Source organism: Flavonifractor porci (assembly GCF_037572415.1).
GTDB lineage: Bacteria > Bacillota > Clostridia > Oscillospirales > Oscillospiraceae > Flavonifractor > Flavonifractor porci.
Map to the genome: position 1 here is coordinate 1 of NZ_JBBHLB010000024.1, position 45,833 is coordinate 45,833.

Genomic DNA, 45,833 nt, shown 5'->3' on the forward strand with positions numbered 1-45,833 from the left:
GAGTATGTGAAGATCCCCCAGATGGAAGAGGCCATCAAGTATATCTCCATGAAGCTGGACGAGAACGAGCGCTCCAACACCATCCGTCTGATGAAGGTGAAGGATATGCTCCTCAAGGAAGCCATCGAGGAACGCCAGGAGGCCGACGCCCGCGCTGTGGAAGCCTTTGGCGGAAAACAGGAAGAGGTATAACGATGATAAAAAAGACGGTCCCTATCGGGACCGTCTTTTTTCTGTGGCATAAGCATAAAAAAACCGTGGCGGCCCATCGGGCCGCCACGGTCTGTATACCGGCTTATTCAGCGGAAATCATATAGTAGTAGACGGGCTGACCGCCGGAGAGCAGGGTGATCTCGGCGTTGGGGCAGCACTCGGTAAAGAGCTCCAGAGCCTTCTGAGCGTCCTCCTCGGACACATCCTCGCCGTAGAAGATGTTGATGAACTCGGCTCCCTGCTGGGCGTCGGCCTCGGCCAGACGGCGCAGCAGAGTGTCCAGATTCTGGTCGGTGCCGAAGAGCTGGTGCTCGGTGAGAGCCAGGTAGTCCCCCTGCTTGATGGCGAAGCCGTCAAAGTCGGAGTCCCGGGCGGCATAGGTGATCTCGGAGGTGTGGACGTTGCCGATGGCCTCGGTCATGGCGGCCACGTTGTCCTCCTGGGAGGCCTCCAGATCCATGACCATCAGAGCGGAGATGCCCTGGGGCACGGTCTTGGTGGGGAGAACCACCACCTGCTTGCCCTCCGCCAGGGGGATGCACTGCTGGGCGGCCATGATGATGTTGCCATTGTTGGGCAGCACAAAGACGATCTCCGCCGGGGTGGCGTCAATCACCTTCATAATGTCGTCGGTGGAGGGGTTCATGGTCTGACCGCCGCTGATCACGCCGTCAGCGCCCAGATCCTTGAACACAGCGGCCAGGCCGTCGCCGGCGGCCACGGCTACCACGCCGTACTTCTTCTCGGGGGCGGCGATCTTCCGGCCGCCCTCGTGGTGGTCGTGGTCGTCCTCGTCCAGATCGTCGGTGCTCTGGATGTGGCGGCCGGCGGCCAGATCCTCCGCCTGGGTGCGCATATTCTCAATCTTGGCCAGCTCCAGGGTGCCGTACTTCTGGGCCTCGGTGAGGGCGGCGCCGGGGATATCGGTGTGGACGTGGACCTTGAAGCAGTCGTCGTCCTCGCCGATGACCAGGCTGTCGCCGATGCTGTTCAGGTAGGCCTCGAAGGAGGTCAGCTCCTTGTTGGTGGTCTTGCGGACGATAAACACCGTATCGAAGGTGAAGGTGATCTCCTCGGCGGCGATGGCGGCATAGTCGGTCTTGGTCTCGGTCTTGCTCGCCTCGCCTCCCTCAGGCAGGGGCAGGCCCCGCAGGGAGTCCAGCATACCCTGGAGGATCACCAGGAAGCCCTTGCCGCCGGCGTCCACCACACCCGCCTTCTTGAGGACGGGGTTCATCTCAATGGTGTGCTCCAGGGCCACCTGGCCCTCGGCAATGGCGGCCTCCAGCACGGCCTCGGGGTCGTTGGGGGTCTTGCGGGCGGCGTCGGCAGCCCGGGCGGCGGCCAGACGGGACACGGTGAGGATGGTGCCCTCGGCGGGCTTCATAACAGCCTTGTAGGCGGCGGCCACGCCGAAGTCCAGGGCAATGGCCAAATCCCGGCCGTCGATGGTCTCCTTGTCCTTCACGGCCTTGGAGAAGCCCCGGAACAGCAGGGACAGAATCACGCCCGAGTTGCCGCGGGCGCCCCGCAGCAGGGCGGAGGCGTTGGTAGCGGCGGCCTCGCCCACGGTACGGGGCTGTTTTTTCTTCAGCTCGGCGGCGGCGGTGGAGATGGTCAGGCCCATGTTGGTACCGGTGTCGCCGTCAGGCACGGGGAATACGTTCAGCTCGTTGATCTGCTGTTTTTGAAGATTGATGGAGGCTGCCGCGTGGACGATAGCCTGGGCAAAGGACGCTCCGTCAATGCGCTCTCTCATGTCTGTGTTCCTTCCTTTCAATGGGCGGACCGGCCTCAGCCGATGACCATGGAATCGATGCACACGTCCACGTTGCGCACCTCGGCGCCGGTGGTACGCTGCACGATATAGCGGACCTCACTCATAATGGAGCGGCTGACCGCCATCAGATTCACACCGTTGTCCACAATGATGTGCAGCTCGATGGAGACGGTGGAATCCTCATTGTAAGTGACTTTAACGCCCTTACCCATAGACTCCCGGCGCAGCAGGTGGACCAGGCCGTCCGCCTTGGAGCGAACCGCCATGCCCTTCACGCCGTAGCAGTTGGTGGCGGCGGCGCCGGTGATGTTGGTAAACACTTCGCTGCTGATGGTGATCTCGCCCTGTTCGGTTTGCAGCTTCATGATCTGATCCCTTCCTTTCCTGGGGTGTCTGCATGGCATCCCCGTCAAAGCGGGGGAAAAGGTTCTATTGTTTGTCTTTTTATTGTATTCTATTTCACCACAAAATACAAGGGAAAAAAGTTTCTCCAAAGTGGGAATGTACACTTGTAATTTCCCACAAAAACGTGTACACTAATCCCACCGGTACATTGCGTTCAACACAAAGGAGGCTGTTTGGATCATGAAAAAGTTTTTCTGCGGTATCGTGAAGGTTTTGTCCGTGCTGGCTGTGCTGGGCGCGGTGATCTACGCGGTCGTGGCCTATTGGGACAAGATCATGGAACTGGTCTGTAAGGTGAAGGGCTTGGTTTCCGGCAAGTGCGACGACTGCATGGAGGACGTGGAGTTCGCCGACTGGGAAGAGTAAGATTCACCTCCCCAAAGCGGCGGAGCTGCTTTGGGGAACAGGTATTCAGCCTGCCGCGCGCAGAATCTGCCCACGGTAAGTGGTCAGATTCCACACTTGCAGACTGAGAAGTGTTTTTTCCGGCGCACGTGTCGCCGGAAAAAACGGACTTCAGTTTAATTCCGTCGTCTGCGGACGACGGAACTCTGCGAGGCTCTTTTGGGCAAAATCGTGTAAAAAGGCCGCTGCTATGCAGCGGCCTTTTTTTACGTTTGAGGCGGGCGGCACAGCCGTCCGAAGTACCAGCCGGTGACACCGTTCTTCTTCACCAGAGCCCGGTCGGCCAGCCGGCGGACGATGGACAGGATATCCCCCGGCTCCACCGCCGGGCGGTAGTCGGTGGATTCACGGCACAAAGTGTCCTCCCCGGAGCGGTAGAGATAATCGGTGAGCACATCCACCTCCCGGCCGCTCTCCAGATGGCGGCAGCGGCACAGGGCCCCGCCCCGGCGGAGCACCTCCACCTGACTGTGGCCCCAGCGCACATTCACCGACTGGGGCGTCTCCTCCTGTTTGTCCAGCGCCATGGCGGTGGGCAGCTCATCGTAGGCAAACCAGGTGAAGTCCTCCCCGGGCTGCTGGGGGAGCACCAGGGCATTGAGCTGGGCGTCCCGGTGGAGGGCGCACCCGCCATCGATGGATACGATGTGCTGCTCCAGGCACACCAGGGGATTGACGGTGGGGACGTGAGGGTGGTAGAGAGTCACCGGGGTGTGGCCCACGATGCACCACCGGCGGAACCTGATGCCCCGATCCAGGAAGCTGTCGTTTTTCATGCAGTCCCAGGCGGTCATGTCCTCCAGGTGATCCTCATCCCACACCCCGCCGTGGACAAACAGATAGTCGGGGGTGAGCAGGATCTCGGGCATGGCGTCCAGAAAGGCCAGCTCCGGCTGGAAGCGGTCCAGGATCACCTGCCGCAGGGCGGGCAGATCCTCCGGGGAGCGGGTCTCAAAGCCCGCCTCCTGACCCATCTGGAGCAGGGTGCAGCGGCCCCGCCACACGTTGAGGTAGTGGTGGAAAAACTCCGGTCGTACCTGGGGAGACTCTACAAACTCGGTGACCAGATCGTCGCAGTTGCCTTTGACGCAGTACACCGTCCGGCGGGCGGACAGGTCCATGACATAGCGCAGCACCGAAAGGCTGTCCGGGCCTTTTTCCACCAGGTCCCCCAGCAGCACCAGAATGTCGTCGGGACCATAGCCCGCCTTGTCCAGTACGCCCTGCAACAGAGGCAGGCTGCCGTGGATGTCGCTGATCACCAGCACCCGCCGTCCGGCGGGCAGCTCCAGCCGCTGTATCCGTGCTTTGCGCGCCATATTGGCCACCTCGCTTTATACGGAGACTGATTTTTGTGCCTGATACAACTTGGCGTATTCACCGCCCGAGGCCATCAGCTCCTCATGGGTGCCCTCCTCGGCGATGCCGCAGCCGTCAATGACCACGATGCGTCCGGCGGAGCGGATGGTGGACAGCCGGTGGGCGATGATGAGGGTGGTGCGGCCCTGGGCCAGGGCGTCAAAGGCGGACTGGATGCGGGCCTCGGTGACGGTGTCCAGAGCGGAGGTGGCCTCATCCAGAATGAGGATGGGCGGGTTTTTCAGGAAGATGCGGGCGATGGACACCCGCTGCTTCTGGCCGCCGGAGAGCATGACGCCCCGCTCACCCACCTGGGTCTGGAAGCCGTCGGGCATCTCCAGAATGTCGTCGTAGATCTCGGCCTTTTTGGCGGCCTCAATGATCTCCGCCTCGGTGGCATCGGGCCGGCCGTAGCGGATGTTGTCGTAGATGGTACCGGCGAAGAGGAACACATCCTGCTGGACAATGCCGATGTGCTCCCGCAGGTCGTGCTGCTTCAGCTCCCGCACGTCCTGACCGTCCACCAGCACCCGGCCGCCGGTGACGTCGTAGAACCGGGGAATCAGCTGGCACAGGGTGGACTTGCCGCCGCCGGAGGGACCCACTACCGCCACCGTCTCGCCGGGGCGGACGTGGAGGGTGATGTGCTCCAGCACCGGCTCGGGGGAGGACTCGTACCGGAAGGTCACGTCGTCCACCAGGATGTCCCCCTTCACGTCGGTGAGGGTGCGGGCGTCGGGGGCGTCCTGGATGTCAGGCTCCACCCGCATCAGCTCGGTAAAACGCTTAAAGCCCGCCATGCCCTGCATGAACTGCTCCACAAAGGCAGACAGCTTGCGGATGGGGGTGATAAAGGTGGTGACGTACAGGGCAAAGGTGGTGAGATCAATGAAGTCCATCTCCCCCTTCATGATGAGGAAGCCGCCGAAGGCGATGACCACCACGGACAGGATGCCCATAAAGAACTCCATGCCAGACTGGTAGAAGGCCATGGTCCTGTAGTAGCCCCGCTTGGCGCCCCGGAACTGGTCGTTGGCGGCGTTGAACTTGGCGCTCTCGGCGTCCTCGTTGGCGAAGGCCTTGGCGGTGCGCATCCCGGAGATGGAGGACTCCACCTCTCCGTTGATGCCCGCCAGCTTGGCCTTGACCTCGATGGAGGCGCGCATCATCTTTTTCCGGGTGAGGGCGGTAAAGAGGATGAAGATGGGGATGACGGCAAATACCATCAGGGCCAGCTGCCACTGGATGGTGAGCATGATGCAAAAGGCGCCCAGAATGGTCACCGAAGAGATAAACAGGTCCTCCGGGCCGTGGTGGGCCAGCTCGGTGATCTCAAAGAGGTCGCCGGTGACCCGGCTCATCAGCTGGCCGGTGCGGTTCTTGTCATAGAAGGAGAAGGACAGATCCTGCATATGGGAGAACAGGTCCCGGCGGATGTCGGCCTCCATCCGCACACCCAGCAGGTGGCCCCAGTAGGTGACAATAAAGTAGAATACGCCCTTGAGCACATAGGCCAGGGCCAGGGCCGCCATGACTGTGAAGAAGGTGGCGAAGAGCTGGTTGGGCAGCAGGGTCTGCATGGACCAGCGGGACACCATGGGAAAGAGCAGGTCCACGATGCAGATCAGCAGGGCGCACACCATATCCAGCAGAAACAGCTTCCAGTGGGGCTTGTAGTAAGAGGCAAAAATCCGCAGATAGCCTCGGTTTTTAAAGTCTTTTTGGTTGGTCATGATGCTCTCCTCTCAAAAATCCGTTACCTTACAGTATAGCCCGCCCCGGCGGGCTTTGTCAACCGATGGAGGGGGCGAAACCACGCTCTGTGGGGCATTCTACCGCTGTTCGGTTGCCAAAGTGCCCCCTGTGGGGTATGCTGAGGGGCGAGGTGATGGACGTGTATGATATGGACAAGGCGGCCTTCGGGGCCTTTGTGGCCGGGCTGCGGAAGGAGAAGGGCTGGACCCAGCGGGAGCTGGCGGAGCAGCTCCACATTACCGACAAGGCGGTGAGCAAGTGGGAGACGGGGGTATCACTTAGATAAAGATACCACATCAATCCCACGCTGGCTTTTGCTCAACCGATACAGCCGGAGGGCTGGATAACAAGAAAAGGCGGTATGCGCCCCGTGGAGGGGGGTAGCGTACCGCCTTTTCTTGTGGGGGTTTCCAAAGGGGGCAACGCCCCCATTTGGCACACGACTTTGCGAAGCAAAGTGTAGTGTGTTATACGCTCTGTCGGCGTTGTCGTGAAAATGCCGTTGCCGCCGGGGAGGGCAAGGGCATTTGAAGCGGCAAGATTTGAAGCGGCAAGAAAACAGGGCTGTGCTTGCGTGGCGTGGAGCCGCAAGCGCAGGTCTGGTTTCATCAGCAGACAGGGCGTATATGAAAGCCCCCGTCCCTCGTCCTACGCTCCGACTTGTGGACAAAGTGTCCCGAAGTTGTGGCCACACTCCCGGAAAAGTAGCAGGACAGCGGGCAACCGTCAAGGCTGAAATGAACGGGGTTACACCCGGCCTTGACCGCCGCCCGCCGCCCCGCTGGATGGGTGGACAAGGCGGCCAATCCCTCAAAGTGCTTGGCCGCGCTCTTTCTGATTTTGAGGTATTCAGTTTTTCAAAATTGAATAATCAAAATAAATTTTTTCGATTGAAAAAATTTTATTTGTTATCATCTTCAATGCCATATTTTTTCTTTTGCCGAATCACATAATTACTGATTTTTTCATCATATAGTGGATACTGGTAATCCAACTGGCATGCCACTTCTGACGAAACCTCCCGGAACAATGCCATACATTGTTCAAAGGATTCCCACATATGGGGATAGGAATCCATATTATAAGTGGACATAAGTCGTTCCCACAATTCCTCTGGGACATATTGCTTCATAAATTTATAGTTTTTTCCCAAACTGAAATGAAATCCCTGTTTGATACCAATCAGCCAGGAAATCATGCGAAGCAATTCTTTTCGTACTATATCATTCATATGGTCAATAGCAAAAAGAATTTCTTTGCGGCATAAGCCCTTTACTACATATGTTGTAGTATTCCAAAATTCATTACAGCAATCGTCAAACATTCTTTGAGTAGGCTTCTGCAAGTGGTAGTCTATATCCGTTGGTATTGGCGGCTTTACGATACGGTTGTCTTTATCCAACAGTAACTTTACCAGTTTATCCCATGTAAAATACTCGTCTATCAGTTCCAGCGGCAGCAAAGTTAAATCTATCTTAACATCATCAGTAAACAGCATTAAATATGAAAATCCCTTTTCTACAGCTGGAAATAATTCCATATCTTCCGGCTTTTGCAGAATCAACCTTTCACCAAATATATCTAGCCATTTATCATCACTTGTGAAGCTGTCCATATCCGTAACAAAAAAAGTAATATCAAAATCCTGAAAATCATCAGGCGGAATATTTGTATTTGTTCTAGATCCTTCCAAAGTAACCATGCGAATGCGTTTGTCTGTTTTTGCAAAATTCAAAACAATATCATAAACTTCCTTTTCTGATCTCATTTTTATCTCCTCCAATTATTGAAATAGGTGTGAAGCCATTTTAGGGCTTTCCCGCCTTGATTACCCTTTAGCAAAGACGGGCGGGACTGTCAACGGCGGCGCATTTATGCGCCGTTCATCTTGACCGTTGACTGGCTCGGCTGGCTTTGCTATCTCTCCGATAAACCTGAATTCATTTAATGTACTTATTTTTAGTGCATATAAAAGGTTATATCAAATTTTCCCGACTGCTTTGTGTTTTCATATATTTTAGTATCAAGTCCGCCAATTTCAAAACCGCAAGCCAAATAAAACAAGCACGCATTCAAATTGTTGTCCTGACCAACAGTATACAAACCTGCATACCCATTTGCTATGGCATATTGATAAGATGCCTTAATTAGCTGTTTACCAATACCTTTACCACGCATTTTGCATTTGACTTTCAAGTCGTATAAAAAAGACAGGGATTGAATACAGGAGTCAATATTGCTAATCCAATACAATCCGCTCCCTCATATGCTCCGATAAAAACATAGTCTTTCATCTCATGATAATTGTAGTTTTCATCTTTATTATTTTTCATTTTTTTAAACTATTTAATACTAATGTCTTTTATAATAGCTTTTCATATATTATATAATCAATCTTTATAAGTCCTTTTATAAATTTCTTTTCTACCATTTTCGATAAATTCCTGTTTAATATTTTTAATTCCATAAACAATAGTTTCAATAGGATAATATTCTTCAACTATATCTTGATATTCTTTTGCTTTCTCAATATCTATATTTCCATACATTCTTAATATATCTTCTCCAAAATTTGTTCCTATTTCTTCTTCACTATCTTCAAGTAAGTATATAAAATCACAATATTCATCTATAATTCCAGAATCTCCAAAATCAATTATTCCAGTTAATCTATTATTGCCATCTAACAATAGATGATTACAACTAAAATCATTATGGCATAAACACTTTTTACCCTCAAAAACTGTTGTTGCATTTAGTCTTTCCATAAAACTTTCTATATAATCTTTTTCTATATCAGTTAAATCATTATAAATAGTTTCACGCAACAATATATACTCTTCTAATACATTTTGTTTATTATCAATAGTACATTCACTAATATCTGTATAATCTAAACCGTGCATTTGTCTTAAAAAACTGGCAATATCTCGTTTTAACAAATTTTGTTCTTCTTCTGACATAGTAGAATAAATTTCTGGTGTTAAAAAAGTTCCTTTAATTTCTTTATAACCTAGTATAGATAATTCATCACTAATATACGAATATTCAATATTAGGAATTTTTACATTAGTTTCTAAATTTGTATTTAAAAAATTATATATTGTTTTTTCTTTTGCATAACCTTTTTTCTTATTAGTACTAAATTTTGTTTTAAAAATGTATTCATTATTAACTAAATATGCCACACTATCATAACCACTACCGATTATTTCAATACTATCTACTTTGAAATTATCAAAGTAATGCTCAATTAAATATTTCATTGCCTTAACATTTGTGGCATTATCATCATATCTATATTCCATTAAATAACAATCTTCTTTTTTGCCCTCGTGTAATTCATGTTCTGGCAAATCTTCAATAATTCTAAAACCAGATTTTTGGTATGCCCTTATTGCTCTTGGATTATTTTTATGAGGGTCTAAAATAACTGCATTAGCATTTCTTTCTTTTTTCAAAAATTCAAAAATCAATTTAATATATCTTGTACCAATTCCTTTACTCCAATAATTTGGCTCTCCTATAAATTGATCCATACCATAGACTATCTCATCAGTTTTTGGATAATGATAATCAGTATATAACTCATCATACATTTTATATATTTGTCCATATCCAATAGGAACATTGTTATATTCAATAATTACTCTAAAAACTTCATCTTCCCAAGGCTCTGTATAATGTTTTTTTAATGATTCTAATGTATATTTTTTATCTCTACCACCATAAAATTCTAATACTCTTTCATCAGTTAACCATTTTAACATCAAAGGAAAATCATCATCTATTAAAGTTCTTATACATATTTCATTTTCAACTATATTCATTTATTTATCACCTTTTTCATAATCATATACATATACTATTTCATCTTTATAATCATTTTTACCACCTAATTTTTCATATACATGGCAAGCTCTAGGATTACCTTTATCAGTTATTAAAAACATTTCAGAACAACCAATCTCTTTAGAATATTCCTTAATAAAAGATAATAATTTTGAACCATAACCTTTGTCTTGATAGTTAGGTAACATTCCTATTGAGTGTAAATAAAACATTGTTTTTCCATCAGGTCTTAAAAGTGTATAGCAATATGCAAATCCTATAATTTTATTATTTTCTTTAGCTATAAACCCAAATGAACTGGTATCATTAAGAAATCCTTTTAAATTATCAATATCAAAAACCATATTATCATCAATTAAAACTTCTTCCATCTTCATCTGGGAATGTCATTTCTTCAATCTGTTCAGAAGGCAATAGTTTTTCTGTATGTTCCCATCTGTCTCCGTTGTAGGTAATAACCATTCGTCCCCTAATGGGAAAAGGTTCGTTGGGAATATTTATATCTGCGGCGTGTTTTTCATCAATAAATCTAATTTCCACTCCTTACACCTCACTAAATCAAATTTTTCCGTTCTCTTACTTTCTCCCTCGCTGCGGCTTTGGATTTTTCAGTAAATCCGATTTCTGTGCAATCTTTTTCAACCACTTCTTTTCTTCCTCTGACAGTTTCCCATAGTTCAGCTTGAGCCGCTTACAGATAAATGCCATAGCCGCCTGCTCCGGGTCGCTGTCCTCTCTGGTGGTTTCCTCTGCGGTCTGCAAAAAATCTTCCAGTGGATTGTCCTCCGGGACACTGAAAAAATCGTCCTTGTGGGCTTCCCGCAGGTCGAAGGCTATCTTGTTTATGTCCTGCTGTATCACATAGCGGCAAAAGCTGTCGTCGTCAATGTGGGCGGCGATAAGCTGTCGCAGCTGCGGGTCAGTCAAGCCGGGATTGTGTTGTTTCATAATCGTTGCACTCACGGCGTCCACAATGGCGTTTGCACTCTGTACCTGTTTTCCCGCCACGCCGTTCACATAGATTTCAAGGTCGGCCATGAGCCGGGGAAAATCCGGGTGGGTCGCCAGTTCACACAAAAGGGAATTGTCCACCAGCCCGCTTTTCAATAGTTCAATCATATCATCACTCAAATGCAGGTCTGCAAGATCGGCGTTTGGGTGATTTCTTGTTTGAGAACGGCCCAGCAGATAATCAACAGTCACTTCGTAAAACTTTGCCAACTCAATAAGGGCGTAATGGCTGATGTCCTTGAAGTTGTCCCCCTCATAACTCCCTAAAGCGGACTTGGAGAGGTGGGTTTTCTCCGCAAGCTGTTCCAGCGTCAGACCGCGTTCCACACGCAGGTCTTTCAATCGTTCTTGTATGGATAGTTCCATGCGCTCCCCCTTGTCTGCAAATATCATTTTTATTATACCACAATTCCGAAAGCGTGGAAATAGCCTGTTTTTTAGGCCAATTTCCTACCTTTCGGATATACGGGACGGGCGGTCATTTAGGTGTAGACTTAGGGTAGTTCATCGATGGACAGCACCTTGAAAACAGAATGACCGTCCGAAAAGGAATACCCCGGCTGGGGAAGCACCGCAAGGAGCCGGACTTCGGGACATTTTGTCCCGAAGTTGCGGGGAGCGTGCCAACGCTGGAATACGCCGCAGGAATGGGGCAGGAAACCTTTTCGGGGAGAACGGCAACGGAAAGCAAAATGGAGGGAACGCATGAGAAATAACCTCTATAAAGACTTGCCGCCACTGGAGCGCAGGCCGGACGGTTCCCTTTACCGCATGACACCGGCGCAGAGGAAACAGGCGGCCAGCCTGATACGCCGGGAGTGCTGTTGTTGTGAGGACGGCAACTGCATTGTCCTTGACGATGGGGACACCTGCACCTGCCCGCAGACGGTTTCTTTCTCGGTCTGCTGTAAGTGGTTCCGCTGGGCGGTCTTGCCGCTGGACGGAACGCTGGAAGCGGAGATTTTCCGGGATAAGGACTTGAAATGCTGTGCGGTCTGCGGCGGCGTGTTCGTCCCCAAATCCAACCGGGCAAAATACTGCCCCGGCTGTGCCGTCAGAGTTCACAGGCGGCAGAAAACAGAAAGTGAACGGAAAAGGAGGTCTGCTGTGGACAGTTAGGAGCGAAAAAAGCCTTGATTTATCAGGCTCCGCAAGCCCCAAACCGGGGCAGGTGGTATAAAGTATCGTCCGCCCTGAAAAATGGGCTTCTAACCGTCCACAAAACGCACTATGACAAACACCATCTATATCCATCAGCCGGAAAAGGCGTTCAGCTTCACCCGGCTCCCGAATTTCCTCTTTGAAGCCCCCACATTCAAGCCCCTGTCTAACGAGGCAAAGGTTCTGTACGCCTTTATCCTGCGCCGGACAGAGTTATCCCGCAAGAATGGGTGGGCGGATGACTGCGGACGGATTTTCCTGTATTTCCCTATCTGTGAAGTGGTCACACTGCTCCATTGTGGGCGGCAGAAAGCGGTGAACACCCTGCGGGAACTGCAATACGCCGGACTGGTGGAAATCCAGAAGCAGGGCTGTGGAAAACCCAACCGCATTTTCCCAAAATCCTATGAAGCGGTTCCAAACACCGACTTCAAGAAATCCGGTTCTGGTACGCCGGAGGACTGAAAACCGTACCCTTGAAGTACGGAAATCAATCTTGAGAAGTACGAAAACCAGACGGTATATAGAAATACAAAGATTAAAATGATTGATTTATATCCATTCCATTCCTATCGTATCAGAGATAATTCCGGCGGGATTTTCCCTATGGAAAACCCCGGATAGGAAAGGAATGGGGAAAGGAGCAGAATGGCACAACACGCAATTTTGCGGTTTGAGAAGCACAAGGGCAACCCGGCAAGGCCGCTGGAAGCCCATCACGAAAGACAGAAAGAACAATACGCCAGCAACCCCGACATTGACACAAGCCGGAGTAAATACAACTTCCATATCGTCAAGCCGGAGGGACGATATTACCACTTCATTCAGAGCCGTATCGAGCAGGCCGGATGCCGGACGAGGAAAGACAGCACACGGTTTGTCGATACACTGGTAACTGCCAGCCCGGAATTTTTCAAGGGGAAATCCCCAAAGGAGATACAGGCGTTCTTCCAGAGGGCGGCGGCTTTCCTCATTGGCCGGGTAGGACGGGAAAATATCGTGTCGGCGGTGGTACACATGGACGAGAAAACGCCCCACCTGCATTTGACCTTTGTTCCGCTGACAAAGGACAACCGCCTGTGTGCAAAGGAGATTATCGGCAACCGGGCAAACCTGACGAAGTGGCAGGACGATTTTCACGCCTATATGGTGGAGAAATATCTCGACTTGGAGCGTGGGGAGAGTGCCAGCAAGACAGGCCGGAAGCATATCCCCACCCGGCTTTTCAAACAGGCGGTTTCCCTCTCCAAACAGGCCAGAGCCATTGAAGCCGCCCTTGACGGCATTAACCCGCTGAACGCCGGAAAGAAAAAAGAGGAAGCTCTCTCCATGCTGAAAAAGTGGTTTCCGCAGATGGAGAACTTCTCCGGGCAACTGAAAAAGTACAAGGTCACAATCAATGACCTGTTGGCGGAGAATGAGAAGTTGGAAGCAAGGGCAAAGGCCAGTGAAAAAGGCAAGATGAAAGATACGATGGAACGGGCAAAGCTGAAAAGCGAACTGGACAATTTACAGCGGCTGGTTGACCGTATCCCGCCGGATATACTGGCGGAACTGAAACGGCAGCAGCGGCACACAGTAAAGGAAAGGTGATAGATATAAGCAGAAATTTTCGCCGCCCCTGTGCGGCATTGTACCTTGAAAACTGAATATGGAGGACACTGGATGGCAAAAAGCGAAAGCGATATTTTTACGCCCCGGACAGGGCAGGTCATACAAACAGAGAACGGCACGCAGTATTTTGTATGTGGGAACAACCGTATAAAAATCTCCGAACACTTCGCCGCAGGCGGGAAGCCCCTCGGTGATCTGATTGTAGATGTGGTGCGGCATACCGCAGAAAAAGCCGCTTCAACCTGATAGCCCATCATTGATAACACGCCCACGCTTATGATATAATTGCCATAGAGCAAAAGTATTGTAAGCGTGGGTTGTTTCTTTAGAAGGAGGATTTTTAACGGTGAAACAACCTTACAATACTACGATTTACAACACGGCGCTTTATATGAGATTGAGCCGGGACGATGAAAACTATGGTGACAGCGTAAGCATTGAAACACAGCGGACAATCCTGCAACAGTACGCAAAGGAACAGGGGCTTCATGTAGTCGGTGAGTATGTGGACGATGGCTGGTCGGGGACGAACTTTGAACGGCCGGATTTTCAGCGCATGATGGACGATATGGAAGCCGGAAAAGTAAACTGCATTGTTACGAAAGATCTTTCCCGTTTCGGGCGGGAACATGTGATGATGGACTACTATCTGGAATTTCTGTTCCCGGAAAAACGGGTGCGCTACATCGCCGTTGCGGAGAATGAGGACACAGAGAAAGGGCTTTCCGATTTTGTACCGTTCAAAAACCTGTTCAATGAATGGTTTGCGAAAGATACGAGCCGCAAGGTAAAGGCCGCTTTCAAAGCGAAGTTTGCCACAGGACAGCGTATCGGTGCCTATGCTCCCATCGGGTACAGGAAACACCCGGAAATCAAAAACAAGCTGATAATCGACGAGGAAACCCGCTGGATAGTGGAGAAGATTTTTGACCTTGCCATTCATGGCAGAGGGGCGGCCAGTATCACAAGAATACTGATTGCGGAAAAGGTTCCCACACCGGGATTTATCAACTTCCAGCGTGACGGGACTTTCGCAAACATCTATGCGGGTGCGCCAGAGGAAAAAAGCTACGCATGGACGATAGCGCAGGTCAAGAGTATTATGAAAGACGAAACCTATATCGGTCATACCATCCACTACCGGGAAACAAACATTTCCTTTAAGAACAAGCGGAGGGTACGCAAGCCCCAAAGTGAATGGGTGCGGGTGGAAAACACGCAGGAGCCGATTATCAGCGAACATGTTTTCCGGCAGGTACAGGAGCAGATAGCAAGCCGCCGGCGGGAACGCAAAAACGGTACGACACAGATTTTTGCGGGACTGATAAAGTGTGCGGATTGCGGCTGGTCGCTGTCCTATGGGGAGAACAGGCAGAACAGCAAGCCTTACGGCCATTATCATTGTAGCAAGTACGGACAGGGCACACGCCAATGCTCCATGCATTATATCCGCTATGATGTGCTTTACGCCTATGTCCTCTCCCGTCTGCAATACTGGTCGGGGCTGGTACAGCATGATGAAGAACGGCTTTTGAAGCGGCTGTTAAATGCCAATGACAAGGGACAGGCCGCCGCAAGAAAGAAGCAAGCCGCAGAGTTGAACAAAGCGGAGAAGCGGAAAGCCGAAGTCGATACCCTGTTTGCCCGGATGTATGAGGACTGGGCGGCGGGGCGTATCACAGAATACAACTTCTCTATGCTGTCCGGGAAGTACCAGAGCGAACAGGCTGAACTGGACACAAAGATTGAACAGCTTCAATCCGCTATCGCCACTGAAAGCCAGAACGCCGCAGACGCAGAAAAATGGATTGCCTTGATGAAAGAGTGCGTCAATCCAACAGAACTGACCGCCGAACTTTTGAATACGCTGATTGAAAAAATCGTTGTCCATGAAGCGGTCAAAGGTGAGGACGGAAGCCGGGAACAGGAGGTAGAAATCTTCTACCGCTTTATCGGCAAAATTGATTAAATGACACCAATATTTTTAACTATGTGATACCGGAGCCAGCATCCCGGACACCGCCCTGCTCATCCCCCTGGCCCAGCTGCTGGGGGTGACGGTGACCGAGCTGCTGCTCTGCAAGCGGCAGGAGAAACCAATGGAGCCGGAGGCGGTGGAGGACGTGGTAAAAACCGCCATCCGCTGCGCCGGAGGCAGGCCCAAGCGGGCCTGGCAGGAGAAAGGGCGCTGGCCCCTGTGGTATGTGCTCTCCCTGCTGGCGGGAGGCCTGGGTCTGTGGGCCAACTGGGTGTGGACCGATGTGCCCGAGGCGCTGTGGTCCCCGGTGGTGCTGGGGGCGGTCTTTGGAGTCTGGTTTTGCTTCTTTGCCCGGCTCAGCCTGCCGGAGTTCTATGACCGGTACCCCCTGGGCATGGTGCGGGACGGGCCGCTGCGCATGAATGTGCCGGGCCTGACCTTCAATAACCGCAACTGGCCCCACATCATTGCGGTGGGCCGGGCGTGGTCCTGCGCCGTCATGGCGGGTCTGCCCCTGTTGTCCCTGGCGCTGGGGCTAATCTGCCCCGGTGTGTGGGCCGCGGCTCAGCTGGGCATTATCCTGGCCCTTACTCTGGGCGGACTGTTCCTCCCCCTCTATGTGGTGGGGAAAAAATATGAATGATTCCGGCAGCCGGACAGCAATCAACGGCGGCGCATTTTATGCGCCGCCGTTGATTGGCTTTGCCGGCGCTCCGATCAATGGAGCGTCAGCTCTATTTCCGCTTCGTCCGCTGCTCCGGTCTCTGCAAAGCCTTTGCTTTGATACAAATTCAGTGCCCGGACATTCTCTCTGTGGCAGGTTAAGGTGACCCGATGGGAAGGGCCGAAGGGTTTGGATTTGATGTAATCCAGCACCCGATCCAATGCAGCGCTGCCATAGCCCCGTCTCTGATAGGATTCATCGATCATCATATGCCAGATGTCATATTCAGGGACCTCATAATCGTAAATCACCATAACATAGCCAACCATCGTATCACCGTTATAAATTCCAAAAGGTTGGCATTGCTCCCGATAGACATAGGCCTGTGCAAGGCTGCGGATGGGATGGGAGACAAACCGTTCCTGCTCCGGCGCGAGCTTCAAATGAAACGCGTCGATAAAGTTTTCTTGGGTAATTTTTCTCAGATAAATCATAACTTCCTCCATAAATGGTCCCAACCGGATTGGCGGTTGGTCTTGTATAAATATCTATGGAAGAGCAGGCGATTGCATCAAAACGCAAAAAAGCCGCGGCTGATCTGCCACGGCAAAAGATATCGATCAAAACGATCAGGCTGCAACCGAGGCCTTCAAAAGATATTCAGAGTTTTTGTTCCTTCTGTTATTTCTCATTATGAAGCACCTCGCTTTCTATTGGATTTGATGGTATCATAACACCGGTTACCCATCATGTCAATCATCGTTCCTTTCTTTCCCATGCGCCATTTTTCCGCTGATTTCCAGAACAGGGGAGGGCACAGCCCGGTCGCGTCTCCTTTACGCGGTCTTTCCCCTCTTTTGGTCCCTCAATAGGCTGCCGGCTTGCTTCCTCCCTGGTTTGGTGATAGAATGGGCTGGATTTTGTGTGGAAGATGAGGGGACAGCAATGGTAGACTATTTGCTGATGGTATCCTCCCAGGTGGGGACCATATTTTTGATGATGGCGGCGGGTTTTGCCCTGGCCAAGCGGGGGCTGATCACCCAGGACGCCCTGCCCCAGATGACCAATCTGCTGCTGACGGCGGTGCTCCCCTGTATGCTGGTGGATTCCATGCAGATCGGGCGCACTACCGCCCTGCTGGAGGCTATGGGCTATGCCGCTCTGTTGGCGGTGGGCCTGTATGTGCTCTACTGTCTGCTGTCCGTTCCTCTGTTCCGGCGGCAGGCCCCCGCCGCCGGCAAGACCCTGCGCTTCGGCACCCTCTACGGCAACGTGGGCTTTATGGGCCTGCCCCTGATCCAGCTGGTGCTGGGGGAGCAGGCCATGGTCTACGGCATCATCAACCTGATGGTATTCAATGCCTTTAACTGGAGCCAGGGCGTGGTGCTCATGGGAGGCCGCAGGCAGGTCTCCCTGAAGCAGGCGGTCCTCAACCCGGGCATTCTGGGTACCATTATGGCGCTGCTCCTGTTCCTGTGGGGGATCATCCTGCCTCCCATGGTGGGCAATGCGGTGCACTTTCTGGGCAGCATGAACACCCCTCTGGCCATGGTTATCATCGGGGCACAGATGGCGCATACCGACTGGCGTGGGATGTTCCGCAGCCCGGCTATTCTTGCGGCTTGCGGCCTGAAGCTGGTGGCCATGCCCCTGCTTACCGCGCTGATCCTCTACCCCTTCCATCCGGAGCCCGGCCTGTACTGCACCCTGGTGCTGCTGGCCGGGGTGCCCACCGCCAGTATTACCGCCATGTTTGCTCAGCGGTATGGTCAGGATGTGCCTGCCAGCGCCCAGCTGGTCACCGTCAGCACCCTTTTGTCCATCCTCACCCTGCCCTGCTGCGGGGTGCTGGCCGCCCTCCTCAGCGGCGCGGCCTGAGGATTGAAATGGTCACAAATGCTTACAAAATGCGTTTTTCCATTTACGGCACAGGGGTGCGGGTGTTAAAATGTTTCAATCATCTTATGCCCCGGGCGGCGCGCCGCCCACAAGACTATGGAGGTTACCATGAAAAAACAGACCATTCTGACCGGGGCTGCCGCCCTGGCTCTGGCCCTTTTTTTGACCGCCTGCGGCGGACAGGCTCCGGAGGTCACCCCCTCCCCCACGGTTGAGCCCACCCCCACGGCTACCCCCAGTCCCACCCCCACCCCCACGCCTGAACCTACTCCCACCCCTGAGCCTGAGCCGCCCCAGTGGGGGGAGCAGGTCTTTACCCAGACCTATACCGCCGGGGACGGCGCCCAGGTCATGACGGTGCGCTATACCCTGCCCATGGTGCAGAACACCGACACCTGCCCCGCCGGCGATGTGATCAACGACTGGTACAAGGCCGACGGCGCCGGGCGTATGGAAAGCGCCGAGGCCAATTACGAGCAGGTGGTGGCCGACTACGATGTGTCCAAGTCTGCCGGCTTCCCCTTCTCTCCGGTCACTGAAGAGATGAGCTATGAGGTGGTGCTCTCCACCGATCAGGTCATCAGCATCCGCCGCACCTGGCACATCAACAGCGGGGCGGCCTACCCCACCGTGTTTGAGCTGGGGGAGAACTTCGATCCCCAGACCGGCATCAAGCTGACCTTTACCGATTTCTTTACCGATGCCCAGGCCGTGCAGGACCGGGTGGTGAAGGCCTTCCTGGCCAGCCCGGAGCTGTCCGCCGGGAACTTTACCCAGGCGGCTGTGGCGGCGGCCTACCAGCCGGAACAGTTCTGCCTGACCTCCGACGGCTATGTGTTCTGGATCCAGGGCAACACCCTTACCGGCGTTCATTCCCCGGTGGAGGTCACCATTCCTTATGATACGCTGAAGGACGTGAGTATGTATGCAGCCCAATAAGCCTCTGGAAGGCCATACTTATCCCCTGCGCATTGAGGGCTACAGCAGCGACGGCGCCGGCGTGGCCCGGCTGGACGGCATGGTGGTGTTCGTCCAGGGGGGCGTCCGGGGGGAGCTGTGTCAGGTGCGGCTCACCCATGTGGGCCGTTCCGCCCTGTGGGGGGTGGTGCGGGAGGTCACCGAACCCTCCCCCGCCCGGATCACCCCCGACTGTCCCTATTACGACCGCTGCGGCGGCTGCGCCTTCCGTCATATCACCTACGCCGAGGAGCTGGAGGCCAAGCGCACCCGGGTGGAGGACTGCCTCCGCCGCCTGGGGGGCGCGGATATCCATGTGACGGAAATTTTGGGCGCCGCCCGGCCTGACCGCTACCGCAACAAGGCCCAGTTCCCCGTCTCCCCCGGCCCCCGCATTGGTTTCTACCAGTCCCGCACCCACAAGGTGGTGGATGTACGCGACTGCCGGCTCCAGAGCCAGGCGGCCTCCCGCCTGCGTGGAGCGGTAAAGGACTGGATGATGCAGTATTCCATCCCGGCTTATCATGAGAAGGCCCGCTCCGGCCTGGTGCGCCATGTGTATGTCCGCACCAACCGCCGGGGGGAGAGCCTGTGCTGCCTGCTGGTCAACGGCGTGGGGGTCCCCCGGGAGACCGAGCTGGTGCACGCCCTCCGGGCGGCCGAGCCGGGGCTGGTGGGCATCGTGCTGGGGGTCAACAAGAGCCATACCAACGTGATCTTGGGGGACGCCTACCGCACGCTTTGGGGACAGGACTTCCTGTCCGACACCCTGTGCGGCTCCGACTTCCGCCTGTCCGTCCCCTCCTTCTATCAGGTCAATCCCGACCAGACCGAGGTGCTCTACGGCAAGGCGGTGGAGCTGGCTCAGCTTACCGGTACCGAGACGGTGCTGGACCTGTACTGCGGCATCGGCACCATTTCCCTGGTGATGGCGCGGCAGGCCGGCATGGTGTGGGGGGCTGAGGTGGTGCCCCAGGCGGTGGACGACGCCATTGGGAACGCCCGCCGCAGCGGCATTGAAAACGCCCGGTTCCTGTGCGCCGACGCCGGCGAGGCCGCCCGGCAGCTGGCCCGGGAGGGGGTGCGCCCCGACGTGATCTGCGTGGACCCGCCCCGGAAGGGGCTGGCGGAGGATGTGGTGGCCACCATTGCCCAGATGGCTCCCCAGCGGGTGGTCTATGTGTCCTGCGACCCCGCCACCCTGGGCCGGGACGTGAAGCGGTTCGCGGCCCAGGGTTACCGACTGGACACCGCCACCGCCGTGGATCTCTTCCCACGCACCGTCCATGTGGAGACGGTAGTACTTTTGTCCAAACTCAATACTAAGCAGCATATAGAGGTGGAGTTGAATCTGGACGAGCTGGATTTAACGGCGGCGGAGAGCAAGGCCACCTATGAGGAAATTAAAGAGTATGTGCTGGAACATACAGGGCTGAAAGTCAGCCACCTTTATATCGCCCAGGTCAAACAGAAGTATGGCATTATCGAGCGGGAAAACTATAATAAACCGAAGTCTGAGAATTCCAGACAACCGAAATGCCCGCCGGAAAAGGAAGCGGCGATCACGGATGCTTTGAAGTTCTTTGGAATGGTTTGAGCCTCACCATGATGATTAGGCATAAAATTGTCCGTAGAATTTTCTGCGGGCAATTTTATTATGTTTGCACGGATACTGTTCGTACTTGCCTGGGGTAACCCCAGTATACTACAATCAAAACAAGAAAACCGGGGGTGAAGTAGCATGATGATTTATCTTCAAATGATAGATACTCCTGAAGATCGCTCAAAGTTTGAGCAAATCTACATGGAGTATCGAATCATGATGTTTCACATAGCAAATAGAATACTGACCAACGAACAGGATGCCGAAGATGCTGTGCATGAGGCGTTTTTGAAAATTGCTGAAAATATTGAAAAAATCGGTCAACCCAAGTGTCCAAAAACGCAGGGTTACATCGTTACAATAGTAGAGAATAAATCAATAGACTTTTATAGGAAACGCAACCGCCACCAAATCGTCGAGCTGGACGATGAGATGCAAGGCGTTCCGGCTGTTTATGAAGGAGAAAACACCTTGGCAGCCTGTATCCTGAAACTGCCTGCACGATATAGAGAGGTAATTTTACTCCGATACCATCAGGGTTACAGCGTAAAAGAAGTGGCGGCTATGCTTGGAATATCCCATGCTGCTGCATCCAAACTTGACCAGCGTGCCAAAAACAGATTGAAGGAACTGTACGAAAAGGAGGGCAAGCTATGATTACAGATGAAATGCTGAGAGCTGCTGCGTCAGAGGCAGATCAGGCAATTCTTGATTCCTTGCCCCTTCCGCAGGAGTGCGACCATCAGTTCTCCCCACAATTTGAACGCAAAATGAAGCGTGTTATCCGGCGAGGACGGCATCCTGGAGCCTACAAATTTCTTCGGACAGCAGCTTGTTTCCTGGTAGCGGTTGTTCTGACCGGTACAACATGGCTCACGGTAGATGCCGAGGCCAGAGGTGCCTTCTTTGCCTGGGTACGCCAGCAGTATGAAACTTTTGTGGAGTACCGCTTTGAGGGACCGGCACCGGACGAAGAAATGACCACCGATTTTGCTCCCACATGGTTGCCTGATGGATTTGAAGAAACCAATGTGCAGTCTGCGGGAGGCACTTCTATGCGGACTTATAGCAACAGTGATGGTCAGGTGATCCATTTCATGTACTCCGCCGGTGCAGACGCCACAAGCCTCTTTTTAGTCTCAGACCAGATGACCGCAGAGGAAGTGGCTGTGGGAACACAGAAAGCCGATTTTTACCAGGACGCTGACCCCAAAAATGCGAATGCTCTGGTATGGCATTCCGAATCCGGAGATATTCTGTTCTGCATTTCGGCGGCACTGCCCGAGAGTGAGATGGTGAAAATTGCAGAGAGCATTGAAAAAAGCACATAAAACAGGTAAATCGGAATTTAGGAAGGAAACCATAATGATGAACAAGCTTACAAGAGGAATTCTTAAATTTCTGGCACAAATCATTATCGTAACCATCCTACTGGTAGGGGTTCAAATAATAATGGATGGTATGTGGCTGCTCGGTTTGCCTGAAATGGATGAAGTTCAATCAGTGAGCGTTGCTTAACCCCAGGTTACCGAGAAAGTAAAAGAAGAAACCGACCCGGAAAAAATAGAGCTGGCACTTAAACTTACTGGCTTTCTCAAATATGACCCGTTCAAAAAAGCTGACAGCAGCCAGGAGCCGCTGATCTCCATTACATATCATTTGCAGGATGGCTCTAACCGGACCATCTCAGCAAATCGGAGTACAGTGTGGTGGAAAGATAAAGCCTACTGTCTCCGTGATCCGGATATGTTTATCAATTTGGCAGAGGGCATTTTCTTCTTGCCTGAGGTTCAGGCCGGATAATAGCCAATTACAAAACGAAAAGAGGGATTTCAATGAAAAGAAAATTTGTGGCTCTTATGGTTGCAATCGTTCTGTCCTTGACCAGTCTTACAGCTTGTGGTGCTAAAACGCCGCAGGACATCGTTTCTGAAGCATTGGACCTGGAAGTCTCAGGCGGCAGTGAGGTTTCCGCTTCCGACACCCACGGTGGATTTCATGGGGACGGAACCTCCTGCATTGTCCTTACGTTTCAGGACGATACCGTCTTGGAACAGATAAAGGCGAATGCGGATTGGCATTGCCTTCCTGTGGACGAGACTACTCAAATCCTCGTGTACGGCATTTCCGGTGAGGAGAATCACACGGCCTATCAAATTGGTCCCTATCTGGGCGACAGCAACGGCAACCCGCTGGTGCCGGAAGTCCAGAACGGGTACTATTTTCTGCTGGACCGGCAGGCCGAAGATGACGCAGCCGGAAAGGATATTCTGGAGCGGAACTCCTTCAACTTCACCTTTGGGCTTTACGATACCGACACCAATACCCTGTACTGCTGTGAGCTGGACACCTGATGTCTTTTTAATGTGAGGAATAAGCTACGAAGAAAATGATATTTGGGATGCTGATATTTTTGACAGGGGCACTTTCAGTTGCCATGATTTTAGCCGGATCAATGGCAAACGACTGGACGCTCAACGGGCAGCATTCCGCTCTTTGGAATATATCCCGATATGGCCTGCTTTCTGCACTGTATTTCTTTTTCGGTATGGCAATCCTTGGCCTGATTGTTGCTGTGTGGGGATTGATTGACCATAAGAGTTGATAAATGGACACCCATTCGGCTCAGCTATTAACAAATAGGAATTTAGGGAGGGATTATAATGTTAAGCGTGATTATTCAATATCTGTTATCGCCAGTTGTGTTTTTGCTGACATTCATTCTTCCTGTTGTATTTTACTTTGTCAATCGAAGATATGTTTGGTGTAGCATCCTTTTGGCTGTACTTATTGAACTAAGCATAAATTGGGGCAATTTCAATTACTATGAATCACGTGGTCTTATGATTCTCGTTACATTAGTGCAAGTTGCTGTAATGGCCATTATCACACTAATACTAAGAGCAGTTACTCCAAAAAGACAAAAGTAAATTCCTGTTTGTCGTGAGATTGAGGCGGAGAATAAAGCCATTATGTGAAGATACAAATATCCTGTAAAGCTCCCCTTGTGTGCGTGGCCTTTTGCAAGTATGACGGATCTTCGACAGCGTTTCATACATCGGGCAATCCGTACACCAAAACTCAAAAAGAGATTTACGGCGAGATTGAGCGATTTTCCAGTGATAACAATTTACAAATTACTTTGTATTCTGATATGTCGGAGGCTACATATCAGGAATACTTTGAAACCGAAGCGTAAAGGAGAATTGCCATGAGCCAATATGTATTTATAGCGGCAGACTGTCCCTTACCGGAAGTCAGACCGCCTCAAAGCTATCCACATCATTTTAATGTTGATATGGGGACAATCTATGACAGTGGTGCGGATAATGATTTTTATCTGCTACCATTTGATGATGTCGATATATACTGCAAGAGAAAATATGGTGTTTATCTTGAGCTGGACAGATATACCGAAGGCAGGGCAAAGAGGATCATCAGCTATATTAAATCTGCTCTCCGGCAAACTGACAGTGTGGAAGTATGGAATGTCTGGCTTCTGGGATATTGGGAATTTGATGATAGACCCTATGTCCATAAAAGAACGATTTCCATTGACGAGTTGACCGTGAATGAACTCAAAGAACTCATCGAAGCGGAGAACTGGAATAACAAAGATAAAAACCGTCCATCTTTTTATTGCCTGGAGTTGGTTTGATAATTGGGAGCTTTATTTTGAAGTTGCAGTTTTCTATTGATATGTGGAATAGGAGATGAGCTGTTTGAGCGGTTTTTCTATTGATGTGAGCGAATTCACCTGGATTTGCGGACCAGAAGATGACCCAGAAGATCTTTGCCTTCATGGCCATGTTACCGTGCAGATTTGCAATGCCAGGATGGAGTATGATGGAACCGTCAGCGCAACTGCACTTTATCTGCTGAAAACCTTGACTGAAGATAAGGTCATGTCAGAACACGATATTCAGATGGTTCCGTGCTGCGGTCATTTTTTAATTGCAAATAAGGATTTGTCACAGGTTACGATTTCAGGATGTGACAATGGGTTGGACTGGTCTGTCGTCCACGAAAATGGCGGAGTTCGGCTGATTCTCCCATCTGGTGAATCAGAATTGGTGTCCCTGCGTGACTATCAAGCAGAAGTGCTCCGCTTCGCAGACAAAGTAGAGAGCTACTATCAGTCCTGCAAACCGAAGAAGATTCCGGATGATGAATTCTCTAAAAATGGCTACATAGCATTCTGGAATGAGTGGAAATGGCGCTATACAGAAGCTGTCCATGGGGGCGGACATGAAAGAGATTTTGAGGAACGGCAGAATTTGGTTGAGTCTCTGACAGAATCAATCCAGAGACTTAGGCCTGCGTCTTTTACCCCGGAAAACATCGCCGAACATTGGTCGTTGGAGCTTGACAGAACGGAAAAGGGTAACAGCAAGTGGATAGCTTATATGTCCGACGCCCTAAAAACTGCACGGACTTTTGAAATCCACTGCTGGAATGAAGAAGCAGAGTGTATTGATCTGGCGCTTCGATATGGGAAACAGAAAGACACCGATTGGCGGTATGGAAAAATCATTGCCGGAAAAGTGACGCCAGATTTTACTGCATTTTTGCTTGGTCTGCCCAAGCCCACAGATACTGAGGTCTACAACAAAATGACGCCGTTTTTCACCATTGCGCTGGATAACGGATTTTGGTCTGCCCATTATGGAACAGAGCTGTCAAAAGAATAGTAGGGTCGATTATCCAGGCCCGTAGACACAGAGCCATACAGCATAAACAGGAAGCGGCGGTTTGGCTTAAAGTACTAAATTGCCGCTGTTTTTAGATTGCAACCACCAGTTGACATATAGTTGGTCGACTGCAACTGGAATTTTGAGTACAATACAGGTACAAGGAGGTGTTATATATGACTTTGGGTGAAAATATTAAAAACAGACGAGAGGAATTAAAGCTGTCGCAAGAATATGTAGCCGAACAGCTTGGTGTCAGCAGACAGGCTGTATCCAAGTGGGAAACAGGCCAGTCAGAGCCGACAGCGAGTAATCTTATCCAGTTGGCAGAAGTATTTGACATCAATCTCTCTGAACTTGTTGATCCCCATAAGAATGTCGAGGACGGATTGACCGCCGAAAAGGGGCGGGACCGGAAAAAGCCAAACCTTATTTTACGGGCAAACCTCATAAAAATTGCAATTATCGCACAGGTGGCGTTTATGTTCAACTGCACATCGGTAGTTTACCAGCTTCGTCATCCTGACTATCCGAACAAAGAACTTTATTATGGGGCGCTTATCTTTTCGCTTATCATGCTGCTACTCAGTTCCATATGGATGGCAACAAACCACCGCTATGAAGCGGATAAAATCCAGCGCCGTAAAAATGCAAATATCGAGTTGGGCTACTGCTGCATTCAACTTTTAGTTGGCTTGTTGACAATACGTTTTGGGATGGGACTTGTGGGTGCGCTCATTATGATGGTGATTTGCAGTGTCTATATCCTGTACATCAACCCCAAGTTTATGTCCCGTAAGCTGACAAAGTGAAATAAAGTAGAAGCCCAATGAGCGTCTGTATATTTGTAGTGGCAGACTGTCCCTGCAATATCACATTTTGTTTTATAGAAATTTATGCTATGGCGAACAAAAACCCCTCAGAATTCACCCTTTTATAGGGTGAATTCTGAGAGGTTTTTGTGTTTTCGGAGATTGTGAAATATACAAGGCGGAGCAGGCTTGTATAAACACAGGCGACGAAAACAAGGGGTATCCAAAGGGGATCTCCCCTTTGGCTCTGGGTTTCCAATAGGGGCGAGCAGCACCCCTGTTGGCACACGACTTTGCTGGCAAAGTATAGTGTGTTATACCTTTGCTTCCGACTGACGCTGCAAAGGGATTGGCTGCGGTATCTGCTATGTGGGCAGATAGCGGTTGACAAGCACTTTTCGGCGGCAGTAGGACAGGCGGATTTTGTACGGTCACGGACGAAATCAGGATTTGCTCACAGGGCAAAATCCGCCTGGCCGGAAAAGGAAGCAGAGGTATATAAAAGCTCTCGTCCCAGCGCAGCGGCAGAGTCCTCGTCAGTCCGTTTCCCCCTTGGATTTCTCACGGTTCTTATAGACATTATATTGGTTCTTGCACCGTGGGCTGCAAAAGGCGGCGTTGGACCGGCTGCCCAAAAACACCTTCTGGCAATGTTTGCACAGGCGCAGGGGCTGCTCATCGTCCACCAGCATGAAGCTGAACATCATCTGGATACCCAGCAGCAGGGAGTGAAAATCCCAGTAGATGGTGGGCTTATCCAGTAGTTCGATGTGGTAGCTGGGGGCGATCCCGCCGAATACAGCCATGGCTTTGCGGTACAGCCCCCGGGTGTCCTCATCAATGGAGTCGTAGTCATTGTAGTACAAGATGGATGTGGTCAGGGTGAACGCCCAATCCTTGAACTGCTGGGTGACCCAGTCGTAAGGCTCTGCATATGCCCGCTGGAAGCTCATATTCTTGGCCATCGGCTCGTCCATGAAGGTCATGGTCAGGGCAATCATACTCCGGTCGCCGGACACATTCCATGTGGATTCAATGCCCTTCTTCACCACATCCAGCTGGTCGAAGGGGTAAAAGAGGGACAGATATTGGTCTGTTGCCATGGATTCTTCCTTGATGAAGTGGTTTTTCGGCAGGTACACCGCCTCGTACTCCATAAAGGTCGGCGTGGTGGGCAAGGCGGTCATCAGCCCCAGCAGGCCGTACCGGGTGACAAATTCCAGTACTGCCTTTTCCACTTCTGCTTCCGGCTTGCGCCCCATCAGCAGCATCCCCACATTCAGCGCATCCAGCACAATGTCGGGGGCTTCTTTCAAAGGATTGTAGACATCCGGCTTTGCGTTTTTGCCGGGGGTGATGTACCGCTTGCCGTCCCCGGCTGTTTTCATCTCGTAATGGTCGTACCGCACCCAATGGGAACGGGACTGCTCAAATAAATTTTTCATCATACACGCCCTCTCTGTTCCATCGTCCCTGTCATCAGGGGCGGTTTTTCTTTTTTCTGCGCTTGGTCTTGTTCTCCCGCCGGATCACGGCATCCTTGCCCTGTTTCTTTGCGATTTTTGAGTATTCCTCTAAAAACCGACGCTCCCGCAAGGTTAGGCCGTTTTCCGGCTTGCTGCACAGATGGTCATACATCTGGCGCTGCAATTTTTTATGGATGGTTTTCCGCAGCTTGCGGATGTTGCGGTCAGACTGCCCACGAATGGCGGCAAGACGGGCGGTGCTGTACAGCCGCAAAGAGAGAAAATACAGGACTTCCTTGTGTTCCTCGCTGAGATTTTCGATCATGCCGGAGATAAAAGGGTCGGCACTCAGCTGGTGCATCTCATAGGGGCAGTCAAATAGGACGTCCAAAAAATTCCCGGCCATCAGCTGCCGGTATGCAGGGGTGTTCATCCATCGGGGGATGAGCTTTGGCTCCGGCACCGCCTGATATTCCAGCGGCACATCCCCACGGAGGTTTTCGTGGTCCCGCTCCCGGCGCTCCCGGTTCCGGTCCAGCTTGTCCCATTCGTCCACGACCACCCGGAAATCGCTTTCGGTGCGGGCCGCTTCCTCCAGCCGACGCATGGCTTCCGCCCGGATCTCCCGTTTCAGTCGCTTTTCGCTGACCGGAGCCGCTTCTTCTTCCTCAGTCTCCAGCTCGGCATCATAATCAACGGGATGCTCGTCCTGCTCCAGCTCGCTTTCCAGCTCTGCCAGGCGTTCTTCCGCAAGGGCCTGTTCCAGCGTTTCCCCCGCCGATCCGGCGGCTACGTCCTCATCCCATTCGGTGAAGCCATCTTCGGTATCCAGAAGCTCGTCATCTGTGAGATACGTCATGACTCCACCCCCTTCAAAATTTTTTTATGATTTTTCAAAAAATGGTTCCGTTTTACACCCGGGATTTCTCCTATTAGTGAAAGGATAATCTGAAAGCAGATTACTTTTTTCGGAACTGTACCAACATTATACAACAGCTGCGCCGGAAGCGCAAGAAAGAGAGGCTCTATGGAAAAAACGGCATCCGATCATTTTTCAGAGGGGAGGGAGCGAAAATGACGCTATTTGAACTGGTGAAGCAAACGATTCTGGTGCGAGATGCAGCGGAACATTACGGCTTGCAGGTCAACCGCAGTGGGATGTGCCGCTGCCCATTCCACGATGACCGGCACCCCAGCATGAAGCTGAATGAAAAGTATTTTTACTGCTTCGGCTGCGGGGCCACCGGCGATGTGATCGACCTTGTGGCAAGGCTCTTTGGTTTGAGCAGCTTCGAGGCGGCACAAAAGCTGGCACAGGATTTCGGGATTGACCCGGATAACCCCCCGGCGGCCATTGCTCTACCCAAGCCGAAACGTTCCCTGCTGTCGGCATACCGGCAGGAGGAAGGTCGCTGTCTGCGGGTGCTATGCGATTATCTGCATCTTTTAGAACGCTGGATGGTGCAGTACGCACCCAAGACACCCGAAGATGCTTTGGATGACCGGTTTGTGGAAGCCTGTCAGATGCTGGACTATGTGGAGTATCTGGCAGATTTGCTCATTGCCGCCGAACTGGAACAGCGGGTAAGAATCGTAGAAATGTTGAACAAGGATGGCCTGATCACCAGTTTGGAGGACCGGTTAAAGAGATTGGAAAAGGAGGAAGTCACCCATGAAGAAAAACAAGCAGCCTGACGGGATGCCCGTCTGGTTCGATGGAAAAAACATCAACGAAGCCCTGTTTTGTGAGGAGTTCTTGCAGACGCACAAGATTCTCTTCACAAACGGGGCTTTTTTCACGCCTGAAGGCCGTGTGACCGATGAGCTACCCCTGCGGGGAGAGATTTTTGAGGAGCTGAAATGCTGTGCGGTCAGCAATATTCCCCGTAAAATCAGCAACATCGTGGAACTGATGAAGCTGGCGGCGCTGGCAGAGGATTTTCCTCCGGAGGCGGACCGGATTCATCTCTCCAACGGGACGCTTTTTCTGGACGGGAGGTTTGTGGAGGGAAAACCTGAAATCGTCCGCAACCGGTTCCCTGTGGCCTACAATCCCAGGGCATCCAAACCCGTTCTCTGGCTGAAATTTCTGGATGGTCTGCTCTACCCGGAGGACACCCCCACCTTGCAGGAATATATCGGCTACTGCCTGATTCCCAGCAACAAGGGTCAGCGGATGATGGTCATCAAGGGCAACGGCGGTGAGGGCAAGAGTCAGATCGGGGCTGTGCTGGGAGCTTTGTTCGGCTCCAACATGAAGGACGGCAGCATTGGGAAAATATCGGAGAACCGATTTGCCCGTGCGGACCTGGAGCATATCCTCCTGTGTGTGGACGACGATATGCGGATGGAGGCCCTGCGCCAGACCAACTATGTCAAGTCCATCGTCACCGCCCAGGGCAAGATGGATTTGGAACGCAAGGGCAAGCAAAGCTATCAGGGATGGATGTGCGCCCGGCTGCTGGCCTTCTCCAACGGCGATTTGCAGGCACTGTTTGACCGGAGCGACAGCTTTTACCGCCGCCAGTTGGTGCTGACCACCAGGGACAAGCCTGCCGGACGTGTGGATGATCCTGACCTGGCCGAGAAGATGAAAGCCGAGGTGGAGGGCATTCTGCTGTGGGCTTTTGAGGGATTGCAGCGGCTGGCCGCCAACAACTTCAAATTCACCGAAAGTGACCGCACCAGAGAAAACCGGGAAGCAGTCAAACGGGACAACAACAATGTGTATGACTTTTTGGATTCTGACGGATATGTTCGCCTGAAAGCCAATCTGTCCGCCAGTTCCAAAGAGCTGTATGAGGCGTACCAGATTTACTGCACCGAAAATAATCTGCCCGCTCTGAAACCCCGCAGCTTCAGCGAAGCCCTGATCGACTGCCAGAGCCGCTATAATCTGGAATACTGCAACAATGTGACCAATGCTGCCGGACGGCGGGTGCGTGGCTTTCTGGGAATCGAGGTATTGGTGAGAAATCATATATCAGTGTTTTCTGGTGATTCGATGCGTACGTACGTACCGGAAGATGTGCCGGAGGAATGGCGGCGCTGAACCGTGTACGTACGTACACTTTGATTGACCGTTGTTCTCCCTTTTATAGCAATTCGACGGCTATACCAGTCAGAATCACCGGTCAAATCCCCATGTTAAATCAAGGCAAGTGGGAATCGCAAAGTAATTGACGGTTGGAAGGAATCATTTTGCGAAACCGTGCTTCTCGCCCCGGTGAACCGGGTGCTTGGAATCATGGGAAAATACACGGTTTCAAGCCAAGTCACACGGAACGGAAAGGTCGGAAAGTGCGACCTATGAATAGGACATCACACCAGCAATTCTGAACGGATTCAGTGACAGTAGAATTTTTCATGAAACAGCGAAGCGGTTATGCCAGAGGGCGTACCGGCTTCGTTTTCTTATTAAGTAAATTTAGGAGGATTTTTGATTATGACGGTACGCAACGAGATTAAGGCGCAGATCGTCCGGGCGGGATACACCATGCAAGAGGTAGTTGACCTGCTCCATGAAGAATACGACTGGTCGGACTGTGTTTCCAACCTGTCGGCCAAGCTCCAGCGGGAATCTATTCGCTACAAGGAGGTCGTGGAGCTGGCCGACGTGCTGGGCTATGACCTGATCTGGCAGAAACGGAGGGACAGAGTATGAGCAAGCCGCAGTATGCCATTCTCCGCTTTGCCAAGTACAAAGGGCCAGAGATCGGGAACATTGAAGCCCACAACGAGCGCACCAAAGAGAAATACGCCAGCAATCCCGATGTGGACATCAGCAGGAGCAAGTATAATTTCCATCTGATCGAGCCGCAGCGGAAATATCGAGCAGAGGCGGAACGCCAAATCAAAGAAGCTGGCTGCCGCACCAGGTCGGACAGCGTCCGGTTGGTAGAAGCCCTCGTGACCGCTTCGCCGGAGTTCTTTCAGAAAATGAAGAAATCCGAGATCAAAGCCTATTTTCAAGAGGCGCTGGCCTTTATTCAGCAAAACCAAGCCCCCAAAACGATTGTATCCGCTGTGGTGCATATGGACGAGAAAACGCCTCATATGCACCTTTGTTTTGTCCCGTTGACTGCGGATGGCAGGCTCTGCGCCAAGGAAATCCTGGGCAACAAGAAAAAGCTGTCCCAGTGGCAGGACAAGTTCTGGGAACACATGGTGCGGAAATATCCCGACCTGGAGCGTGGCCAAAACGCCAGTCAAACCGGCCGTGACCATATCCCGCCCAGAGTGTTTAAGGAAATGACCCGACTGACCAAGCAGAAAGCCAAGCTGGAGGAACTCCTGGCTGGGATCGGGGCGTTTAATGCTAAAAGCAGAGCTGCTGAGATTACAGCTCTGCTGGATCAGTATATCCCGGCTGTGGAGAAGATGCACAGCAACATGAAGAAGTATCAGGCGGCATTCACAGAAACCACCGTCGAAAACAAAAAGCTGAAACAGAAAAATGAACAGCTGGAGCAGTCTTTGGAGAAAGCGACCCAGCAAAGCACCTTGAAACAGCTGGCCGATGCCAAGTTGCGGCGGGACTATGCAGACGCTGTGGCGGTTCTGGATCGAATTCCTAAAGAGGTACTCGCAGAGTACATGCACAGCCCGGATAAATGGAGGACAAATGCCTATGAAAGATGAGTGGAACGGCTTCGCCGTTTTACTGGCAAATCTGATTGAAAAATATGCTGTGGAATTGGACATTGACTCTATGCCTGATCCGATTTTTGCCAACAGAGAAAAAGAAAAATGCGATGCAGATGAAAATGCACACGAGAAATACATTGAAGATTCAAAAGCAGCGTGATATAATAATCGTGAGTTAAGTGTCCAAACTTTTTCTGGAGAGCGATACGCTTTCCAGAAAATACATAAGGTTTTACAAACCAATATGAATGAGGAAATGAGATGGCAAAAGAAAAGATAAAAGTTTATACCTATACCAGAGTATCTACCGCCATGCAGATTGACGGCTATTCGCTGGACGCCCAAAAAGCCCGCATGAAATCCTTTGCTGAATTCAATGAGTATGAGATTGCCCACGAATACGAGGATGCCGGGAAGTCTGGTAAATCCATTGAAGGCAGAATCCAGTTCAACCAGATGATGGAGGACATCAAAAGCGGCAAGGATGGCGTCTCCTATGTGCTGGTATTCAAGCTCTCCCGTTTCGGGAGAAATGCTGCGGATGTGCTTTCCACCTTACAGGTCATGCAGGATTTTGGTGTGAATCTGATCTGCGTGGAGGATGGTATCGACAGCTCCAAAGATGCTGGAAAATTGATGATCTCCGTTTTGTCGGCGGTGGCGGAGATTGAGCGTGAAAATATTCGTGTCCAAACCATGGAAGGCCGCATCCAAAAGGCCAGAGAGGGCAAGTGGAACGGCGGATTTGCGCCGTATGGCTACAAGCTGGAAAATGGAATGCTTCTGATTAACGAGGAAGAGGCGGTTGCCATCCGCACCATTTTTGATCAATATGTTCATACAAATATGGGTGCAACTGGAGTGGCAAAATATCTGGAGCAACACGGCATTCACAAAATTCAGCGTCAAAACGGGAAAAATCCCCTGTTTGATGCCTCCCTTATCCGCAGAATTCTGAAAAACCCAGTCTATTGCGGGAAGATTTCCTATGGCAGGCGTAAAACGGAAAAGGTGCATGGAACCAGAAACGAGTACCGCTTGGTGGAACAGGAAAACTATCTGCTGGTGGATGGGCTGCATGAGGGTATCGTATCTGAGGATCTCTGGCATGAAGCGCAGGTAAAGCTCCTGGCACAGGCAAAAAAGTATGAGCGTGTCAACCCTGGTAAGGACACAAAGGTTCATCTTCTTTCCGGCATCCTGAAATGCCCTGTTTGTGGTGCCGGCATGTACGGAAACAAAAGTGTCAAGTACAAGTCAGATGGTACAAAGTATAAGGATTTCTTTTATTATGGCTGCAAACACCGCAGTATGACCCGTGGTCATAAATGCGACTATAGCAAGCAGGTCAATGAGGAATTGTTGGACAGCGCAGTTGCAGAAGTCATCGTGAAATTGGTCAGCAATCCGAGGTTTGCTGGCATCATGCAGAAAAAAATCAATATGAAAGTTGATACCGCTGCTATCGAGCAGGAAATTGCCAACTACGAAAAGCAACTGAGGCAGAACTATTCGATAAAGGCAAGGCTGATGGAAGAAATAGATTCTCTCGATCCGGACGACAGGCATTACCTTAAGCGTAAAACAGACCTTGATGATCGCCTTTACAAGATGTATGATAAAATCGAAGATACGGAGAACTTGTTGATTGCGGCCAGAGCAAAGAAAATGGCGATTGAAGCTGAGAAGCTGACCGGCGACAATATCTACAAGGTGCTGATTTATTTTGATAAGCTGTACGCCAGGATGGACGAGCAGGAGCGGCGGCAGCTTATGGAGGCACTGATCTCTGAGGTTCAGATTTTCGAGGAACGTCAGCCCAATGGACAATGGCTGAAATCCATTAAGTTCAAGCTGCCCATTATTGAAGAAAACATGAGTCTGAGTTTGGACAATGATTCACATGTCGAGACCGCCGCCCGGCTCATCCGGGAGGTATAACAAAAGTTCCTCTGAGCAAGGGGGGCGGCGCCTGCCGCCCTCTTGCCTTTTGTCTCTAAACCGTGTACAATCCTCTTGCGGCTCTGGCCGCATTCGTTTACTTTTTATGTTTTGGAGGGATCTGTCATGCGTCTGGCCCGACCGGTGGGCGATATTACCCAGGGCTCTATCTGGAGGCAGCTTCTGGCGCTCTTCTTTCCCCTGTGGTTCGGCACCTTCTTCCAACAGCTGTACAACACGGTGGACACGGTGGTGGTGGGCCGGTTTGTGGGCAAGGTTGCCCTGGCCGCCGTGGGCTCCACCGGCGTCATCGTCAACCTGACGGTGGGCATCTTCACCGGTCTGGCCGCCGGAGCGGTGGTGGTCATCGCCCAGCGCTACGGTGCACGGATGGGGGAGGAGGTCCACAAGAGCGTCCACACCGCCATGCTGTTGTCGGTCATCATCGGCGCCGTCTTTATGGTGGTGGGCTTTGTGCTGACGCCCTGGGCCCTGCGGGCTATGGACACCACCGCCGACGCCCTGCCCGGGGCCATCCTGTACCAGAGAATTTATTTCCTGGGCATGATCCCCAATGTGATCTATAACATGGGCACCGGCGTGCTCCGGGCGGTGGGCGACTCCAAACGCCCCCTGTACTTCCTCATTGCCGCATCCCTGTGCAACATCGTACTGGACATCCTGCTGGTGGTGGTCATCCCCCTGGAGGTGCTGGGTGTGGCCATTGCCACCGTGGCTTCCCAGGCGCTGTCGGCGGTGCTGGTGGTCATCTCCCTCATGCGCTCCCAGGGCGCGCCCTTCCAGCTCTTCCCCACCGAGCTCAAACTCCACCGGCGGCCCATGTCCGCCATGATGAAGGTAGGTGTGCCCACCGCCCTCCAGTCGGTGATGTACTCCGCCTCCAACATCGTCATTCAATCCTTCATCAACTCTTTTGATACCGACGCGGTGGCCGCCTGGACGGCCTACGGCAAGATGGACATCCTGTTCTGGATGACCATTACCGCTCTGTCCCAGGCCCTTACCACCTTTGCCGGGCAGAATTACGGGGCGGGCAAATACGACCGGCTGAAAAAGAGCGTGAAGATCTCGGTGGGCATGAGCGCCATCATCACCATTGCCATGAGCGCTCTGCTGGTGCTGCTGGCCAGGCCCATCCTGTCCATCTTTACCCCAGATCCCGACGTGCTGGAGATCGGCGTGGAGATGGTGCTCTTTCTGACCCCCTGCTACATTACCTATATTCTGGTGGAACTGCTGCCCGGCGCCATCCGGGGCGCGGGCAAATCTCTGGTGCCCATGCTCATCTCGGTCTTCGGCGTGTGCGGCCTGCGTCTGGTATGGCTCTTCCTGGTGGTGCCCCGATATCATACCATCGTCATGGTGGAGGCCAGCTACCCCATCACCTGGCTCACCACCTCGGTGGCCCTGCTGATCTACTACAAATTCGGCAAGTGGCTGAAGGAACCGGAGGCTGCTTTACACCCCTGAAAAAAGCAAAAAAAGACCCCAAATTTTCCGAATGAATCCTTTACAATGGGGCCAGACTATGATAAAATACCTAGGTCTGTGAACAGACGGTATTTACCCCGGACTTCGTCTCCCGGCTTACACCGGCCGGTCACGCAGCCCGCGGGCACATTTTTTGAAAGGTGGAACCTAACCATGATCCGTAAGGACGAAAAAACTGCTGTTATCGAAGCCAACCGCACTCATCCCACTGACACCGGCTCTCCCGAGGTGCAGATCGCCATTCTGACCGCCCGCATCCAGGAGCTGACCGAGCACCTGAAGATCCACAAGCACGACAACCACAGCCGCCGCGGCCTGCTGAAGATGGTCGGTAAGCGCCGCAAGATGCTGGACTACCTGATGGCCAAGGACATCGAGCGCTATCGTGCCATCATTGCCAAGCTGGGCATCCGTAAGTAAGAACCAAGCGTGGAGCGCCCGTGAGCAGGGCAACAGCGAAACACGCAGACCGAAAAACAGGTCGGGCGAAGCCCGGCGGCATTTTCGGCGGAGTGTTGAGCAGTTGGCCGTCGCGGAGGGCGCGCAGCGTGATGGAAGCGTGACACCAAGCGCGGAGCACCCGGAAACGAGGCGCGCAGCGTGACAACAACGAAACAGGGGTGGCGCGGACCTCCGTGCCACCCCTTCTTCCCACTCCTCAGAGCGTACTTTTAGCAGTTGAATCTGGGCCTGACGGCCTGCGGACCCGGATTCAAGTGCTAAAAGAGTCAGGCTCTGGCGGGTGGGGAAACACCAATGAAAAGGAGGATTTTCCCCATGTCAACCGTGATCAAGCACAAGGAATTCACCAACCGTCATGTGTACAAGACTGAGGTGGCGGGCCGTCCCCTGACCATCGAGGTGGGCAAGGTGGCCGAGCTGGCCGCTGCCTCCGCCATGGTGACCTACGGCGAGACCACCGTTATGGTGGCTGTTACTGTGTCCCCCCGTCCCCGGGACGGCGTGGACTTCTTCCCTCTGAGCGTGGACTTTGAGGAGAAGCTGTACGCTGTGGGCCGCATCCCCGGATCCTTCATGCGCCGTGAGGGTCAGCCCTCGCTGCCCGCCGTGCTGGCCAGCCGTGTCATCGACCGGTCCATCCGGCCCCTGTTCCCCTACGACTTCCGCAACGACGTGGTGGTCACCGCCACCGTCATGAGCGTGGACCGGGACTGCTCTCCCGAGGTCACCGCCATGATCGGCGTGTCCGCCTGCCTGGCCTTCTCCCCCATTCCCTGGGCCGGCCCCATCGGCTGCCTGGAGGTGGGCTATGTGGACGGCCAGATCGTCTTCAACCCCACTAATGAGCAGAAGCACGCTTCCCAGCTGGATCTGACCGTGGCCGCCACCGACAAGAAGGTCATCATGATCGAGGCCGGCGCCAAGGAGCTGCCCGACGACATTATGTATGACGCCATCATCAAGGCCCACGAGGAGATCCGCGCCCAGGTGGCCTTCATCAACCAGATCGTGGCCGAGATCGGCAAGGAGAAGATGACCTACGATCACGCCGACTTCGATCAGGAGCTGTTTGACAAGATCGTGGAGGCCACCATGGACGAGGCCAAGGCCGCCATGGACACCGACGACAAGAACATCCGTGAGGAGCGCTGGAACGCCCTCATCGAGCATTGGCATGAGCTCTTCCTGGAGGACTATCCCGAGATGGACAAGTACCTGGAGGAGATCACCTACAAGTTCCAGAAGAAGATCGTCAAGGCCTGGCTGCTGGAAGGCCACCGTGTGGACGGCCGCGCCAAGAACGAGATCCGTCCCCTGGCCGCCGAGGTGGGCGTGCTGCCCCGCGTCCACGGCTCCGGCCTGTTCACCCGCGGTCAGACCCAGGTCCTGTCCGTGTGTACCCTGAACACCCTCTCCGCCGCCCAGAAGCTGGACACCATCTGGGAGGAAGAGGAGAGACGGTATATGCACCACTACAACTTCCCCTCCTACTCCGTGGGCGAGGCCCGTGCCGCCCGCTCCACCAACCGGCGTGAGAAGGGCCACGGCGCTCTGGCCGAGCGGGCTCTGGAGCCCGTCATTCCCCCTGTGGAGGAGTTCCCCTACGCCATCCGCGTGGTGTCCGAGGTCCTCTCTTCCAACGGCTCCACCTCTCAGGGCTCCATCTGCGGCTCCACTCTGGCCCTGATGGACGCCGGCGTGCCCATCTCCGCCCCCGTGGCCGGCATCTCCTGCGGCCTGATCCAGGACGACGACGGCGGCTTCACCACTTTCATCGACATCCAGGGCGTGGAGGACTTCCACGGCGAGATGGACTTCAAGGTGGCCGGCACCAAGGCCGGTATCACCGCCATCCAGATGGACATCAAGAACGACGGCCTGTCCCATGAGATCATCAAGGAAGCCCTGGAGATCACCAAGGACGCCCGTTACGCCATTCTGGACGAGATCATGCTGCCCTGCATCTCCAAGCCCCGTGAGGATGTGGCCGACACCGCTCCCAAGATGGTGAAGATGAAGATCGACGTGGACAAGATCCGCGAGGTCATCGGCTCCGGCGGCAAGGTGATCCAGAAGATCTGCGCCGACACCGGCGCCAAGATCGACATCGAGGACGACGGCACCATCTACATTGCCGGTACCGACAAGGCCTCCTGCGACGCCGCCAAGAAGACCATCGAGACCATCGTGTTCGTGCCCGAGGTGGGCCAGCTGTACTACGGCAAGGTGGTCCGCATCCTGCAGTTCGGCGCCTTCGTGGAGCTGGCTCCCGGCAAGGACGGCATGGTCCACATCTCCAAGCTGGCCGAGCGCCGGGTGGAGAAGGTGGAGGATGTGGTCAACATCGGCGATATGATCTGGGTCAAGGTCACCGATATCGACGAGAAGGGCCGTGTCAACCTGTCCTACCGCGATGCCCTCCGGGAGATCAAGGCCAAGAAAGAGGCCGGCGAGCCCATTAAGTAATTCCAGATAGCAAAAAATCCCCGCTGCCATTGGCAGCGGGGATTTTTTGTTTCCAAACGAGGCGTCAGGGATGCCGTATCCCATACGTAGGGGCCGATGCCCTCATCGGCCCGTCCGTTACTCCTGCTTCAGCAGGTCCATAAACTCCTCGCCGGTGATGGTCTCCTTCTCCAGCAGGTAGCCCGCCAGTTTCCGCAGCTGGTCCTCGTGGTTACGCAGCAGGGCCAGGGCCTTCTGGTGGGCCGCCTTCACGGTGGCAATCACCTGCCGGTCGATCTCGGCCGCCGTCTCGGCGGAGCAGGCCAGGGAGGTGTCGCCGCCCAGGTATTGGTTGCTCACCGTCTCCAGAGCCACCATGTCGAACTGCTCCGTCATGCCGAATCGGGTGATCATGGCCCGGGCCAGCTTGGTGGCCTGCTCAATGTCGTTGGAGGCGCCGGTGGTAATGTTGTCCGCGCCGAAGATCAGCTCCTCGGCGGCCCGGCCGCCGGTGAGGGTGGCGATCTTGTTCACCAGCTCCGCACGGCTCATGAGGTTGCGCTCCCCCTCGTCCACCTGCATGGTGTAGCCCAGAGCCCCCGAGGTGCGGGGGATGATGGTGATCTTGGTCACCGGGGCGGAGTGGGTCTGGAGGGCGGCCACCAGGGCGTGGCCCACCTCGTGGAAAGACACCAGCTGCTTCTCCTGGGGGGAGATGACGGCATTCTTCCGCTGGGCCCCGGCGATGACGGTCTCCACGCTCTCCTCCAGGTCGGCCTGGGTCACAGCCTTGCGGCCCTGCCGCACCGCCCGGAGGGCGGCCTCGTTGACGATGTTGGCCAGCTCCGCGCCGGAGGCGCCGGCGGTGGCCCGGGCAATGGCGCTCCAGTCCACGTCGGCGTCGATATGGACGTGTTTTCCGTGGACCTTCAGGATGGCCACACGGCCCTGGAGGTCGGGCAGCTCCACCCGCACCCGCCGGTCGAACCGGCCGGGCCGCATGAGGGCGGGGTCCAGACTCTCGGGGCGGTTGGTGGCGGCCAGCAGCACCACGCCCCGGCTGGAGTCGAAGCCGTCCATTTCGGCCAGCAGCTGGTTCAGGGTCTGCTCCCGCTCATCGTTGCCGCCATAGCCGCCGGTGTCACGCTTCTTGCCGATGGCGTCGATCTCGTCGATGAACACGATGCAGGGGGCCTTCTCCCCCGCCTGCTTGAACAGGTCCCGCACCTTGGCGGCGCCCATGCCCACGAACATCTCCACAAACTCCGAGCCGGAGATGGAGAAGAAGGGCACCTTGGCCTCTCCCGCCACCGCCTTGGCCAGCAGGGTCTTGCCGGTACCGGGAGGGCCCACCAGCAGCACGCCCTTGGGCAGCCTGGCGCCGATCTCGGCGTACTTGTCCGGCTCATGGAGGAAGTCCACCACCTCCATCAGGGCGTCCTTGGCCTCATCCTGGCCCGCCACATCGGCAAAGGACACGCCGGTGGAGGCCTCCTCCACATAGACCTTGGCGCCCGACTTGCCAAAGGTCATGGCATTGTTCATGCCGCCGGGCAGGTTGTTGCCCATCCGCTTCATCATAAAGCGGGAGATCAGCTGTCCAATGAGAATAAAGAAGAAAATGGGCAGGATCCAGCTGACCAGAAAGGCGAAAATGGGATTGGCCTGGGTGGGGATCTCGGCGCTGAACACGATATCGGGGTCCTCCCGCAGCTGGTTCAGCAGCCGCTGGCCGTCGTCCGGCCAGATGCCGGTTTTGTAATAGCTCAGCTTTCCGGCATCATCGGCGGCGGTAAAGACGATCTGCCGGCTGTCCTCATCCAGGGCCACTTCTTTTACCTGATCGTCGTCCACCATGGTGAGAAACTGGCTGTAGGGCACCTCGATCACCTGCCGCTCCAGCACCGAGGGGAAGAAGAAGGCGTTGAGGAGCATCAGGGCCACCAGGGCCAGGGCATAGTAGAAAATCAGCGGTTTTTTGGGTGGGCTGGGAGTCTTCCCGTCCTCTTTGACCTCTTGCATATTAAAATCCTCCAAAATACGAACAATATTTTCTGTACTAAATAAATAATAGAGTTTTGAGTCCTAAAGTCAAGAGGATTCCACAAGGTTTTACACATTATTCATATCCAGTGTGGAAAAGTTCAGGGCGCTGCCTGTTGGCAGCGCCCTGAATGCGACAAAATTCGACCGCTTCCCCGGCCTATACTGGGGAAAAAGGGGGGACTGGGTATGACCATACGGGAACAGACCTGCTGCTTCACCGGACACCGGGACATTCCGTCCACACAGCGGCAGGCGCTGGTGGAAAACCTGGAGGGGACGGTGCGGCAGCTCATCGCACGGGGCGTGCGGTACTTCGGCGCGGGAGGGGCTTTAGGGTTTGATACTCTTGCGGCTCAGACCGTGCTGGGTCTGGCGGGGGAGTTCCCTCACATCCGGCTCATTCTGGTGCTGCCCTGCCCCGACCAGACCAGAGGCTGGAGGGAGGCGGATGTGGCGGAGTATGAGCGTATCAAAGCCGCCGCCCACAAGGTGGTGTACACCGCCCAGCGGTACACGCCGGGATGTATGCACAAACGCAACCGCCATCTGGTGGATCACAGCACAGTATGCGTGGCCTACTGCACCCGGGATACCGGCGGCACCGCCTACACGGTCAACTACGCCCGGCAGCAGGGGCTGGAGGTGCGATTGTTGACCCCCTGACCTTCCCACCACAGGGGGGAAGGTGGCCCGCAGGGCCGGATGAGGGGGACTGGGCCGACCTCAATAGCCGTTGACCAGCGCGTCCAGCACCTGGGCGGCCACGGAACCGGCCACGTCAGCGCCCGAGCCGCCGTTCTCCACCAGCACCACAAAGGCGTAGGGAGCGTCCTCGTTGCGGAGGAAGCCGCTGAACCAGGCGTGAGGAGCCTTGCCGCCCCCCACCTCGGCGGTGCCGCTCTTGGCGCAGATGTCCATATTGGGGAACCGGCCGGAGCCGTAAGCGTCGATGACGTTGCGGGACATGATGTCCGCCAGGGTGGCGGCGGTGGAGGACTCAATGAGGGTGCCCGTCTTGCTGGTCCACTGGGGCAGAGCGGGCAGACCCAGGGGATTTTCCACCTTGAGGATGAGCCGGGGCACGGCGGCTTTGCCGCCGTTGGCGATGGCTCCCATGTAGGTCATAATGGCGCAGGGGTTGGCCAGGTCGTTGTACTGGCCCACACCGGCCCAGGCCAGCTGGCCGGTGGTGCCGGTGAAGTCAAACCGCCCGGCGGCGGAAGTGAGGCCGCTGACCTTATAGGAGGAGGTGAGCCCCGCCTTCTCGGTATAGCTCTGCATGACCTCCGGCCCCAGTTCGGCGGCCAGCTGGCCGAACACTCCGTTGCAGGAGTTGGCCAGGGCGTCATAGATGTCCATCTCTCCGTGGACCCGGGGGCAGGTGATAGCCTCGCCCCCCACCTCGGTGGAGCCGGTACAGGTCCATCTCCGGTCAAAGAGGTCGGGGATGTTTTCAATGGCGGCGGCTAGAGTCACCGTCTTGAATACCGAGCCCGGCGGGAAGGTGCCCGACAGGAACCGGTTGAGGTACACGCCGTCATAGGCAGGATTGTCCTCCACATCTGCCGGCGGGTCCAGAGGGTCGTAGGTGGGGGAGGACACCATGCACAAAATCTCCCCGGTCTTATAGTTGTACACCCCCACCGCCCCCTTGCGGCCTCCCAGGGCCTGGAGGGCGGTGTAGTTGAGCCGGGCGTCCAGGGTGAGGTACAGATCGTTGCCGTTGCCCAGGGGGGAGTAGGCCCCGGTGAACAGATTATAGCCGGAAAGCTGGCTTGCAAAGGCGGTGAGGGCGCCGGTACCGATCTTGCCCTGGGCGTCACCCACGGCGTGGAGGGTGGCCTTGCGAACGGTGGCGTTTTCGTAGTAGTGGCGTTTCCCCGCCTCGTCGGCCCAGCTGAGCACATCCCCGTCCCGGTCCAGCACCCGGCCCACCGAGAGCTGGCCCTGGCTGTTGTACAGGTGGCGGTTGGCGGCAAAGGAGGCCCAGCGGTTGCCGTAGAGCACATAGCGCACCACATAGAGGCCCAGCCCCAGAATCAGGGCGGCGGCCAGGATCAGGCAGAGGAAGGCCCGTTTTTCAATCTTCTTCATAGCGGCCCTCCCACTGCTCGCTGCGTTTCATGGACAGCTGAGCGTTCTGCCGGTCCTCCTTGCGAGAGGGCAGGCGGATGGCGAAGCTGGCGTTCTGACGGGTGTCGGTGGCCTTCAGGTAGGCCAGCAGGCCCCAGGAGGCGATCATGGCGGTGCCGCCGTTGGACACAAAGGGGAAGGTAACGCCGGTCAGGGGCAGGATGTCCACCGCGCCGAACACGTTGAGGCAGGTCTGGAACACCATCATGGAGGTGGCGGCGCAGGCGGCGATGATATAGAAGGAGGACCGGCCCGCCCGGCAGGCCCGGACGGCGAATACCGCCAGAGTGACGATGGACAGGATGGCCAGCACCCCGATGATGAGGCCCCACTCCTCGCACAGCATACCAAACACCAGATCGGTATCGCCCGCGCCCACCCTGTGGAGCCAGCCCTCGCCGGGGCCCACGCCCACCAGACCGCCGGAGGCGGCGGCCGACATGGTGCGGGTCTGCTGGTAGCCGCTGCCCACCGAGGCGTTCTCCCAGGCGTGTCCCCAGGTGGCAAACCGGCTCATGATGTAGGGCTTCACCGACAGCATGGTGAGGACCGCGAACACGCCGCCGCCGCAGATGAGGGCCAGGGTGGCCCAGTCGCCGGAGCGGAGATAGGCGATGACCAGGAAGGTGACAAAGAAGATGGCGGCGGTGCCGAAGTCGCTCATATAGGCCAGGCAGGCCAGGGACACGCCGGTAAGCACAATGAACAAGCCCAGGTTCCGCTTGCGGAAGAGCCGCTCCAGGGTGGCGGCCCCGGCAAAGATATAGCAGATCTTGGCGATCTCCGAGGGCTGTACGCTGATGCCGCCGATGGAGATCCAGTTGGCCGCGCCGTACTTGGGGTCGGCCAGACCCAGCTTGTAGAGCACCACCGTCAGGCTGAGAAAGCCGATGGCCGCACCCGCCATGAGCCAGCGGATCTTCTTGGCCCGGTCCAGGTCCCGGAGAAAGACGCCCAGAATGAGGAAGAGAAGGAGCCCCAGCACCACGCAGAGGAACTGCTTGAAGAGGGCCGCCGTGTTGGAGGAGCAGGTAACCGACAGGGACAGGGTGGACAGGAAGAAGGCGATGGTCTCCATCTCAAAGCCCACCCGCCGCATGGCCCGCAGCACCAGGAAGTAGAGCCACATGACCCCGGTAAAGCACAGGAAGGTGATGGGGATCATGGGGGAGGCGCCGGGGCCCTCGCTGATGATGAGCTGAATGGCGGTCAGCACCTGGAATACCGTCAGCAGCACCAGGCCCAGCCAGGGGGACACCGGGCGGGACCGGCGGCGGTTGCTGCGCCGCTTGGCCTTCTCCTCAGGGGAGAGGGGGAGGAGCACCGTCTCCACACCGCCCACCGCCACCACGTCGCCGTACTGAACGGGTGTGGCGTCATGGACCGGCTTGCCGTTGACGGTGACGCCGCCCTTGGAGTTTAAGTCGTAGGCGGTCCAGGTGTCGTCCTCGCTGCGGATGAGGGCGGCGTGCTGCCGGGATACCACCGGGTAGTTGAGCACCACGTCGCAGTTGTTCGCCCGGCCCAGAATGTTCTCCCAGTGGGTGAGGGGCTCGTTAGCCCCGTTGGGCAGAGTGAGGTAGGCCCACACCTCGGGCAGACAGGGCACCGTCAGCAGGGAGCGGATGGTGCGGATGAGGATGAGCAGGGCCAGCACGGGAAAGACAAAGCGCACAATGGAGGTAAACCAGGCGCACAACACCTCGTTTTCCGTCAGCCAGCCGGTGAGAAGCTCCATACCGCCCACCTCCTTTCGCGTTGGAAGATTTCAGGCCCGGCTATCCGCCGGGCCTTTACAGTATAGCACAACTTCTCCCGCCGAAAAAGCACAAGGGCCGTCTGGCGGTGGATTTTAAAGAATTTTTCACATTTTCCACCGGTTTTCCACCACTTGCGGCGGCGAACCTGGGGAGGTATAATGGGGAAAAACAATGGGAGGAACACACAATGGCATATCTTGTAGACGCCAAGGGCAAGCCCTGTCCTACCCCCGTGATCCTGGCCAAGGGGGCCATGGCTCAGGGGCATACCGCCTTTACCGTGCTGGTGGACAACCCTACCGCCGTGGAGAATTTGAAGAGGCTGGCAGACAACCAGGGCTTTGCCGTCCAGGTCCGGGAGGACGGAGGCACCTACGCTCTGGACTTTAGTAAGGGAGAGGGATGCTCCGTCTGTGAGGAGGCCGTCAACTCCCCCCTGCCCGCAGCCGGAGGGGACTGGGCGGTGTTCGTGGGCCGGAACATCATCGGCGACGGGGACCGGGAGCTGGGCGCCAACCTGATGCGGATGTTCTTTTACACTTTGGCCCAGGGGGAGGACAAGCCGGGCGCGGTGCTCTTCATGAACGCCGGCGTCAAGCTGCCCACCCTGGACGAGCAGGTGGCGGACCACCTGAAAGCCCTCAGCGAGAGCGGCACCGAGATCCTGGTGTGCGGCACCTGCCTCAACTTCTACGGCCTTACCGATCAGCTGAAGGTGGGCGCCGTCAGCAATATGTATGACATCGTCACCCGGATGCAGAAGGCGGCCAAGGTGATCTCCCTGTGATGGACTACGGCGTCATCACCTTTACCTCCACCTACGGGGCCATTTATGCCCAAAAAGTGCTGAAAGAGGTGGCTCTCGTTCTGGTGATGCCGGTGCTGCGGGAGATCTCCCTGGGCTGCGGCATCGCCGTCCGGTTTCAGCCCAACGACCTGGAGCCGGTGCGCGCCGCCCTGGCCGCCTCCACCCTGAAAGAGGGGGAGTACGCCTTCTACGCCGTCACCGGCAGCGGAAAGGATCTGAAGGCGGAGCCTCTGTAGGGGGCGGCCTCCCGGACGCCCCGCACCCGGACACAAACGGGCCGTCGGGGACGCCGGCCCCTACGGAACCTTCCCACAAGATAGGAAAGCAGCCCTCCGTGAACCGCTACCCGTCAAGAGGACAGTGAAAAAGTATAAAAATTCCCCGGCCAGCAGTTCATTTCTGCTGGCCACTTTTTATGCGGCGAGGCACAACTTATGCTTTTCCAATGGCGTCA

General features: G+C 54.2%; 49 protein-coding genes. 33 read left to right on the plus strand and 16 right to left on the minus strand.

What is annotated here, in order from left to right; genetic code table 11:
- Positions 1–192: V-type ATP synthase subunit D (locus tag WHJ28_RS15350; protein ID WP_340042937.1), on the plus strand; the 192-nt coding region annotated here is incomplete at its 5' end.
- A 103-nt stretch (positions 193–295) separates the two neighbouring features.
- Here the strand turns inward: WHJ28_RS15350 and WHJ28_RS15355 are convergent.
- Both WHJ28_RS15355 and WHJ28_RS15360 read right to left on the minus strand, forming a co-directional pair.
- A complete protein-coding gene (locus tag WHJ28_RS15355; protein ID WP_340042938.1) occupies positions 296–1,972 on the minus strand; it encodes a DAK2 domain-containing protein in 1,677 nt (558 codons plus the stop codon).
- 35 nt (positions 1,973–2,007) lie between these two features.
- Positions 2,008–2,358: an Asp23/Gls24 family envelope stress response protein gene (locus WHJ28_RS15360; RefSeq protein WP_087189201.1), complete on the minus strand. Its 351-nt coding sequence runs from the start codon at positions 2,356–2,358 to the stop codon at positions 2,008–2,010.
- Between the two features lie 220 nt (positions 2,359–2,578).
- Here WHJ28_RS15360 and WHJ28_RS15365 point away from each other — a divergent pair, with 220 nt between their 5' ends.
- Entirely contained in the window at positions 2,579–2,764 is a 186-nt protein-coding gene (locus tag WHJ28_RS15365) for a hypothetical protein (protein ID WP_340042939.1), read from the plus strand.
- Between the two features lie 245 nt (positions 2,765–3,009).
- Here WHJ28_RS15365 and WHJ28_RS15370 read toward each other — a convergent pair whose 3' ends face one another.
- Together WHJ28_RS15370 and WHJ28_RS15375 are read right to left on the minus strand one after the other, a co-directional pair.
- On the minus strand, positions 3,010–4,122 hold the full coding sequence (locus WHJ28_RS15370) for a metallophosphoesterase (RefSeq protein ID WP_340042940.1): 1,113 nt from the start codon (positions 4,120–4,122) through the stop codon (positions 3,010–3,012).
- A gap of 15 nt (positions 4,123–4,137) precedes the next feature.
- Entirely contained in the window at positions 4,138–5,895 is a 1,758-nt protein-coding gene (locus WHJ28_RS15375; protein WP_340042941.1) for an ABC transporter ATP-binding protein, read from the minus strand.
- Between the two features lie 155 nt (positions 5,896–6,050).
- On the opposite strand from WHJ28_RS15375, the gene WHJ28_RS15380 reads away from it, so the two are divergent.
- Positions 6,051–6,203: a helix-turn-helix domain-containing protein gene (locus WHJ28_RS15380; RefSeq protein ID WP_340042942.1), complete on the plus strand. Its 153-nt coding sequence runs from the start codon at positions 6,051–6,053 to the stop codon at positions 6,201–6,203.
- 241 nt (positions 6,204–6,444) lie between these two features.
- Entirely contained in the window at positions 6,445–6,870 is a 426-nt protein-coding gene (locus tag WHJ28_RS15385; RefSeq protein ID WP_032548332.1) for a hypothetical protein, read from the plus strand.
- Here WHJ28_RS15385 and WHJ28_RS15390 read toward each other — a convergent pair.
- From WHJ28_RS15390 to WHJ28_RS15415, 6 genes are all read right to left on the minus strand, one after another.
- Complete coding sequence (locus WHJ28_RS15390) at positions 6,819–7,685, minus strand: aminoglycoside 6-adenylyltransferase AadE (protein ID WP_001255868.1); 867 nt, start codon at positions 7,683–7,685, stop codon at positions 6,819–6,821. The two genes, WHJ28_RS15385 and WHJ28_RS15390, sit on opposite strands and share 52 nt — an antisense overlap.
- 191 nt (positions 7,686–7,876) lie before the next feature.
- Entirely contained in the window at positions 7,877–8,170 is a 294-nt protein-coding gene (locus WHJ28_RS15395; RefSeq protein WP_340042943.1) for a GNAT family N-acetyltransferase, read from the minus strand.
- Between the two features lie 137 nt (positions 8,171–8,307).
- Positions 8,308–9,747: an aminoglycoside O-phosphotransferase APH(2'')-Ia gene (gene aph(2'')-Ia / locus WHJ28_RS15400; RefSeq protein ID WP_340042944.1), complete on the minus strand. Its 1,440-nt coding sequence runs from the start codon at positions 9,745–9,747 to the stop codon at positions 8,308–8,310.
- On the minus strand, positions 9,748–10,146 hold the full coding sequence (locus WHJ28_RS15405) for a GNAT family N-acetyltransferase (protein ID WP_425461158.1): 399 nt from the start codon (positions 10,144–10,146) through the stop codon (positions 9,748–9,750).
- Positions 10,121–10,309 (minus strand): hypothetical protein, encoded by a 189-nt coding sequence (locus WHJ28_RS15410; RefSeq protein ID WP_120137650.1) that lies wholly within the window; start codon positions 10,307–10,309, stop codon positions 10,121–10,123. Before WHJ28_RS15410 ends, WHJ28_RS15405 begins: the two co-directional genes overlap by 26 nt.
- Before the next feature lie 36 nt (positions 10,310–10,345).
- Positions 10,346–11,146: a helix-turn-helix domain-containing protein gene (locus tag WHJ28_RS15415; RefSeq protein WP_117502385.1), complete on the minus strand. Its 801-nt coding sequence runs from the start codon at positions 11,144–11,146 to the stop codon at positions 10,346–10,348.
- A 339-nt stretch (positions 11,147–11,485) separates the two neighbouring features.
- Here WHJ28_RS15415 and WHJ28_RS15420 point away from each other — a divergent pair, with 339 nt between their 5' ends.
- The 6 genes from WHJ28_RS15420 to WHJ28_RS15445 all read left to right on the plus strand — a co-directional run bounded on the left by WHJ28_RS15420 (position 11,486) and on the right by WHJ28_RS15445 (position 16,176).
- A complete protein-coding gene (locus tag WHJ28_RS15420) occupies positions 11,486–11,899 on the plus strand; it encodes a cysteine-rich VLP domain-containing protein (RefSeq protein ID WP_054352687.1) in 414 nt (137 codons plus the stop codon).
- 111 nt (positions 11,900–12,010) lie between these two features.
- On the plus strand, positions 12,011–12,406 hold the full coding sequence (locus WHJ28_RS15425) for a replication initiator protein A (protein ID WP_117551616.1): 396 nt from the start codon (positions 12,011–12,013) through the stop codon (positions 12,404–12,406).
- Between the two features lie 183 nt (positions 12,407–12,589).
- Positions 12,590–13,534, plus strand: coding sequence for a MobV family relaxase (mobV, locus tag WHJ28_RS15430; protein WP_117551617.1), 945 nt, complete (start codon positions 12,590–12,592; stop codon positions 13,532–13,534).
- Positions 13,535–13,606: 72 nt separating this feature from the next.
- Positions 13,607–13,801, plus strand: a complete 195-nt coding sequence (locus WHJ28_RS15435) for a hypothetical protein (protein WP_015536347.1) — start codon at positions 13,607–13,609, stop codon at positions 13,799–13,801.
- 100 nt (positions 13,802–13,901) lie between these two features.
- On the plus strand, positions 13,902–15,524 hold the full coding sequence (locus tag WHJ28_RS15440) for a recombinase family protein (RefSeq protein ID WP_425461161.1): 1,623 nt from the start codon (positions 13,902–13,904) through the stop codon (positions 15,522–15,524).
- A 91-nt stretch (positions 15,525–15,615) separates the two neighbouring features.
- Positions 15,616–16,176: a hypothetical protein gene (locus tag WHJ28_RS15445; protein ID WP_340042945.1), complete on the plus strand. Its 561-nt coding sequence runs from the start codon at positions 15,616–15,618 to the stop codon at positions 16,174–16,176.
- A gap of 74 nt (positions 16,177–16,250) precedes the next feature.
- Here the strand turns inward: WHJ28_RS15445 and WHJ28_RS15450 are convergent, their stop codons facing one another.
- Positions 16,251–16,691 carry a GNAT family N-acetyltransferase gene (locus WHJ28_RS15450; protein WP_340042946.1) on the minus strand — a complete coding sequence of 147 codons (441 nt, stop codon included), beginning with the start codon at positions 16,689–16,691 and terminating at the stop codon, positions 16,251–16,253.
- A gap of 451 nt (positions 16,692–17,142) precedes the next feature.
- Here WHJ28_RS15450 and WHJ28_RS15455 point away from each other — a divergent pair, with 451 nt between their 5' ends.
- From WHJ28_RS15455 to WHJ28_RS15505, 11 genes are all read left to right on the plus strand, one after another.
- Positions 17,143–18,075 (plus strand): AEC family transporter, encoded by a 933-nt coding sequence (locus WHJ28_RS15455; protein ID WP_340042947.1) that lies wholly within the window; start codon positions 17,143–17,145, stop codon positions 18,073–18,075.
- 129 nt (positions 18,076–18,204) lie between these two features.
- On the plus strand, positions 18,205–19,035 hold the full coding sequence (locus WHJ28_RS15460) for a polysaccharide deacetylase family protein (protein ID WP_340042948.1): 831 nt from the start codon (positions 18,205–18,207) through the stop codon (positions 19,033–19,035).
- Positions 19,022–20,650, plus strand: coding sequence for a 23S rRNA (uracil(1939)-C(5))-methyltransferase RlmD (gene rlmD / locus WHJ28_RS15465; RefSeq protein WP_340042949.1), 1,629 nt, complete (start codon positions 19,022–19,024; stop codon positions 20,648–20,650). Before WHJ28_RS15460 ends, rlmD begins: the two co-directional genes overlap by 14 nt.
- Before the next feature lie 144 nt (positions 20,651–20,794).
- Entirely contained in the window at positions 20,795–21,313 is a 519-nt protein-coding gene (locus WHJ28_RS15470; RefSeq protein ID WP_340042951.1) for an RNA polymerase sigma factor, read from the plus strand.
- Positions 21,310–21,987, plus strand: coding sequence for a DUF4367 domain-containing protein (locus WHJ28_RS15475; protein WP_340042952.1), 678 nt, complete (start codon positions 21,310–21,312; stop codon positions 21,985–21,987). The genes WHJ28_RS15470 and WHJ28_RS15475 overlap by 4 nt, the downstream gene beginning before the upstream one ends.
- A 34-nt stretch (positions 21,988–22,021) precedes the next feature.
- Complete coding sequence (locus WHJ28_RS15480; protein WP_340042953.1) at positions 22,022–22,174, plus strand: hypothetical protein; 153 nt, start codon at positions 22,022–22,024, stop codon at positions 22,172–22,174.
- A gap of 317 nt (positions 22,175–22,491) precedes the next feature.
- Positions 22,492–23,010, plus strand: a complete 519-nt coding sequence (locus WHJ28_RS15485) for a hypothetical protein (protein ID WP_340042954.1) — start codon at positions 22,492–22,494, stop codon at positions 23,008–23,010.
- Between the two features lie 59 nt (positions 23,011–23,069).
- Positions 23,070–23,261, plus strand: a complete 192-nt coding sequence (locus WHJ28_RS15490) for a hypothetical protein (RefSeq protein WP_340042955.1) — start codon at positions 23,070–23,072, stop codon at positions 23,259–23,261.
- A 606-nt stretch (positions 23,262–23,867) separates the two neighbouring features.
- Positions 23,868–24,314: a hypothetical protein gene (locus WHJ28_RS15495; protein ID WP_340042956.1), complete on the plus strand. Its 447-nt coding sequence runs from the start codon at positions 23,868–23,870 to the stop codon at positions 24,312–24,314.
- Positions 24,315–24,378: 64 nt separating this feature from the next.
- Positions 24,379–25,347 (plus strand): hypothetical protein, encoded by a 969-nt coding sequence (locus tag WHJ28_RS15500; protein WP_340042957.1) that lies wholly within the window; start codon positions 24,379–24,381, stop codon positions 25,345–25,347.
- Between the two features lie 176 nt (positions 25,348–25,523).
- Positions 25,524–26,159, plus strand: a complete 636-nt coding sequence (locus WHJ28_RS15505) for a helix-turn-helix domain-containing protein (protein WP_340042958.1) — start codon at positions 25,524–25,526, stop codon at positions 26,157–26,159.
- Positions 26,160–26,695: 536 nt separating this feature from the next.
- Here the strand turns inward: WHJ28_RS15505 and WHJ28_RS15510 are convergent.
- Together WHJ28_RS15510 and WHJ28_RS15515 are read right to left on the minus strand one after the other, a co-directional pair.
- Positions 26,696–27,607: a DNA gyrase inhibitor YacG gene (locus WHJ28_RS15510; RefSeq protein WP_340042959.1), complete on the minus strand. Its 912-nt coding sequence runs from the start codon at positions 27,605–27,607 to the stop codon at positions 26,696–26,698.
- A gap of 31 nt (positions 27,608–27,638) precedes the next feature.
- On the minus strand, positions 27,639–28,484 hold the full coding sequence (locus WHJ28_RS15515) for a sigma-70 family RNA polymerase sigma factor (protein WP_340042960.1): 846 nt from the start codon (positions 28,482–28,484) through the stop codon (positions 27,639–27,641).
- A gap of 215 nt (positions 28,485–28,699) precedes the next feature.
- On the opposite strand from WHJ28_RS15515, the gene WHJ28_RS15520 reads away from it, so the two are divergent.
- The 9 genes from WHJ28_RS15520 to WHJ28_RS15560 all read left to right on the plus strand — a co-directional run bounded on the left by WHJ28_RS15520 (position 28,700) and on the right by WHJ28_RS15560 (position 38,653).
- Complete coding sequence (locus tag WHJ28_RS15520; RefSeq protein ID WP_340042961.1) at positions 28,700–29,320, plus strand: CHC2 zinc finger domain-containing protein; 621 nt, start codon at positions 28,700–28,702, stop codon at positions 29,318–29,320.
- Complete coding sequence (locus WHJ28_RS15525) at positions 29,298–30,677, plus strand: DNA primase family protein (RefSeq protein WP_340042962.1); 1,380 nt, start codon at positions 29,298–29,300, stop codon at positions 30,675–30,677. The genes WHJ28_RS15520 and WHJ28_RS15525 overlap by 23 nt, the downstream gene beginning before the upstream one ends.
- Before the next feature lie 393 nt (positions 30,678–31,070).
- Positions 31,071–31,289 carry an LLM class flavin-dependent oxidoreductase gene (locus tag WHJ28_RS15530; RefSeq protein ID WP_340042963.1) on the plus strand — a complete coding sequence of 73 codons (219 nt, stop codon included), beginning with the start codon at positions 31,071–31,073 and terminating at the stop codon, positions 31,287–31,289.
- Positions 31,286–32,266 (plus strand): MobV family relaxase, encoded by a 981-nt coding sequence (gene mobV, locus WHJ28_RS15535; RefSeq protein ID WP_340042964.1) that lies wholly within the window; start codon positions 31,286–31,288, stop codon positions 32,264–32,266. The genes WHJ28_RS15530 and mobV (WHJ28_RS15535) overlap by 4 nt, the downstream gene beginning before the upstream one ends.
- Complete coding sequence (locus WHJ28_RS15540; protein WP_340042965.1) at positions 32,256–32,432, plus strand: hypothetical protein; 177 nt, start codon at positions 32,256–32,258, stop codon at positions 32,430–32,432. The genes mobV (WHJ28_RS15535) and WHJ28_RS15540 overlap by 11 nt, the downstream gene beginning before the upstream one ends.
- 101 nt (positions 32,433–32,533) lie before the next feature.
- On the plus strand, positions 32,534–34,213 hold the full coding sequence (locus WHJ28_RS15545) for a recombinase family protein (protein ID WP_340042966.1): 1,680 nt from the start codon (positions 32,534–32,536) through the stop codon (positions 34,211–34,213).
- Between the two features lie 126 nt (positions 34,214–34,339).
- Positions 34,340–35,704 carry an MATE family efflux transporter gene (locus WHJ28_RS15550; RefSeq protein ID WP_340042967.1) on the plus strand — a complete coding sequence of 455 codons (1,365 nt, stop codon included), beginning with the start codon at positions 34,340–34,342 and terminating at the stop codon, positions 35,702–35,704.
- Between the two features lie 174 nt (positions 35,705–35,878).
- A complete protein-coding gene (gene rpsO / locus WHJ28_RS15555; RefSeq protein WP_087188508.1) occupies positions 35,879–36,145 on the plus strand; it encodes a 30S ribosomal protein S15 in 267 nt (88 codons plus the stop codon).
- A gap of 357 nt (positions 36,146–36,502) precedes the next feature.
- The gene (locus WHJ28_RS15560) at positions 36,503–38,653 is read left to right on the plus strand and encodes a polyribonucleotide nucleotidyltransferase (RefSeq protein WP_340042968.1); all 2,151 of its coding nucleotides are present in this window, start codon (positions 36,503–36,505) and stop codon (positions 38,651–38,653) included.
- A gap of 117 nt (positions 38,654–38,770) precedes the next feature.
- On the opposite strand, the gene ftsH is transcribed toward WHJ28_RS15560, so the two are convergent.
- Entirely contained in the window at positions 38,771–40,654 is a 1,884-nt protein-coding gene (gene ftsH, locus WHJ28_RS15565) for an ATP-dependent zinc metalloprotease FtsH (protein ID WP_340042969.1), read from the minus strand.
- A 210-nt stretch (positions 40,655–40,864) separates the two neighbouring features.
- Here ftsH and WHJ28_RS15570 point away from each other — a divergent pair, with 210 nt between their 5' ends.
- Positions 40,865–41,341: an SLOG family protein gene (locus WHJ28_RS15570; RefSeq protein WP_340042970.1), complete on the plus strand. Its 477-nt coding sequence runs from the start codon at positions 40,865–40,867 to the stop codon at positions 41,339–41,341.
- 60 nt (positions 41,342–41,401) lie between these two features.
- Here the strand turns inward: WHJ28_RS15570 and WHJ28_RS15575 are convergent, their stop codons facing one another.
- Positions 41,402–42,772, minus strand: coding sequence for a penicillin-binding transpeptidase domain-containing protein (locus tag WHJ28_RS15575; RefSeq protein ID WP_340042971.1), 1,371 nt, complete (start codon positions 42,770–42,772; stop codon positions 41,402–41,404).
- Positions 42,759–44,549, minus strand: a complete 1,791-nt coding sequence (locus WHJ28_RS15580; protein ID WP_340042972.1) for an FtsW/RodA/SpoVE family cell cycle protein — start codon at positions 44,547–44,549, stop codon at positions 42,759–42,761. The genes WHJ28_RS15575 and WHJ28_RS15580 overlap by 14 nt, the downstream gene beginning before the upstream one ends.
- Positions 44,550–44,758: 209 nt before the next feature.
- On the opposite strand from WHJ28_RS15580, the gene yedF reads away from it, so the two are divergent.
- Together yedF and WHJ28_RS15590 are read left to right on the plus strand one after the other, a co-directional pair.
- Positions 44,759–45,358, plus strand: a complete 600-nt coding sequence (gene yedF / locus WHJ28_RS15585) for a sulfurtransferase-like selenium metabolism protein YedF (RefSeq protein ID WP_340042973.1) — start codon at positions 44,759–44,761, stop codon at positions 45,356–45,358.
- Positions 45,358–45,615 carry a putative Se/S carrier protein gene (locus WHJ28_RS15590; RefSeq protein ID WP_340042974.1) on the plus strand — a complete coding sequence of 86 codons (258 nt, stop codon included), beginning with the start codon at positions 45,358–45,360 and terminating at the stop codon, positions 45,613–45,615. Before yedF ends, WHJ28_RS15590 begins: the two co-directional genes overlap by 1 nt.
- Positions 45,616–45,833 lie beyond the last annotated feature (218 nt).

What these genes read in the sequence shown, in the direction of transcription:
- WHJ28_RS15355 (WP_340042938.1), bottom strand. Translation starts at nt 1,972, where the DNA reads ATGAGAGAGCGCATTGACGGAGCGTCCTTTGCCCAGGCTATCGTCCAC.
- WHJ28_RS15360 (WP_087189201.1), bottom strand. Translation starts at nt 2,358, where the DNA reads ATGAAGCTGCAAACCGAACAGGGCGAGATCACCATCAGCAGCGAAGTG.
- WHJ28_RS15365 (WP_340042939.1), top strand. Translation starts at nt 2,579, where the DNA reads ATGAAAAAGTTTTTCTGCGGTATCGTGAAGGTTTTGTCCGTGCTGGCT.
- WHJ28_RS15370 (WP_340042940.1), bottom strand. Translation starts at nt 4,122, where the DNA reads ATGGCGCGCAAAGCACGGATACAGCGGCTGGAGCTGCCCGCCGGACGG.
- WHJ28_RS15375 (WP_340042941.1), bottom strand. Translation starts at nt 5,895, where the DNA reads ATGACCAACCAAAAAGACTTTAAAAACCGAGGCTATCTGCGGATTTTT.
- WHJ28_RS15380 (WP_340042942.1), top strand. Translation starts at nt 6,051, where the DNA reads ATGGACGTGTATGATATGGACAAGGCGGCCTTCGGGGCCTTTGTGGCC.
- WHJ28_RS15390 (WP_001255868.1), bottom strand. Translation starts at nt 7,685, where the DNA reads ATGAGATCAGAAAAGGAAGTTTATGATATTGTTTTGAATTTTGCAAAA.
- WHJ28_RS15405 (WP_425461158.1), bottom strand. Translation starts at nt 10,146, where the DNA reads ATGAAGATGGAAGAAGTTTTAATTGATGATAATATGGTTTTTGATATT.
- WHJ28_RS15415 (WP_117502385.1), bottom strand. Translation starts at nt 11,146, where the DNA reads ATGGAACTATCCATACAAGAACGATTGAAAGACCTGCGTGTGGAACGC.
- WHJ28_RS15420 (WP_054352687.1), top strand. Translation starts at nt 11,486, where the DNA reads ATGAGAAATAACCTCTATAAAGACTTGCCGCCACTGGAGCGCAGGCCG.
- WHJ28_RS15425 (WP_117551616.1), top strand. Translation starts at nt 12,011, where the DNA reads ATGACAAACACCATCTATATCCATCAGCCGGAAAAGGCGTTCAGCTTC.
- mobV (WP_117551617.1), top strand. Translation starts at nt 12,590, where the DNA reads ATGGCACAACACGCAATTTTGCGGTTTGAGAAGCACAAGGGCAACCCG.
- WHJ28_RS15435 (WP_015536347.1), top strand. Translation starts at nt 13,607, where the DNA reads ATGGCAAAAAGCGAAAGCGATATTTTTACGCCCCGGACAGGGCAGGTC.
- WHJ28_RS15450 (WP_340042946.1), bottom strand. Translation starts at nt 16,691, where the DNA reads ATGATTTATCTGAGAAAAATTACCCAAGAAAACTTTATCGACGCGTTT.
- WHJ28_RS15455 (WP_340042947.1), top strand. Translation starts at nt 17,143, where the DNA reads ATGGTAGACTATTTGCTGATGGTATCCTCCCAGGTGGGGACCATATTT.
- WHJ28_RS15460 (WP_340042948.1), top strand. Translation starts at nt 18,205, where the DNA reads ATGAAAAAACAGACCATTCTGACCGGGGCTGCCGCCCTGGCTCTGGCC.
- rlmD (WP_340042949.1), top strand. Translation starts at nt 19,022, where the DNA reads ATGCAGCCCAATAAGCCTCTGGAAGGCCATACTTATCCCCTGCGCATT.
- WHJ28_RS15470 (WP_340042951.1), top strand. Translation starts at nt 20,795, where the DNA reads ATGATGATTTATCTTCAAATGATAGATACTCCTGAAGATCGCTCAAAG.
- WHJ28_RS15475 (WP_340042952.1), top strand. Translation starts at nt 21,310, where the DNA reads ATGATTACAGATGAAATGCTGAGAGCTGCTGCGTCAGAGGCAGATCAG.
- WHJ28_RS15480 (WP_340042953.1), top strand. Translation starts at nt 22,022, where the DNA reads ATGATGAACAAGCTTACAAGAGGAATTCTTAAATTTCTGGCACAAATC.
- WHJ28_RS15485 (WP_340042954.1), top strand. Translation starts at nt 22,492, where the DNA reads ATGAAAAGAAAATTTGTGGCTCTTATGGTTGCAATCGTTCTGTCCTTG.
- WHJ28_RS15495 (WP_340042956.1), top strand. Translation starts at nt 23,868, where the DNA reads ATGAGCCAATATGTATTTATAGCGGCAGACTGTCCCTTACCGGAAGTC.
- WHJ28_RS15505 (WP_340042958.1), top strand. Translation starts at nt 25,524, where the DNA reads ATGACTTTGGGTGAAAATATTAAAAACAGACGAGAGGAATTAAAGCTG.
- WHJ28_RS15510 (WP_340042959.1), bottom strand. Translation starts at nt 27,607, where the DNA reads ATGATGAAAAATTTATTTGAGCAGTCCCGTTCCCATTGGGTGCGGTAC.
- WHJ28_RS15515 (WP_340042960.1), bottom strand. Translation starts at nt 28,484, where the DNA reads ATGACGTATCTCACAGATGACGAGCTTCTGGATACCGAAGATGGCTTC.
- WHJ28_RS15520 (WP_340042961.1), top strand. Translation starts at nt 28,700, where the DNA reads ATGACGCTATTTGAACTGGTGAAGCAAACGATTCTGGTGCGAGATGCA.
- WHJ28_RS15525 (WP_340042962.1), top strand. Translation starts at nt 29,298, where the DNA reads ATGAAGAAAAACAAGCAGCCTGACGGGATGCCCGTCTGGTTCGATGGA.
- WHJ28_RS15530 (WP_340042963.1), top strand. Translation starts at nt 31,071, where the DNA reads ATGACGGTACGCAACGAGATTAAGGCGCAGATCGTCCGGGCGGGATAC.
- mobV (WP_340042964.1), top strand. Translation starts at nt 31,286, where the DNA reads ATGAGCAAGCCGCAGTATGCCATTCTCCGCTTTGCCAAGTACAAAGGG.
- WHJ28_RS15540 (WP_340042965.1), top strand. Translation starts at nt 32,256, where the DNA reads ATGAAAGATGAGTGGAACGGCTTCGCCGTTTTACTGGCAAATCTGATT.
- WHJ28_RS15545 (WP_340042966.1), top strand. Translation starts at nt 32,534, where the DNA reads ATGGCAAAAGAAAAGATAAAAGTTTATACCTATACCAGAGTATCTACC.
- WHJ28_RS15550 (WP_340042967.1), top strand. Translation starts at nt 34,340, where the DNA reads ATGCGTCTGGCCCGACCGGTGGGCGATATTACCCAGGGCTCTATCTGG.
- rpsO (WP_087188508.1), top strand. Translation starts at nt 35,879, where the DNA reads ATGATCCGTAAGGACGAAAAAACTGCTGTTATCGAAGCCAACCGCACT.
- WHJ28_RS15560 (WP_340042968.1), top strand. Translation starts at nt 36,503, where the DNA reads ATGTCAACCGTGATCAAGCACAAGGAATTCACCAACCGTCATGTGTAC.
- ftsH (WP_340042969.1), bottom strand. Translation starts at nt 40,654, where the DNA reads ATGCAAGAGGTCAAAGAGGACGGGAAGACTCCCAGCCCACCCAAAAAA.
- WHJ28_RS15570 (WP_340042970.1), top strand. Translation starts at nt 40,865, where the DNA reads ATGACCATACGGGAACAGACCTGCTGCTTCACCGGACACCGGGACATT.
- WHJ28_RS15575 (WP_340042971.1), bottom strand. Translation starts at nt 42,772, where the DNA reads ATGAAGAAGATTGAAAAACGGGCCTTCCTCTGCCTGATCCTGGCCGCC.
- WHJ28_RS15580 (WP_340042972.1), bottom strand. Translation starts at nt 44,549, where the DNA reads ATGGAGCTTCTCACCGGCTGGCTGACGGAAAACGAGGTGTTGTGCGCC.
- yedF (WP_340042973.1), top strand. Translation starts at nt 44,759, where the DNA reads ATGGCATATCTTGTAGACGCCAAGGGCAAGCCCTGTCCTACCCCCGTG.
- WHJ28_RS15590 (WP_340042974.1), top strand. Translation starts at nt 45,358, where the DNA reads ATGGACTACGGCGTCATCACCTTTACCTCCACCTACGGGGCCATTTAT.